The following is a 57,671-nucleotide window of genomic DNA, read 5'->3' as shown; positions in this document are numbered from 1 at the left end:
CATAAATCTCTTGATAGAGTAGATAGTTTTCTCAGGATTGGTGATTGCCTGACGTTTGGCAGGATCACCTACTTTACGTTCGCCACCTTCGATGAAAGCGACTACCGAAGGAGTTGTTCTTTTTCCTTCATTGTTGGCGATAACGATTGGCTCGTTACCTTCCATCACGGCAACACAAGAGTTTGTGGTACCTAAGTCAATTCCTATTATTTTTCCCATAAAAATTTAGATTATATTTATTTGTTATTTTTTATTGTCGATTGTTTAAAATTTATCGTTTCCACAGATAGTATCAAATGTTGTGCCAAAATCTGATTTTTTGTGCAGACTGACAAACTGACAGAAAAAACAAATAGTATCCTTTCAAACTTTTATGCTCATTATGATGTTATTAATTTAAATTAATAATAGAACTGAAAAATGGAATTTTTAGAAGTTTTTTTAGATCCTTCCGCATGGGTAGCGCTTGTCACCCTTATTTTTTTGGAAGTAGTTTTAGGTATAGATAATATTGTATTCCTGTCTATCGTTTCGTCTCGGTTGCCTCAGGAACAGCAACCTAAAGCTCGCTCTATCGGTCTGGCATTGGCCATGTTGTGCCGCATAGTATTGCTGTTTGGTATTTCGCTGTTGATGAAATTGTCAAAGCCTTTTTATACGTTCGATACCGAATGGATAGATGGCGGAATATCGGGGCGAAGTATAATTATTTTTGTAGGAGGTTTATTCTTATTGTATAAAAGTGTGTCGGAGATACATCATAAGCTGGAAGGAGAGGACGAAACCCATGAGGCGGGGAAGGCAAAAAACAAAATGATCTCCGTTGTTGCGCTGATTGTTGCTTTGGATATTGTTTTCTCTCTGGATAGTGTGCTGACCGCTGTGGGGCTTGTCAGCTTCAACGAATTTGGGTATGGCGGGGCAATGGCTATTATGGTGACAGCCGTTGTTGTAGCAGTGCTTGTCATGATGTTTTTTGCCACGCCTGTCAGCAATTTTGTCAATACGCACCCTACCATTCAAATGTTGGGGCTTTCGTTTCTTATACTGATAGGTATGATGTTGATTGTTGAGGCTGCTCATTTAGCTAATTTATCAATATTTGGCACTCAAGTAGGTGAAATTCCAAAAGGATATATTTACTTTGCCATTGCATTCTCATTGTCTGTCGAATTTCTCAATATGAAACTCAGAAAGAACTCTAAACCTGTGAAATTGAAAGACTCTAAGATTGTGAAAGTCACTAAACGAAAAAGCACAGAAAAATGAAATTTATTGGGATTATTCCGGCAAGATACGCCTCTTCCCGTTACCCGGGAAAACCTCTTGCCGACATGGTCGGAAAGCCGATGATTCAACGGGTTTATGAGCAAGTGAAGCTGGCCTTGGATGAAGTATGGGTAGCAACCGACGACGAAAGGATTGTGGATGCCGTGAAGGCTTTCGGAGGAAATGTAGTTATGACTTCAACCAATCACCGGAGCGGTACGGACAGATGTAACGAAGCCTTCGAAAAAATAGGCAAACCCTTTGATGTGGTGATAAATATTCAAGGCGACGAACCTTTTATCCAACCCAAACAGATCGAAACCTTAAAGGCATGCTTCGATAGCATGGATATTCAGCTTGCAACTCTGGTAAAGCCATTCAGAAAAGAAGATGGATTTGACGTCCTTTTCAATGCCAATTCTCCCAAAGTTGTACTAAACAAGAACAATGAAGCTATCTATTTCAGCCGCTCCATAGTGCCTTATATCAGGGATGCGCATCACTCCGAATGGTTGGATAAACACACCTTTTTCAAGCATATCGGGATGTATGCCTATCGGGTGGATGTGCTGAAAGAGATAACCCGGTTGCCACAATCATCTTTGGAGTTGGCCGAATCGTTGGAGCAATTGCGCTGGATAGAGAATGGCTATAAGATAAAAGTCGGGCATACCGAACTTGAAACCATAGGCATCGACACCCCCGAAGATATGGAAAAAGCCTTGAAAATGTTAGGGTTAAATTAGAACAGTGTTTTTTAAGATTGCAACTAAACAGACGGAATAAAAAAGGTCTGAACCTTAATATTGATGGTTAAAAATAACTATCTTTGCACTTTCAAGTTAAATCAAGCATTTTTAAGGAATACCTAATTACAATATGTTACTATCTCTATTAGAAAAAACGGGGCAATATACACTTCTGATGAAGAAAGTATTTACCAAGCCTCAGAAAATGAGTGTTTTTTTAAGACAATACATCAGCGAAATAAACAAACTGGGGGTCGATTCCATCTGGATCGTTATCATTATTTCGTTTTTTATCGGGGCAGTAATTGTGGTTCAGATAAAATTGAATATCGATTCGCCTATAATGCCCAGATTTACAGTTGGGTATACATCCCGTGAAATTATTATACTGGAGTTTTCGTCTACCATTATGTGTTTGATTCTGGCCGGAAAAGTCGGGTCTAATATTGCATCCGAAATAGGGACAATGAGGGTTACGGAACAGATAGACGCATTGGAAATAATGGGGGTAAACTCTGCAAATTATTTGATATTGCCAAAAATTGCGTCGCTGATGACTTTCATTCCGGTGTTGGTGACATTCAGTATGTTTTGCGGAATTATAGGGGGATATGCCGTTTGCTTGTTGGGTAATATAATGCCTGTTGCCGATTTTGAATACGGATTGCAATCATTTTTCAAGCAGTTTTACGTTTGGTATGCCATCTTGAAATCTGTGTTTTTCGCATATATAATATCAACAGTGGCTTCCTATTATGGCTATTTCGCACGAGGCGGGTCGTTGGATGTAGGAAAAGCGAGTACAAATTCGGTGGTGATGAGCAGTGTTTTAATTTTAGTGGCTGACTTGTTGCTAACTCAATTGATGATGGGATGATAGAAATAGTGAACCTGAAAAAATCCTTCGACGGACGAGAAGTCCTGAAAGGCATAGATATAGTTTTTGAAGAAGGAAAAACGAATTTGATTATCGGGCGAAGCGGTTCGGGTAAAACGGTGCTGCTGAAAAACCTGATAGGATTGATGCGCCCAACCGAAGGTCAGATTCTGTATGACGGGCGCGATCTGACCAAAATGTCGGGCAAGGATTTGAAAGAATTGAGAAAGGAAATGGGTATGCTTTTTCAGGGGTCTGCGTTGTTTGATGCCATGACCGTTTTCGAGAATGTCTATTTCCCCTTGGAAATGTTTTCGCCACTGTCGAAAAAAGAAAAAGTGAAGCGTGCTCAATTCTGTCTCGATCGTGTAAATCTTTCAGAATCGGGACATCTGTACCCATCCGAAATAAGTGGAGGGATGATGAAGCGAGCGGCCATTGCCCGTGCTATTTCATTGAATCCTAAGTATCTGTATTGCGATGAACCAAACTCAGGGCTTGACCCTCAAACCTCACTGGTGATTGACGACCTGATTCATGATATAACCAAGGAGTATAGCATGACAACCATCATTAACACTCACGATATGAACTCTGTAATGAATATCGGGGAGAGGATATTTTTTATAAAAGAAGGCAATCTGGAATGGTCGGGAACAAATAAAGAGATAATGAGTTCGACAAACGAGGCTCTGAACGATTTTGTTTTCGCATCCGATCTGTTCAAGAAAGTAAAAGAAGCCGAGATGGCAGAAGAATCAAGTAACACTAAATCTTAATTGTAATGAAAATCATATCATATAACGTAAACGGCATACGTTCGGCAATAAATAAAGGCCTGTTGTCGTGGATAGAGGAGGAATCGCCCGATATACTATGTTTTCAGGAACTAAAGGCACAGGAAGAACAAATAGATTTGATTTCTTTGCAAGCCTTGGGATATAACTATTGTTACTTCCATCATGCCGAAAAAAAAGGATATAGCGGGGTAGGGGTTATCAGTAAAACTAAACCCGATTATGTGAAAATAGGCATGGATATGCCCGTGTATGATCAGGAAGGAAGAGTGATACGCCTCGATTTTGGTGCTTTCACCCTGATTTGCGTATATATTCCTTCGGGAACCACAGGCGATGTTCGCCAAGAATTTAAAATGCAATTTCTGGAAGATTTTACAAACTTCATACTGGAACTGCGCAAAGAGCGTAAGGAAATTCTGATTTGCGGCGATTATAATATTTGCCACAAACCAATAGATATAAATCATCCGGAACGTCACCAAAAATCGTCCGGTTTTTTGCCTGAAGAGCGTGAGTGGTTCGACCGTTTCATTGCAATGGGTATGGTTGATACATTCAGGGAGTATGATCAAAGTCCGGAAAAATATAGCTGGTGGAGCTTCCGTGCCGGAGCAAGGCCTAAAAACCTTGGTTGGCGTATCGATTATCACCTCATATCGGAAGAGGCAAGGCACAGGCTTCGTCATGCGGCTATACTGTCGGAAGTTGTGCACTCCGACCATTGTCCGGTATTGGTTGAAATGGATATTTAGTGATTGGCGTTGCCATCTCAAATATATCCTTAATTGGCAAAAGATAAAAGGCATAGACTGAGGAAATAAGGGCATGTCATAAATTTTATAGATACTTGATAGTTTGCATCAGGCAAAACTTTTGAGTATTTTCGGCGTTTATAAAAAGATGTAATACTTATACACAATATTAAATAACCGTAATGGCAAATCTATTAAATATTAAAAATCTACATGCCACAGTTGATGGCAAAGAAATATTGAAAGGCTTAAATCTTGAAGTAAACAGGGGTGAGGTTCATGCGATAATGGGTCCTAATGGAGCCGGAAAAAGCACATTGGCATCGGTTCTTGTCGGTAATCCGAACTTCGAAGTAACGGAAGGTAGCGTTTCTTTCGATGGGCTCGATTTGCTGGAAATGGAACCGGAAGAAAGAGCCTGCGAAGGACTTTTCCTAAGTTTTCAGTATCCTGTTGAGATTCCCGGAGTGAGCATGACAAACTTTATGCGTACGGCTTTGAATGAAGTGCGGAAACATAAAGGTGAAGACCCTGTTTCGGCATCCGAATTTCTGAAATTGATGAAAGAAAAGCGCGAGTTGGTAGAATTGGATAGCTCTTTGGCAAGCCGCTCTGTGAACGAAGGTTTTTCGGGAGGAGAGAAGAAGCGTAACGAGATTTTCCAGATGGCGATGCTCGACCCCAAGTTGGCTATTCTTGACGAAACCGATTCGGGATTGGATATTGATGCTTTGCGTATCGTTGCCTCAGGTGTGAACAAATTGCATCGCCCTGATAATGCCACGCTTGTTATTACTCACTATCAACGCCTTCTCGATTACATTAAGCCTGACTTTGTGCATGTGCTTTATGACGGAAGGATTGTGAAAAGTGCAGGTGCAGAGCTGGCGTTGGAACTGGAAGAAAAAGGATACGATTGGATTATCAAGGAATTCAAATAAAAAAAAGAAGTAAATGATTGAAAATCAATATATAGATTTATTCACTACATACCGTGCAGATATTGATTCGAATTCGGCTGCGGGAATAAATTATCATAGGGAAAAGGCGTTTGAAGCATTTAAGGCATTAGGTTTTCCGACATCCAAACAGGAAGATTTTCTGCACTCTGATATTGCAACCGCTTTTGAACCCGACTATGGTATTAATATCAGGAGGATTCCTCTTAAAATAGATCCGTATACAGACTATAAATGCAATGTCCCCGATTTGTCTACAAATCTGTATTTCCTTATCAATGACATGTTTTTTGATCAAGGTGTTCCGGAAATCAATTATCCGGAAGGGGTTTATGCAGGGAGCCTGAAAACATTTGCGGAACAGCATCCCGATGTGTTTTCGAAATATTATAATCAGGCAGTTGATCTGGAAAAAAACGGAACAGTAGCTTTTAATACGATGTTTGTTCAGGATGGTTTTGTACTTTATGTTCCTGACAATACGGTTCTGGAACAGCCTATCCAATTGATTAATATTTTGCGTAGCAGGTTCGACTATCTTGTAAACAGGCGTATTCTTATCATTGTCGGGAAAAATTCACAGGCGAAAGTTCTGGTTTGCGATCATGCCGTGGATAGCGCCAAGTTTTTAGCGACACAAGTAGCGGAAATTTTTGCGGAAGAAAATGCGCATGTCGATTTTTATGAATTGGAAGAAAGTTCGGAGAAGACAACCCGCATAGCCTCAACCTTCGTTCATCAGGCAAAAAACTCGAATGTATTGGTCAATAACCTGACATTGAATTGTGGTTTTACCCGCAACAATTATCATGTCAAATTGGACGGTGAGTATGCCGAATCTACCGTTGCAGGAATGATAATCGCAGGAAAAAAACAACATGTGGATAATTTTGCATTTCTCGATCATGCCAAGCCTAACTGCCATAGCACGCAGTTGTTTAAATATGTATTGCAGGATGAGGCATTAGGTGCTTTTTGCGGGCGTATTCTGGTTGAGAAAGATGCTCAAAAAACGATGGCATATCAGACGAATAACAATCTTTGCGCCTCGCCGCATACACACATGTATTCTAAACCTCAGTTGGAAATTTATGCCGACGATGTGAAATGTTCGCATGGACTAACCACCGGACAGTTGGATGAAGATGCACTTTTCTATATGCGTGCCCGTGGAATAAAGAAAGACGATGCAAGGCTTCTGTTGATGCAGGCATTTACGGATGATGTGTTGAGGCTTGTTCGTTTGGATGTGCTGAGGGAGCGTCTTCATGATTTGGTAGAGAAACGTTTTAAAGGAGAACAGGTTAGGTGCGGAAATTGCCTGATTTGTAAATAAATAGCATAACGATGTCATTTGATGTAAACAAAATAAGAGCCGATTTTCCTATACTTTCCCGTACTGTTTACGGAAAACCGTTGGTTTATCTGGATAATGGAGCCACTACTCAAAAGCCTAAGTGTGTGATAGATAAACTGGACGAGGTTTATTTCAATATCAATGCAAATGTGCATCGGGGTGTGCACTATCTTAGTCAGGAGGCTACCGAACAGGCCGAACAGGCACGTACCACTATTCAAAAATTCATCAATGCCGAACATAGCCGTGAAGTTATAATCACAAGAGGTACTACCGAAGCTATCAACCTTGTGGCACATAGCTTTTGTCAGGCTTTTTGCAGCGAAGGAGACGAGATCATCATATCGGCAATGGAGCATCATGCCAACATTGTTTCGTGGCAACTGCAGGAAACGATAAGAGGCATCAAGCTGAAGGTGATTCCAATCAATGAAAAAGGAGAACTGAAACTGGACGAATTTGATAAACTGATTTCACCGAAAACGAAATTGGTTTCCATTATGCACATATCCAATGTGTTGGGTACGGTAAACCCTATCGAAAAGATTATAGAAAAAGCTCATGGTCATAATATTCCTGTGTTGATAGATGCCGCTCAGTCTGTTCAGCACATGGCTATTGACGTTCAAAAGCTGGATTGTGATTTCCTTGTTTTTTCGGCACATAAAATATATGCCCCGACAGGGGTGGGGGTTCTTTACGGAAAAGAAGAACTGCTGAATAAAATGCCTCCCTATCAGGGTGGAGGTGAGATGATTGCCCATGTATCGTTTAAAGGTACGACTTTCAACGAGCTTCCTTTCAAATTTGAGGCGGGAACACCTAATTATGCGGATGTGATAGCCACAGCCACGGCCATTGATTATGTTTCTTCTATCGGGCTGGATAAAATAAAAACTTACGAAGACGAGTTGTTAAAATATGCAATGCAAAGGTTGTCGGAAGTTGAGGGTATTCGTTTCTTCGGAACATCGGAGCATAAAACCAGCGTCATATCTTTTCTTGTCAAAGATATTCATCATTACGACATGGGAATGATGCTCGACAAAATGGGGATAGCCGTGCGTACAGGGCATCATTGCGCCCAACCTTTGATGGAAGAATTAGGTATTGAGGGAACGGTACGGGCAAGTTTTGCCTTTTACAACACCAAAGAGGAAATAGATATTCTGGTTGAGGGTGTTAAACGTGTGGCAGCAATGTTTGCATAGAGTAACAATGTTGTGAATCATATATATGAGGGTGTCCCAAAAGTAAGATTCAATGTCTTTTTGTCATCCTGAACAAAGTGAAGGATCTGTTTTTAGAAAGTACAGATTCTTCGTTGCACTCAGAAACAACGTTCGAGGAGCGAAAGCGACTCAATGACAAAAATCAGTAACACTTTGATAGTGCAATCTTACTTTTTGGACACCTTCATTTTTTTATCCTATTTGCTAGTTAGAAAAAATGCACCCATTGGATTTATTCCTCCTGTGTCGAAACGTTTTTTGAACTCTCCTTCAGAAGAATATATGTATACATCGCCGTTTGCAACATAGCTCGATTTGAATATATACATATCTCCATTAGCCGGATTTACCGACATACAGCTTATTTCATCTATATTTAAATCGCCATCCGAACCAATAAAGCTCTTGTCGTCTACTTTATTGTTTTTCATATTATAAGTGCGAAGTTTTGTTTTCTCTTGCTTTCCTAAATATTGAGAATCAATAACGTAGATAGTGCTGCCGTTAATAGCCATTTTGCTGGCAGTAGTAATAGAATCGACCTTGTTTGTTCCTACGTTTATTTTTTGAAGAACACTTGGTATGGTTTCGAAGTCTCCTGCAGAGATAACATATACATCTCCTTGAGAATTAGCTTTTATTCGCATAGGATTTGACCTTACTTCTATAGCCGTAGCTTCTTCTTCAAATTTATTCAGGTCTATAACAGATACCGTATTTCCGCTTCCATACCCACTGTTAGCAACAAAAAGCTTATTGTTAGACACTGCAATTTCTTCAGGAAAAGCACCTACCTTGGCCTTAGCCTCAATATTGCAAGATGTGGTGTCTATTCTGGCTACATGTCCGCTATACAACGTAACGTACACTTTGCCTCCCGCAGCAGCCAGATAACGAGGCAAATCGGGCTTGCTATCGGCATCAAGGGGAGCTATGGTATTTATTATTTTGCCGGACAAATCCGTAACAAATACAACATTCGATTCTGTAACGGTGATATACATTTTAGATCCATAGATAAGCATATCTTCTGCCGTATCTCCTAAATCTTTGCTGTTCACGTTTGCAAATACTCTCTCCGTCAGTTGATCTGTTTCAAAATCATAATAAGATAAACTTGCATTATTGCCATGCCACGAACCGTTATTCAAGATGTAAGCTCCTGTTGTAACAACGGGTTCAACCCAAGGTTTTTCATCGTCATCGCTTTCGCACGAAACAAATCCGGAAGCTAATAATGTGCACAGCATTCCTTTCAGAAAAAAGTTTTTAAGTTTCATAATTTCAATTTAAAAGTTAATCCCTGCCGTTACTCTGAATGAGCGTCCCGGCATAGGATAGGATTTAATTATCTGATAGTTTTTGTTTAAAATATTCAATAAAGAGAACTGAATGGAAACCTTGTTCGACCGTAGTTTCAACTCTTTAGCCAAACTGATACTATGGTCTGTGTAGCCATCCACTCTATTTTCTTTCAGGTTTTGATTCTTAGCATAGCATTTCCCGGATGCCAACAAACTATATGAAAAATTAACCCACGGATTATCGAAACTTAAAGAAGCCGAACCCGAATGTTTTGGAGTGTATGGAATCTGGTCTTTGTAACTTTTATTTGTACTTGCCGAACCTGTTATATCAATAGCTTCAAGGAAACTGTAACCGCCATTAATCAATATCCTCATGTCTTCCGACAGATTGATATTCAGATTGATATTTGTATCAAAACCCGACATACGCACCTTTCCTTTGTTCGAAGTGCTGGACAAGACTCCGTTAGGTATTATAATTATTTTATCCCTCACGTTGGCCCAATAGGCATCCACATTTACGCTTAAATAATCGAGAGTTTCGGATAATCTTGTAGAAAGCACAAGTCCGGTATTCAATTGCCTTGCTTTTTCGGGTTTCAACGGTTGCCCGGCTTGCTTGCAGTAAGCCTCCGTCATAGAGGGTATGCGGAATATATCTTTGTATGATATTCTGAATCTCAATTTGTTACCTTTTAGTATGGCATAAGACATTGCCAACGATGGCGTGATTCTTTTATAGGTACTTTTTTGAGATGCCACTACCTTGTCTTGCGAATATGTGGCAAAGAGGCTTCCTGTTACAGTCAATCTTTCGTTTTCGAATTTCGACGCAATTGATGTAAGGCTTGTTTTTCGTTTCGGGTTTTTCAGTATGTTGTTCTTTATAGAATCATTTTGCATTTCCGAATACGCCAAGTCTTCAGCCAGTGATATTGAAAAAGATTTGCTTAACTGATATAAGAAAGCATTGGATACATAAAGCTCGTTCTGTATAAATTCATCTTTGGTTTTACCATACGATTGGTCATCTGTATATTTCGCATAATCATAGTTATACTTTACGGATGGTTTATATGAGAATTTATCCGTAAAAGATTTGCAATACTGTATTTGCGTGAAAAAATTCCGATTGTTTAATCGTGAAGCCGAATACGGATTGCGAAGGATCACAGCTCCCGGCACTCCCATATCCGAGTTGTAGAAATATGTTTTCACCTGCAATTTTTCCGAGTCGGAGAGGTTGCCATACAGGTTAACTTCCGTTCTGAGTATATCAACGTCGCTATTTATACGTTTTCCCTCAACCACTTGAATAATATTTGACATTTCATACGGATATTTTCCGTCGGCACGTTGCCACCCGCCATTCACATCCAGTGCAAACTTATTGTTTAGCTTGTATGAGAAGTCTAGCGATGAAGTGAATAATCCGAAAGAACCCGTACCTAAACGCACTTTTCCCTCATATCGGCGATTCGAAAAAAGCGGTTTCCTTGTTTCTATATTCAATACTCCAATAGAAGAGAAGTTGCGAGCCGGTTGGAAAATGTTGTCAGATTGTCCGTGCGTGAGGGTCAACATAGACACATTGTCAAGCGAAAAGCGGCCTATATCTATCATCCCCGCCTGAGCATCGTTTAAGGTTATGCCATCATACGAAACGGCTGTATGTTGAGCGCCGAAACCTCGCAGCGATACAGTTTTCAGTCCTCCGATTCCGCCATAATCCCTAACCATTACTCCCGTAAAATGCCGCACGGCATCCGATACGGAAACAATCCCTATCTTTTCTATTGTCTCGATAGTCAATACTTGCAGAGGAGATACGGCTTTAATTGAATTTGGCTTGGCAGAAGTTACTATCTCTACATTATCAATATCCTGTTTTATAGAGATTGAGTCATTCTGTTGGGCAAAAACCGTTCCTGCCAACAATACTATTGATAATGAAATAATTCTGTAAAATAAACCCATCCTCGAAATTTGAAAGTCTCATTATATGTATCGAGGACAAAGAAATTTGGATGACCAAATTGATAGCCGTTTGAAGAGATAGTCTTTTCGGACCTGGTGTTCAAAACAGTTTTCAGCTTTATTCCTCGAAAGCGTTTAAAAACTAAAACTTTGCAGGTCTTCTGACTTACTCCATCTTCGAATATCCTTCCCAACATTCAGTTAAAAGTGAGCAGCTAACAGTCAACAAAAGAGTCGATTCTGATAACTGACGACTGTCCGTCAGTGGTTTTTAATTTTGTTCAAAGACTTTTTCACGTTATTGTTAACTGATAATTGTTAACTTCTAACCGAAAAGAGCTTACAGCAGCGGGTCTGTTCAGGATTTTCACCTGATTCCCTTTCAATCCTATAAATGTAGGAACAAAGCTGTCGCAAAGGTAAAATAATAATTCAAATCTTAATTAGGTAAAAGGTCAAATTTTCACAATAAAGTCATATGTGGTTGATTGTGAGTTGTTTGTTTCGAATGCTGTGCATCTAAGATTTTAATGCTAATCTTAATTTGATCATCATAAAATCCATACGGAAGGATAACAAAATGGTTATGCAAGCTATGTTACGCTATGTTTTTAATTTCTTCCAATATATAGCAGGCAGTTTCAACATTCGGAATATGCTTGATTCGTATAGAACGCTTTCCGTCTTTATCTTTCAATTCACAATTTCGGGGAAACCTCTGTATGTAAGTGAGCAGCTTGTCGAAAGAATTTGATTGATAATAAGGAGAATCCGGGTCGGGCACAAGAAACAGGTTCATTACTCCGTTTTTCAAGACAACTTTCTCCATACCAAGGGATTTTGCCAATCGGCGAAGTTTCACGATCCTTATCAACTCTTGCCCTTCTTTAGGTATTTTCCCGAATCGGTCTTCAAGCTGAATGACAAAAGTATGCAAATCGGATTCATCCTGAATGTTGTCCAATTCGCGGTAGATAGTAATTCTTTCCGAGTCGTTGGGAATGTAAGTTGCCGGAAACAACAGCTCCATATCGCTCTCCACTGTTACATCCTGCACAAAATCGTCACCTTCAAATTTATTGTTGTTCTGAGTATCCCTGTACAGGTCTGCAAATTCCTCATTTTTAAGCTCATTGACGGCCTCGTTCAGAATTTTTTGATAAGTTTCGTAGCCTAAATCAGCAATAAAGCCGCTTTGCTCTGCACCTAACATATTTCCTGCACCACGAATATCAAGGTCTTGCATGGCTATGTTTATACCGCTACCAAGTTCCGAAAAATTTTCGATGGCTTGCAGTTTACGCCTCGATTCGGGGTTTATAGAATGAAGCGGAGGCGACAACAAGTAGCAAAATGCCTTGCGGTTGCTCCGTCCTACACGCCCCCTGAGTTGATGTAGGTCGCTCAATCCGAAATGATGTGCATTATTTATAATTATCGTGTTTGCATTAGGAATATCGATCCCCGATTCGATAATGGATGTGGCAATTAATACATCGTACTCGTAATCAACAAAATCGGTTACAATTTCCTCCAATTTTTTAGGATCCATTTGTCCGTGGCCAACGGCTACTCTGGCGTCAGGAACTTCTTTTTCTATCATGCCTACCAGTTCCGGAAGGTTATTTATCCTGTTGTTAATGAAAAAGACCTGCCCGTTGCGGCTCATTTCGAAATTTATAGCTTCTTTTATGATTTCGCTGTCGAATGTATGTAGCTCTGTCTGAATCGGATAACGATTGGGGGGAGGAGTCGTTATAGACGACAAGTCGCGTGCTCCCATCAGCGAAAACTGCAATGTGCGGGGAATTGGCGTAGCTGTCATGGTCAGCGTATCTACGTTGACTCTCATTTGTTTCAATTTTTCCTTCACAGCAACCCCAAATTTCTGCTCTTCATCAATGATTAGCAAGCCCAAGTCTTTAAACTGTACATCCTTGCTCACAAGCCTGTGAGTTCCTATCAGAATATCTATCTTACCTTCTTTCAGGTCGTTTAATATTTGCTTAATCTGCCCTGTTGTTCTTGCCCTGCTGATATAATCGACACGGCAAGGAAAATCCTTAAGCCTGTCTTTGAACGTATGATAATGCTGCGAGGCCAAAACGGTTGTAGGAACAAGCACTGCCACCTGTTTATTATCAGCCACTGCTTTAAATGCAGCACGTATGGCAACTTCCGTTTTACCGAAACCAACGTCTCCGCAAACCAACCTATCCATAGGTTTTTCGTTTTCCATATCGGCTTTCACATCCTGTGTTGCCTTCAATTGGTCGGGGGTATCTTCGTATATGAAAGAAGCCTCCAGTTCGTTTTGCATAAAAGAATCGGGCGAAAAACTAAATCCTTTCTCCTGTTTCCTCTTCGAGTAGAGAAGAATCAAATCGCGGGCAATATCCTTTACTCTCGATTTTGTTTTTTCCTTCATTCTTTCCCAAGCTCCCGTTCCCAGCTTGTTCACACGAGGTGGCTCGCCATCCTTTCCCCTGTATTTCGAAATCTTATGCAACGAATGAATCGACACGAAAATAGTGTCATTGTTCAGGTATGTCAATTTGATCAGTTCCTGCATTTTTCCGTTAATGTCGGAACGAACCAATCCGCCGAATCTGCCAACCCCATGATCTATGTGGACAATGTAATCGCCTATCTGAAACTGCTTTATCTCTTTCAGCGAAAGAGCGATTTTACCCGAACGGGCTTTTTCCGATTTCAGGTTATACTTATGAAAACGGTCGAAAATCTGATGATCCGTAAAACAGCAAATTTTGAGAGTATCGTCCGAAAATCCTTCGTGCAACGTCCTGTTGACGGGTGTAAATTGAATATCATCGCCTTTGTCTTCAAATATTGCTTTCAGGCGGTTGTTCTGTTTTTCGCTGTCGCTGAGAATATATATCTGATAGCCATTGTCCAGAAAATTGTGGAAAGATTCGCTCACCAGATCAAAATTTTTATGAAATAGCGGCTGCAATCTGGTCTGAAAATCAATGCTTGCATCGGGCAGATTGACGCTATTACCCAGAACAATATGTTTAAAATCGTCTGCTTTTTGAGTAAATTCGGCTTCCGAAATAAGTTCACTTTTTATATCCGATACATATTCGGGGTTATCGAGCAAAGGATCGTCGTGATAAATAAAATTTAATCTGCCTTGTATCCATGAATAATCTTTGTATCCGATGATTGAGTTTTTGGGCAATAAGTTGAGAAACGATTCTTTTTGCAAGCCCGATTTTCTCATTTCGGGAACAATCTGAACGAAATTCAATTTTTCTTTCGACAATTGGCTTTCCACATCGAAAGTCCGGATAGTTTCCACTTCATCGCCAAAAAAGTCGATACGGTACGGAAATTCATTAGAGAACGAAAACACATCAATAATACTTCCCCGAATGGCATATTGCCCCGGTTCGTACACATAATCGGTGTATTCGAATCCGTAAGAATCCAAGACTTCCGATATGAACTGTGTATCAACCTGTTCACCTACGCTTATGCGTAAGGTATTGTCTTTCAGTGTTTCTTTCGATATAACCCTTTCTGCCAGAGCCTCCGGATATGAAACAATTATTCTGTGATGCTCTTCTGTTTGCAGTTCGCTCAAAACCTCAGTTCTGAGAATCTCGTTAGCCGCATCAATTTGCCCGTATTTTATCGCTCTCTTATATGCCGACGGGAAGAATAAAACCTTGTCGCCACCCAATATCTGAACCAGATCGTGATAAAAATACCCTGCGCTTTCGGCATCTTCCAAGACGTACAGAAAGCAACTGTCTATCCTGTCGAATACAGATGCCGCATACATGGCTTGTGAAGAGCCTAGCAGACCTTTTATCTGAGTATTTTTATGTTTTTTTATCGTTGATACACTTGCCGAGATATTGGGATGTGCATCGAATATTTTTTGTAATTTATTTATTTCCACCTTACGTAGTTGTTATTTTATTTGGAGCAATCTCCATTACTTTTTCAAATGTATGTTTATTGGTAATGTGTAGCGGACTTTCACTTTTTGTCCGTTCTGTTTTCCCTGAGTCCATTTTGGCATAGCCTTAATCAGCTCTGTGCAATTCTCCTTCAATTTTCTGTTTATAGGTTTGGTGACATCTATGTCACTTATGGTACCATCTTCATTCACAACGAAATTGACAATAAAGTGGCTTTCTATGCCATCTTCAATATCAATGGCGGGATATTTTAGATTTTGGGAGATATATTTCATCATCTCTACAAACCCTCCGGGATATTCGGGCATTTGTTCAACTGCAAGATAAACCTTGCTTGTGTCTGACAATACAGAATCGCTTGTTATTGACTCTTTTACAATATTCTGTCCATTAACCAATTGTATAGTCAATAACCCCATTACAAATAGTATGCCTAATATTTTCGACATATATTTGATCCGGATTTTCATATATTGGGTGAAAAATTGTTTTGGACTTCAAAATTAATAAAAATAGTGATGTCTTTCAATAGTTTCCTTTATTTTAATCCAAACGAAAAAGGTGCACTTTCTTACATCAACAAGAATAAAATTGATTCGATACAATTGAAAATAAACAAAATATCATAACTTTGTGTAGAACTTACAACTACACAAAAAAGGTGATGAAAAAATATTTATTTCTAATAGTGTCGCTACTGGCATGTATTGTGGCTTTATCGGGGTGTGAAGAAAAAGTGTTGCCGGAAGAAAAAGACGGTTTTGTTGAGATAACTTATACGGCAACAGATTGTTATTCGGATTTGAAGACAGAGCATATTTTTGTTGAAATGAACGGACGAATTGTAAAATCAAGATTCCTTTCAGACGATGTGTACTTGATTGAAACGAACTATCCGGATGAAAATACCAGAATAGAAATGTATCCTTGCCAATTGCCCGAAGAATGTAGAATAGACAATTTAGAGATTAAGTTTTCGGGTAAAATGAAATATCACAATCCTCTTTCAGAAATAGTTGCAACCCCGATTGATCTGTCGAAAATAAAAATAAAAGACTATCATTGATATAATATTCTTCTAATAAACCCGTAGTGCATTTAAGATTTTGATGTTAATTCATTTGTTATAAGATTTATATCCGTTTTGTCATTTTGAACGAAGTGAAAAATCTGTGTGTTTTCAATCCAGATCCTTCGTTTTACTCAGGATGACAATGCAAATATATATTATTTTCAGCTAGTTATCGTTTATTTTCTAAATGCACTACGGGTTTCTTCAAATAAGAAATAGTTTATCTTTTTCAGGAAAACATTTTTAGAGTCTACCTTTCGAACAATAAAATGAAAGGGTAGATTTATTTTGAATGTAATCTCACTTTTTTACATTTTTTCTATTATTTTTGCATAAAAGTATTTTTAACTTTTTGCTCAGACATACGAATACTAAAAAATCAAAAAGTAATAAATTTTAAACTAATGAAGAAATTATTGATCTTCCTAATCGGAATATTCTGTATCAATCTTACAAGTCATTCTCAAGAAAGAACTTTAAATAGTGTTAATGACGCATTGATAGAAAGGGCTTCTCTGGCATACAGTAAAGGCGACACCAAGGGCGCTATAAAAACGCTGAACGACTTAATAAAAAAAGATAAAACATGCACAGAGGCCTATATGAAAAGAGGCCTGATCTATACAAATATAAACCAATTGGGACAAGCAGCTGCCGATTTTACCAAAATCATTGAAATAGATTCAACCAATGCCGAAGCGTATAATAACCGAGGCAGAATTTATTTCGTTTCGTCCAACTTTCCCGGTGCCATCAGCGATTTTAATCAAGCTATCAAATATAATCCCGACATGGCAGAGCCATACTTTAACATCGGGTCTATATATCACAGGCAAAAAAGATATGAATCGGCGGCCAATTTTTTCAAAAAAGCTGTGGAAAGAGATCAGTCTCAGTCCTCTTATTTTGTTAGTTTAGGAGTTGCCTCTGCCGATAACAGAGACGACAAAGCGGCTATCGAAGCCTTCAATCAGGCGTTGAAACTCAATCCTGATCACTGGGAGTCGTACTACAACAGGGGAACAGCTTATTATCACGAAAAAAAATATAAGGAAGCAGTAGCGGATTTCGTAAAAGTAACAGAGCTCAACCCTGATTTCTATATGACATACAACAATTTGGGTAGTGCTTATGAAGAATTGGAAGACTATGACAATGCAATGAAGTCTTACAACAAACTTATAGAGATGAAGCCCGAAAATGCCACGGCATACTACAATAGAGGATCTTTATATTTCTTCCTTGCCAAAAAAGATGAAGCCATTGCAGACTTCACCAAATCGATAGAACTTGAAAAAGGAAACCCATCCGGCACATACTACTCCAGAGGCTTGACTTATGAAGTATACGGCGACAAAGCTGCTGCCCTCAAAGACTTTGAGAAAGTAGCCGAACTGGAACCCGGAGATCAGGAAGTAAGAGAAAAAATTGAAGAATTGAAAAAAGCGCAGTAAAATAGAAAGTATTTACCAAAAATTCTTCTTATTTTTGAGGTATATTTATCTTTGAATTAAAGTCAAATATGGAATATTCCCTAAAAAGAATTGAGGTAGATGATAAAGCGTTAGTTGATATAACTCGGTTCCTGAAAGAAACTTTTCCTAAAAATAAGAAATTCACTCTCGACTTTGTAAGGTGGCAATATACTCGGAACCCCTTGGGGGAAATGTTTGGTTTTAATGCATGGGATGGTGATAAGATTGTTTCCCATTTTGCCGGACTACCCATACAATTGAGCATATCGGGACGGGTTAGGAAAGGATTGTTGTGTATCAATGTTGGAACCAACAATCAGTACAGGGGAAAGAAACTTTTCACCCTGGTAGGAGAAAAAACGATTGAGAGCGCAACCCAAAACGGGTTCGAATTTATGATTGCAGTGCCCAATGCCAATAGCAGCCATGCGTTTCTCAAGTATTTCGGATTCTATCTTATATCCCAACTATCGGTTAAAGTAGGTTTTGGTAAAAACATTTATCCCGATAAAAGTTTTAATTGCTATAAGTGCTGGGATGAAGAGCAATATAAGTGGAGGTTAATGAATCCCACCAACAAGTATTGTTTCGATGGAAAGAGAACCATTTCCACGCCAATATCTTTTTTTGCAAAAACATTGTCGAAAGCACAGTTGTCCGGAAATCCGGCAAGTTTGGCTTCAAAAAGTTTAGGTTTTCGTCCTCTGAATCTTTATATCGGTTTAGGTGCCGATACGTCAAAAGGCTTCTACCTGAATATGCCTTCGTTCATTAAACGTCCTCCTTTCAATCTGGTATTCAAAGATTTGACAGGAGAGATTGCCACTTTGAAAAAAGACGATATTTTTCTTCAACTAATTGATCTGGATACGATATGAGAACAACTGAACAAATGAATATACTTACTTTTGATATAGAAGAATGGTATCATTTCGATATATTCTCTACGGAAGATAAATGGTTAGACTATCCTCCCCGAATAGATTTGTATCTGCCTCAGGTTCTTGACAAATTGGACGAAAACGAGACAAAAGCCACATTTTTTTGTCTTGGATGGATTGCCCGGACTTATCCTGAGATTATCAAAAAAATACAACAACGAGGACATGAAATTGCTTGCCATAGCGACAAGCATTTCTTTGTCAGGGAAATGACTCCCGAATCCTTTAACTTGGATTTAGCCATAGCATTGGATAGCATTGAAAATGTAATTGGTCAGAAAGTGGTTTCTTTCCGTGCCCCAGCATTTACTATTTCGGAAGATGCTACCTGGGCGTTTGAGGTCTTGGCTAAGAACGGAATAGAGAACGATTGCTCAATCTTTCCCACAACCCGCAGTTTTGGAGGATTCCCTTCCTTTGGAGAGGCAAAACCAACCCTGATAAAATACAAAGAATATCGGATAAAGGAGTTTCCTATCAACATGGGAAAAGTTATGGGAAAAGATTTCGTATTCGGAGGTGGTGGCTATTTCCGTTTATTCCCTTACTCACAGATAAAGAAACTAATGAACAAGTCCGACTATAATATGACGTACCTTCACATGCGTGATTTCGACTATAAGCAACCCCGCTTCAAATATCTGTCGAATATGAGGTACTTTAAATCGTATTATGGCATTAAAAATGCTTATCCTAAATTTGAGAAAATGCTCAAAGACTTCAAGTGGATAAATGTAGAGGAGGCTGTAAATCAGATTGATTTCAACTCTATCAGGCAATTGGATCTGAAATAGTCTTGTTGACTGTTGACTGAATTTAATTGTCTTTCGAAAAATTGTCGACCAATACTTTCCTGTAAGCGTTCAGAATACTGGATTTTGATACAAAACCCAAATATACACCCGATTCGTCCGTAACGGGAAGATTCCAAGCCTTGGTTCTGTCGAACAGATCCATAATTTCTTTCATACTCATTTTTATCCTGATCACAGCAGGAGGCGCAGTCATGAAACGATGAACCTTAAAACGATCATATAATTCGGGTCTGAACATTATGTTTCGGATATTATCAATCAACACCACTCCAAGCAATTTACCCTCGTCGTTCACTACGGGTAAAACGTTACGGCTCGAACATGAAATCACTTTCACCACATCGCCCAGAGTCATTTGAGGTTTAATAGTCTGAAATTCAGTTTCCACCAATGAACCTAATGACATGAGAGTCAATACCGCCCTGTCTTTATGATGAGTCATTAACTCTCCTTTTTTAGCCAGACGCATGGCATAAATGCTATGAGGTTCGAACAATTTTATTGTGGCATAAGAAATCATAGATACAATCATCAGAGGTAAGAAAAGCTCATACCCTCCGGTCAGTTCGGCAATCAGAAACGTGCCCGTAAGCGGAGCATGCATAACCCCGGCCATAACTCCGGCCATACCCATCAGGGCAAAATTATCGAGCGGAAGATAAATGCTTCCCGTCAAATTCATACCATTGGCCACATACGAGAATATGAATCCGGCAATAGCACCAAGAAACAAAGTGGGTGCAAAAATCCCCCCGGTTCCTCCTCCTCCGTTGGTAGAACTGGAAGCAAAAACCTTCAATAATAGAACGGATGCCAGAAAAACCACTATTCCCCATCGTGTGTCCTTAAACGGATAGAACAAACTACCATCCATAATGCTTTCGGTATTTATCATACCGCTAAGAAGAGAATTTATTGTATCATACCCTTCACCATAAAGAGGTGGTAGTAAGAATATGAGGATACTCAGAATGCTGGCTCCCAAGGCAAATTTTTGCCAGTAGTTCAATTTTCTGAAAATATTTTCTATCCAATTCATCGCCCGTGTAAAATAGAGCGAAACCAGACCGCAAAACAATCCGAGTATTATTACATAAGGAATCCTTTCCAGATCGAACGGTTGCGCATGAGCATACTTAAACATGGCTTGCGTACCTGTTGTCAGGTATGCAAAAGTGGCTGCCGTAACCGACGACACAAGCAAAGGAAGAATGGTACCCATTGTCAGGTCGAGCATAAGCACCTCTATCACAAACACCAATCCGGCTATGGGTGCTTTGAATATACCTGCGATGGCTCCCGCAGCACCACATCCGATAAGCAACATCAAGTGCCTCTGTTCTATCCTGAATGCCCTGCCCAGATTTGAACCGATGGCAGCTCCCGTCAGTACGATAGGAGCCTCAGCTCCAACCGATCCCCCAAAACCAATGGTTATGGAACTGGCAGCAATGGACGTATACATATTGTGAGGTTTTATATAACTTTTTCGTTGCGAAATAGCATACAATATTTTTGTAACCCCATGACTGATATCGTCTTTTACTATATATTTCACAAACAGTCCGGCTATCAGAATACCCAAAACAGGATATAAAAGATACAGGTAGTTTGCCTGTGTTTCTTCAAAATTGTGTGTCAGAAGATGTTGAATACCATGAATAAGTGCCTTCAGTATAAGTGCCGCAACAGCGGTAAGAATACCAACCAGAAAACTGAGGAACACCAAAAAGTGCTGTTCCTTGACATGCTTATTTCGCCATATAAAAAACTTCTGTATTTTTTCTCTATTAAACATTTCTAAAAATTACCCTAATATTTTGCTCATCTACCCATTCGATACTCTACAAACCTAATTCCCGTCCTTTATGATCGACTTTCATCAGGCGTCCGTTTTTCTCAACCATCGCTTTTCCGTCGGAAGCAAAACGGCTAAGGTTGTCGTAGATAGGAGGAACAATAACCCCCGATTTGGTTATGAAACCGCACTTGTTGTTTTGTTTCAGGGCTATTACTCCCAAATTGGGCTGATAAAACATCACTTTGTCGTAAACAGGAGGTATTACCTCGAAACTGTTGGTTATGAACCCTATTTTGTTCGCTTTTTCGATCTTGATCAATCCGTAATCGGATTCTTCGATAGAATCGTACAAGTAATCAACCAACAATTTTCCCGTATTGTCAATAATTCCCCATTTATTATTTTTTTCCACTTTATAATACGAACTTCTGAATGGAGTTATACGTCCAAAACCAATGTCCAGAGCCATTTCACCCGAATTGTCCATCAGTCCGTATTTTCCGTCCGAACTAACCATATACAGGTGGTCGCTAAATGGTTCTATACTGTCAAAGACAGGATATTGCTTCATCGAACCAAACTTGCTCATGATGCCTATCTTCGAGTTCTGGGTGATTGTATATAAAAAATCATCCAAAGGTTCAATTCTCTCAAAATTGACCGTCAATACAGTTGTGTTCAGGTTGTCTACAAGTCCCAATTTATTTCCTTTATTAACAAGAAACATATCGTCCCTGAACGAACTGATTTTATCGTATTCGAAAGGCACAATCTCACGTCCGTTGATGTCAATCACACCTTCTTTTCCTTGCTGGGTGGCACTGAAATATCTGGTGAAAATGTGATTTATATCTTCATATTTCGGCTTTACTGTTACTTTATTATTGTGCTTCAACCCAAAACGGTTTTTTTCTTCGAATATTTCTACATGGCCGCCTTGCGAAAAGACAGATACTACATAAACGAATAAAAACACGAATAAACTAAAAAAACATTTCATCTTCTTTTACTTTCTTATAATTTGCACTTCTCCCGATTTTCCGAGTTTTATTATGCTCGAAGATTTGTGAGAAGTAGAGTCATCTTGCCTGTAATTTACTATATAATCCACACCTTTTTTCACTTCGTCGCTTATTTCATCAAAATTGGAGGGCGAAGCCTCTCCGCTTATGTTGGCAGATGTAGATACAATTGCTTTTCGGAACCTTCGGCAAAGTTCCTGTGAAAATTTTTCCTGCGTAATGCGTATGCCTATGCTACCATCTTCGGCAATCAGGTTTGGAGCAAGGTTTCGCCCACCATCATATATAACAGTTAAAGGCTTATCCGAAACTTCTATCAGGTCCCACGCAATGGAGGGAACATCCGATATATAGTAATCCAATTTCACCGGATTATCGAGCAACACAATCAAAGCCTTACTGTCTGTCCGTCTTTTCAGTTCATAAACCTTTCTAACGGCAGACTCGTTTGTCGCATCACAGCCAATGCCCCATATAGTATCCGTCGGATACAGGATTATCCCGCCCGACATCATCACCTCACATGCTTTCTTTATATCTTCAATCATTGTATATCACTCACATGCAAACAATTGCATAACCAAAACATCTTCATATTCAGTTTTCTTATCAGTGCTCACCCAGTCTTTCAGCCTGCCGGCTTCTTTATAACCTGCCTTGCTGAAAAGATTGATGCTGATTTCATTGTTTGTGCCTATATGTGCATAAAGCTGGTGCAAATGTAAAAAATTGAATGCGTAATCTTGTATAATCTGCAAAATTTCTGACGCATATTTTTGCCCTCTATGGTTTTCGTCGACCAATATGCCGATACCTGCCCTCTCGTTGTGCGGGTCAAAATCGTAGAGGTCGACCGTGCCTATTGCGACTCCCGAATTTTTCAGGACAACCATCAGCCGCAACTGCCGACTCTGAAATATATCCATCGACAGCGAATCGTTTATATATTGCCGTAAACTCAGTTTAGAATAAGGCGCAAGAGTGTTGCCATGTTTCCATAGGCTGGAAATATTTTCCCAACTATACAAAACATCCAAATCCTCAGGTTCTACTGCCCTGAGTTTTAATATTGAATTTTCTAAATACATTTATAATATTACCCCGTTCAATAACGGTCTTTCTGGAACATTTCGCCCAAACGGATCAAGAAATTTTTCTTTCTTCTTCCTGTTTCGCTTTCGCCCGACATCATCATTATTTTTTCGAAGGATGTTTCTCCTTTTTCCATTGCTTTTATTGCATGGTATATTACACCCCAATCGGGTAAACCTCCCAAGTTTCTGTCATCAATGAAAAGGTCTGCATTCAGTTTTCGTGACGCTTTGGCAACATCTTCTTCCGGATAGTTTTTGTTGGCGGCATAAAATATCAGTCCTTTTTTTGCACAATAATCTACTGCTTCCTGCAACAGATCACCATCTCTTACCGACCACAGTATCAATTGGTGCCTATCTTTTTGCAATTGAAGCAAAGTTTCGATAGCAAACGGAATTGCTCTTCCTATTTTAGGATACTCATGTTCTACAATTGTTCCATCAAAATCAACAGCGATAATCATACTTTGGTGTTTTTTTATTAAATTATATCAATCTTCTAGTTCTTCACTTTCTGTTTCATCATCTTCCATCTCAGGCTCTCTGTACATCACCATTTCCAGCTGATCTTCGTTTGGCAAGCAGAAGAAAAGTGCAAATATAGTAATGATTGCCATATATGAAAAATTCATAATTCCCGTAATGTATAAACTTACCAAATTTACTACAAAAAGAAAATCTAAGATGGCAATCCGAATGCAATATATTGATTTATATCGGTTTATGTTGTCTGTATTTAATATTTTTTTCAATTGCCAATAAAATAATTTCAACGCCGACGGAATTCCCGCAATGGTTAGTATAATAAATAATTGCTGAACAGCTACATATTCGTTGTTTGAGGCAGGCTTGTTTAACACTACTAACGCAAATCCGGCAAGCAATATTGCCAGATTGACAAAATAAAAAATTCTTAACTGCTTATATGATTTATCCAATAGTTGGCTTTTTTCCATCGGTTTGTTATATTTTAAATGATTCGCTAAAAAGTGTGCGGTTCACGATGGAACGTCCCAGCGTGATTTCGTCGGCATATTCTATTTCGTCTCCGATAGAAATACCTCTGGCAATCACGGAAACTCGGATTCCTTCAAACTGCGACAGCTTCTTGTAGATATAAAAATTGGTGGTATCACCTTCCATTGTTGTGCTTAACGCCAATATTATCTCTTTTATTTTTCCTGCCGAGACTCGCTCTACCAGGCTGTCTATTTGCAGATCGGAAGGCCCGATCCCATCAATGGGCGAAATAATGCCCCCCAAAACGTGATACAATCCTCTGAATTGGGAAGTGTTTTCGATAGCCATCACATCTTTTACGTTTTCCACAACGCATACCGTAGAAGCATCCCGGTTTTTATCGGAACAGATGGGGCATATATCTTCATCCGAAATATTGAAACAAGACTGGCAATATTTCACGTTCTTTTTCAAGTTATAAATAGCCGAAGCGAAACTCTCTACAGAATCCATATCTTGCCTCAGAAGATTCAAGACGAGACGTAGCGCAGTTTTTCGACCAATTCCCGGAAGCTTGGAAAATTCATTTACAGCAGTTTCCAACAAACTTGACGGATATTTCTGATTCATTTATGTTTTTTCAGTTTTACAAGAAAGCAAAGTTAATCAAAATAAGGACTACTTTTTTAGCTTTTTTTGTTAATAATGCGAATCGGAGGTTGAAAACGTTCTATCATTTTTGTTGATTAAAAATTGGTAGGGCAAATTGTATTTGCCTGAGAAAACGTAATAATATCTATTCTATGAATCAGAAAAACTTGAGCATAATTAATAAAAATATCGAAAAAAATCGCATTTAGTATTGCAAAGTTCAAAATAATGCCATACTTTTGCACTCGCTAATAAGGCATGGCGGGATAGCTCAGATGGTTAGAGCGCATGATTCATAATCATGAGGTCCCGAGTTCAATTCTCGGTCCCGCTACTTGAAAATGAAAGGTTTACATGAAAATGTGAGCCTTTTTTTATTGTGTTTAGGTATGGTTTTAGTGGGTTTGATACAGGTTGTGTAAACCAGTGTGTAAACCATGAGTGCAACAATTGATGTTATCTGCTACAAGTCTAAAGTATTGAAAAACAACGAACATCCTCTGATGCTACGTGTTACGAAAGACCGAAAAAGACGTTATTTAAGTATTGGAATCTCTGTAAAAGCAGAGAATTGGGATTTTGAGAAGAACAAGCCAAAAACAAACTGCCCTAATAAAGATTTGATTCTAAATATTATAGAACAAAAATCTGTCGAATATCGAAAACAAGTATTAGAGTTTCAATCTATTGAAAAAGACTTTTCTGCAAGTAAACTAATTGAGTCGGTTCATAAGCCAATAAAAAAGATTACAGTTGAAAATTATTTCAATCAAATAATTGAATTGATGATAAAGGAGAAGCGAATTGGCAACGCTAATTCGTTCAAGTTTGCTCTTAATTCAATGAAAACTTTTGGCGGTAATTTGGATATTTTATTTTCAGAAATTGATGTTGCGTGGTTAAAGAAATATGAATCGTGGATGCGCAATAATGGCAATTCCGAAAATACAATGGGTGTTCGTTTCAGAGCATTGAGGGCAATATATAATAGAGCAATTGACGATAATATTGTCAAGAAAGATTACTATCCTTTTAATGACTTCAAGGTAAGTAAGCTAAAGTCTGTTACAAAGAAAAGAGCCATTACAAAGTCGGATATGAACGCAATAGTCAATTTAGACATTACAGCAATCAACAACTATCAGAGCAATCTTTTAGAGTTGAGTCGAGATCTTTTTGTTTTTAGTTATCTTGGTTGTGGAATCAATCTTATTGACATAGCATATTTAACTAAAGAGAACATAGAAAATAATCGAATTGTATATAATCGACATAAGACAGGCAAACCGATTTCTTTTTCTTTACAGCCAAAGGCTTTAGAGTTAATCGAAAAATATCAAACTTCTGACAATAAATATCTGTTTCCTATATATAACAATAGCATTCACAAAACAGAGTTACAACAACATTACCGTATTCGCAAGTTTGCCAAAAAAATGAATAAATGCTTACAAAAGATTGGAGAATATTTGGAGTTACCTATTAATTTAACAACCTATGTTGCAAGACATTCATTTGCGACCGTTTTAAAACGTTCTGGTGTCAATACTTCTATAATTAGTGAATCTTTAGGACATAGTTCTGAAAAAGTTACTCAAATCTATTTAGACAGCTTTGAAAACTCACAAATTGACGAAGCAATGAAGAATTTACTCTAGTAAAGAATATATCTGATTGTAAATACAAAGACCGTTTTCATTATTGGAGCGGTCTTTTTCGTATTTTTGAAGAAAATCCTATTACCATGTACATTCACATAAACTCTGAATATCTGCAACTAGCAGAGCCATTAATGGCAAAATACTATGATTTTCATTCTACTATGTTTATTGATGAAATAAAACATTGTGTTGAAAATAGCGGAATTGAATACAAGAAAATAAAAAACGGTATTCTGACAGTTGATTATGAACAATCATTCAGAGAAAATAAAAACTTGACTTTTATAACAACCACTCCAACTGACAAATCAATGTCCGAACAATTCGGTAATTATTTTATATTTCTAGATGATGATTCAGAGGAAGAAGAAGTTATTACCGATGATGATATTGTATATCTGTGCCTGACTTATATGTCTTATGCTTATCACAAAGAAAATACAGGATTATTTAAACAATCTTTTATCATTGATGCTTTAGACATTGAATATGAAAGTGTCTTACATAATCGTATTTATCCAGAAATATTATCCCTCTATAAAATCATTCTAGAATCAAAAACTAAGAAACACAGAGGTTCAAAAGTAACCCTAACTTACAAACAAGATAAAATAGATATTAATTCTTGTGCTTGGTTTCTAGATGATATGGAAAAGTTATTTAAAGAACGTTTCCCAGACTTGAATCTAGAAAAGATAAATCAACTATTACCAGATAATAAAGGTAAAGCAGGGCGAAAATTCAACAACCGAATAACTAATAATCTGATTTGGGGAACTTATCAATTACTCTATAACCATCATTCTAGATTTAAAAACTCCAAAACACGCATAAGCGAAGAAATTTGCCAATTCATTATTGATTATCTGGACTACCTAAATATTCCGCATGATTTGATTCTAGTCAATGTTAGGGATTGGTTAAAAGATATGCTAAAGCGAGGTTATACCCCTCAATGGGATTTACCTTGGCGCAACGCTTTTTCCAATATTCAAGAAAAACAGCCAGAAACCTTTGAGGAAAAATTAAATATGCCACTTCGCAGATACGACTTATCTAATTTATAAATAACAACTTACCCTTTCATTTCTTCCCACTTTGATATTTTGGGAGTAATTGAGCCTGTTTTTGGTTTTAATTACTCCCCAGACACGTTTTGCCTTTTCCTCACATTTGTAATGTCAAACGGTTGCGCAACTTACTTGACAAAGTAAAAATAAGTTCTCAAACAAATTAAATTTTAAAGTTATGTCAACAAAAGCAAACAAAAATCAAGTGAGTGAGAAAAACAGTATTAACGTATCAAACAATTCAAAAATGACAGAATCTATTTTAAAACTAAACATTGATTTTAACGAAGTAAAAGAAACGGTAAAAGTAGAAGAGATAAAGATAAGCAATCAACCTGCGTTAGAGAGATTTGCTAAACTTGCACAATCTGGATATTATTTCTTTTTACAACCTAGAACAAATAAGCAAGGTAAATCATATTTCTGGGTAAAAGCAACAAAACAAGGTACAGACAGAATCGAATTTTCTCTTCAAGTGAATGATGGAATTTTAAATGTGATCGTGGCTGTTTTAAGAGGAAAATCAGCTGACATTTCCGCAATCAATGCTAACGATTTGGAATCGTTTAATAAGCAAATGACAAACTTCGAGTATGTATTGTTTATAAATGAGAAGTCACAAGGCAAAACAATGAATATGACTTACACAACTAACGGTCAGATGTTCTCTAGCTACTACAAACGTGGTGTTATAATCTACAAACCATATTTGAATCCAGAACTTAAAGCGTATGTAAACGCTTAACAACTAACTCAAAGGGCAGGTAATTCTGCCTGCCCTTTCTCCCTTTCAATTTTCAATCTAGACAAGATACATTTTATGTATCTAGCCATTCTTACACCCAATTAAAAGATAAAATTATGAGCAAAAATAAATTACATTTCGATTTATCTACAGAACCCAAAACAATCAGCAAAGGACAATTTTTAGAAGATATAATGAAAGAAATTCCAACGAATACGATTCTAGCAAAGACAATACCCGGAGTGGGTGCAACTACTCTAGAAATCAAATCAAAGCGTCATTCTATCATTATTGAGCCGAATGTTCCTGTTATCAAAGGGAAAATGAAAAAACACAAGCAAGATAATCTATTCGGAGTATATGAAAGTATATCTACTAATAATATAATTGACTATCTGGATAGACCTCTGGAAAAAGGACAATACAAAAAGATTATGACAACTCCCGAAAGTTTTATTAAAGTCATGCGAGCAATGTTATTACTAGAGATTGATTGCTATAAAGATTATATGCTGCTTTTTGATGAGTGTGACAAAATTATTAAAGATATTGATTATCGTAATGGCATCGCATTACCGATTGAAGATTTTTTCCTCTTTGAAAACAAGGCTTTTGTTTCGGCAACTCCAATATTACCTAGCGATCCCCGATTTGAACAACAAGATTTTCAAGTTATCAAAATTGTACCCGATTATGATTATACCCAGAAGATGCAATTAGTAACCACTAATAATGTTGTGGCAATATTCAGAGAAATATTGACTAGATGTGAAAATAAAGACCATATTTGTATTTTCTTGAACTCAACAGATACAATTCTGGCAATTATAAAAAAATTCAATCTAGAAAGTTGTTCCAAAGTATTTTGTTCGCAAGACAGTGTTGATAAATTAGAAAAATTAGGCTATTCAGATGCTTATTCAAATTTACAGTTTGACAGTAACAATAATGTAAAACTAGAACAATACACCTTTTTTACTAGTAGATTCTTTTCAGCGGTGGATATTGATTTAAGCACAAAACCGACAGTTATAATTATTTCTGATTTATTCTATGCAAAACATTCCATGATTGACCCACACACAGAATCAGTGCAAATAATAGGACGTTTCAGAAATGGTACAGGTGGAATAATCCATGTTTCTAATACTAATTCATATTTATCTCATAAAACCCCAGAACAATTAGAAAATTATCTGGCTGGTTGCCACGAAATATATTTACAAATCAAACAGCTATTCAAAACGGCAACAAACGAGGGAGTAAGAGAAACATTAAGAGAAGCATTAGAGCGGATTACTTACGCTAAATATATTGATAGCGAGGGAAATAAAAATCATTTTGCCATTGATAACTACTTTGACGAAGAAAGAGTAAAAAGTTATTACATATATCCCTCTAGATTAAAACAAGCCTATGAGATTTCCGAACATTTCACTGTGAAATATCAATATTATCCGTTGCCTCTAGGCGATGAAGACCGTTTGAAAATAAGCAGAGCCGATAATAAAAAAGAAAGACGCTTAGCGATTATCGAACAACTTGATTTGCTTAACGGAGAAGAAGATGTTTATGACGAGCCATTATTTAAGGAATTTCGAGATTCATTACACAGAGAAGATAGCTTGATAGTTGAAGTTTACGAGGAATTAGGAGAAGATTACACAAAAGATAATCTAATGAAAGACAAGAAAATGAATCTAGACTTAATTATACATCGAAGCAAAAACGGGAAAGACCGATTTCCGATTATGACTTCTGTATATGCTGTTTTTCAAGAGGGTGGAAGATACCCAGTCAATTATATAAAGAAAGAACTAAGACAAATCTATGCTTCTTACGGTGACAATAGCCCATATACAGCAAGAAAAATAGAAGAGTTCTTTAGAATAACCAATTACGGTATTAAGGTAAGTGGGCAACGAGGATATTTGTTAGGAAAGAAACGTTTTTCATAATATTTTCTAGATAGGACATTTTTTAGAATTTATTGGTTATATACCCCCAAAACAGAAAATGTCCTACTTTATACAAAAATAGAGTTGATATACCTCTAATCTCAATTTTTTATACTTTGGGATTAGAGGTTAGTTGTGTTTTGGTTTTTATATGTATTTTTGCTTTAATATTTTCATTTTGATATAATTAAAAGCTATGAACTTCTATTGTATTGACCCAACTGTTATTAATATAAATTCTTGGGATGCTTTATTGACAGCACTAGATATTAAAGCAATCATTGATTTGAACATATATCAATCCGATACAATCAATCCATTTACTTGTTACAACAAGGTATTTAATAAAATAGAAACAAAATATTGCTTAGATGATTATCGTCCTGATAGTTTAGACACACTTACCCCAGAAGAAAGAGGAAAATGTTATAAAAAGGCTATAAGAACAATTTTTTCTCCTTTTGTTGATCTAGTTATTGAAAAATATCAAAATGTAAATTCTCCACAAACAAAAGAAAACTGGAATATATTAGTTCTTATCAAGAATACTAAAACTATTGAAAATACTATTAAATATACTGCCGAACATTTTTTCAACCGTTTAGGTAGAAAATGCGATTGGGGGAGAAAGTTTAACTATAAACAAATCAGAGAATATATCGACTTTTATATATTACATTTTAAGTACCGATCAAATTTCAGATATTCACATCAGCAGCAGTGTTTTTTCTACCAACGTAGATATATTAATGACAAGCATCCTAATACAGAGAAATTCAAAACAATAGATGATCTATTCAAATTCATACAAGATGAGTTTCAAATTTCAGAAATAAATTTTTATGCTAATCCGAAAATATGTGAATGGCTTACAAATGTAGATCATGATTATGGTTTTAATTTTGAAGATGAATTTGGATTTCCCGAAAGATATTATCCTAAATCAAAAGAAGATGATAAAATATTTGATTATTTCATTCTAGATGATTCAAAACCAGATTTAAAGAAATATACTGAGAAGGAAAGTTTTAATAAAAAACTTTTTGTTATAGATTCAAATGAAAAATATGGCTTTATTGACAAAACGGGTAAAGAAGTAATCCCTTGTATATATGATTTTGCTCAACCTTTTTCAGAAGGGATGGCTATTGTAAAAAGAGATGATAAATATGGTTTTATAAATACAAAGGGAAGAGGAGTTATTCCATGTAAATACGATTACGTTGAATCTTTCAAGAATGGATTAGCAATAGTTGGTAGAAAAGTCTATACTGGTACTATACGTACAGCATATTATTATTGGAATTATGGCTGTATTTCAAGAGAAGGAGAAGAAATCTGTGATGGTTTTGACAGTATTTATCCTTTTTCAGAAGGTTTAGCATTAGTGGGTAAAAATGGAAAATTGGGTTATATAGATGAAACAGGGAAAATCATTATTCCTTTACAATATGAATTTGCAGGAGCTTTTTCAGAAGGTTTAGCTTTAGTTGTGAAAGATTCTAAAATAGGCTATATTGATAAAACTGAAACTTTGATTATTCCCAATATTTACGACCCCATAAAAATCGGGGTATCTACTCATATCCCCATAATATATGATGCCCCTATAAGAACAGAGATTCCTCAAGGACGAGAGAAGATGAAGTTAAAATTTATTCTTAGAAGATCTTTTCAAGATGGAATAGCTATTGTTGTTTTAAATAAAAAAGTTGGATGTATTGATAAAAATGGACAGGAAGTTATCCCTATTGTTTATGATAGAATTTCTCGACAACTTGCAGATGGAATATTTATAGTTGGATTGAATGGTAAGTATGGGATTTTGAACTGCAAAAAGAAAAACATAGAGGTTTCATTTATCTATGAAAGTGTACAGCTTGGGGATGGGGTGTTTTTTGCAAAACAAAATGGGAAATATGGTCTAATAGATAAAGAAGGCAATAATTTAAGTCCTTTTATATATGCTGAAACTAGATTCTATACCAAAGACTTATTCATTGTTTCTGTCAACAATAAATGGGGGATTTTAAATATAAAAGGAGAAGAAATAACGTCTTGTATTTATGACTCAATAGAGTGTTTAAGCAAAGACGAAGATTCATCAATTGTTAGATTAAAATATAAATACGGTTTTATAGATGCTATGGGAAAAGAAATAATCCCTTGTGTATATGAATCGGTTAGAAACTTTTCCGAAGGAATAGCAGATGTAAAATTGAATGACAAATGGAGTTTTATTGACAAAAAAGGGAATAGTTATTCCTCAAAGAGAGAAGCTGTAATGGCAATTCACAGTAGAGTTAGCTAAAAAATATGAGGATTTTATAAGGCAAAAGTCCCGGACATTTATTTTTTCTTTTGTTTGCTAATTTTTTTAATGTTGTTGTTGTAATTAGTATATGGTTTCAAAAAATTATCTGGCAATTGTTTTTCTTCTTCAACTTTTTTAAGAATTTTCTCTGGAGCAGTTATTTTATTCAAAAGAGGAATTATTCCTGTAACTGTTTGTTTGCCTTCATAAATTGTTTTTCTCCAACTTATTTTTAATTTCGAGGCTTTTATAATATCAATAATATCTTTAATAGAATTTTGAAAATCAAAGGGGGCAGAAAAGGTTAAGTCATCGATATACCTTGTATATGTTATTTGGCGTTCATTACAAAGTTCTATTAGCTCTAAATCAGTTTTTAAGAAAATAATATTTGAAATATCTGTACTTGTTGGTGTTCCTTGTGGCAACTCTTTTTTCCATGTTGTAAATCTTGTCAGATAAAATGAACTTTGTTTATTAAAGCCCAAATCAATAAAAGTATTGTAAACTGTTTTATGGCTTACAGATGGATAAAAGTCCTTTAAATCAGTAGTAAGAATGTATTTTTTTCCTTGATGTGATTTAGCATTAGTTATGTTACTATGCTTTTTTCTCCCACCGTGAACATTTGTTGGTAACTCAATTTTTGACAAAATCAATTCTCTAGTTTTTCGTTGAACCAAATTTAATTTTGCTTTTGATGGTCTAATTGTTCTTTTCTTAATGGTGCCATCCTTGTATGTCTTTGGAAAATTTGTTTTTTTGTCAAATTTGATTTCATCCCATTCTCTATACTGATTGTCAATAAACTTGATTAATTCTTTTAATTCAACTTCCTCAAAGCCGATTACACTTGGAAAATGAATTTTGCTAAACATTGAAGAAGTCATTTATCAATGTTCTTACTGATGGATTTAATTCTTCAAATGCTTTTCTTTTTTCTGGCACAATATCTTCTTCTGTGAGGGAAAGAAAAAAAAGGATAGGCAATGGAAGGTCTAGTTTTTTACTTATTTCTTTTAAGGTTGACAAATTTGGTTCTTTGCTATTATTTTCTATTTGAGATAAATATGTTTGAGTAATACCACAACTAGAGGCAAACTCTTGTTGAGTTTGACTTCGTTGTTTTCTCATCTTTTTTATGATTGTTCCTAAATTCATATTAAAAAAATTAAAGGGTGTCAGAGAAATGTTTGGATGTAAATGTGTTTTCATAATTTGCAGCTATTTAGTTAAAAACTTAAAAATGAGTTCAACAATATTCACTATTTCTAGTTGATAATGTTTATTAGTCAAACCTTTTTTTATTTTCAATCTATTTAATTTAGCTATCGCCTCATTTAATAAATGAACATCCATCTCTGAAAGAGAACACTGGTTCTTTGCAATGGATTGCAATATTTCTATCAATCCATTGATGTTTTGAAGTCTTTGTAATCTAGACATAATAATTGAATTTAATTGTTTGTTAATAAAATCACTTGTTCCTGCTTCATTAATTACCAAGCAATTTATTCATTAAATTCTCTTAGAATAGGAAAATATCCTAAGTGCGTAGACAATGTTCTCTATACACCTCTTTAAAATTCCTGCTTCATTAATAATATTGAAGCATATCAAGTCAAAAGTCAATAATAATGTATTACTAATCAATACAATGATGCATATTTACGCATCACGACTTCATGCTTTTGACCCGAAACCCCTTTTAGGGTGTTTAATTTTAATTAAACAATAAGTGAAATTCTCCACCTAGTTATTTCCTTTCAAAACACATTTCAAAGAACTATGGTGCAAATATATAAAATATTACTGACAGTTAATAAAAATATCCATAAATTTTAAAAAAAATATTCAATTAGATTTTACATGAGACTTTAGAAACTTTCAATGCGGTCAAGAATAACTCAAAATATCAATCAAAAATTATCCTTTACTAGATAAAAATGATTCTTAAATCTCTTATTATTTTCTGCTATCCTCTTTCTAAGGAAAAGTCAAATAAGGAATAAAAATAGGAAAACATGAGATACATTCACAATTATAACCCTATCCTCAAAAAATACCCCCTTCCCATAAATTAAAAGTAAAGAATCATATATAAATGGCGGCTTAGATAGATAAATATCCCCTCCTACCTCTGACTAAGGAAAAATAAATCCTTCACGCAAAAAATATTTAAGAATCGGTTTAGAAAAAGACAGAGGGAAATTTAGGTATTTTTTGTTCTCTGAAAAAACTGTCTTAAAACCTTAATAATATCAACTCTTTTCTAGAATAAGAAGCAAGAAAAGTCAATTAAAAGAAAGAATTAATCAGAAATAAAACAAAATTATAAATACAAGCGAAAGCCATTCCACCAACGGAGTGGCTTTTGTCATTTAAAACATATCATAATGGAAAATCTATTTACCGTAAATGAAGTAAAATTGTCGTATAAGACAAAACAAAAGGCATCTGAACGCCCGAAAGTATTATCTAGCGAAAGTGTGTACAAATTACTATTGAATTGCTTTGATGCTGATACAATAGAGTTTAGAGAATATTTCAAAGTATTGTTACTAAACCGAGCAAATCAAGTTTTAGGCGTGTTCAATATTTCAGAGGGCGGAATATCTGAAACCGTTGTCGATATTCGTTTGATACTTCAAAGTGCGATATTAAGCAATGCGAGCGGAATTGTATTAAGCCACAACCACCCTAGCGGAAACCTCAACCCTAGTCAAAGCGATGATAATATGACTAGGAAAGTAATAGAAGCGTGTAAAATAATGGATATATCGTTACTAGACCATGTTATTATCACTTCCGAATCATATTACAGTTATGCGGATGAAGGTAAATTATAAATAAATCCCTGTCTTAGAAAATCGCCAAAATTCTATTGAGGGAATGACAAATGCCTATGCTTTATTAGTATGGGCTTTGTCATTTTTAGTCAATTAATCAATAGTGGCATTTTAATAACGTTCGTTATTGTTATGCTACTTTTTACTAGTAAAGAAAAAGTTATGAAATATGTTATTTATTACAGAGTTTCAACCAAGAAACAAGGTGCAAGCGGTCTAGGATTGGAAGCACAAAAGACCATTGTAGAAAACTACATTAAGAATAGTATTGTCATTGCGGAATTTACCGAAATAGAAACAGGGAAAAGCGCAAACAGACCACAATTAAACAAGGCTCTAGAATGTTGCAAAATCAATAATGCTACTTTACTAGTTGCAAAGTTAGATAGGCTTGCAAGGAACTTAAATTTTATTACTTCTTTACAAGCATCAAATATTGATTTTGTTTGCTGTGATATGCCGACTGCAAACCGTTTAACAATTCATATTATTAGTGCTATTGCTGAAAATGAAGCCTTACTAATCAGCCAACGAACAAAACAGGCTCTGGCAGAGAAAAAGAAACAAGGCGTAAAGTTAGGCAATCCAAAAAATAACGGTTTAACCCTAGAGAATATTTCAAAAGGTTGTGCAACGAGAAAAGAAAATGCTTTGTCGAATGAAGCCAATAAAAAAGCAAGTACGCTTATAACCATGATGCGAAAAGGTGGCTCTAAATGGAGCGAGATTGTAAAGCAATTGAATCAAAATGGATTCAGGACAAGGCGAGGTTGCAATTTCGATATAACAGCCGTTAAGAGGTTGTATAATAGATATGTTCTAGATTGAAAGTTTAAATTTTGAATTGCATTTATTAATTCAATGAATTTCGTACATTTGCAATAATTCCATTTGGCTAAAGAGTTAGTTAATGGAAGGACTTTTTATTTAAACGAAAGTGTTTAAGATATTATTCTTGTTTCAGAGAATCGCCAATTTTCCAATGTTACACGAGATTAATAGACAACTAACACTTGCGTTCTGTTTGTATATGATTGATTTATATATAAATAAGAGTGCAGGGCGTTGTTTATCCGTGTAACGAGTGTTTGGCGATACTCCTGAGACAGATTAGACTTAACGTTCCTGCACTTTCTTGTTTTATACAATTGTTTTTCAAGGGAACGGAAAGACAGAACTAATACAAACAGATATGAAGAAAAAAGTAATCATTCCTATTTTATTCTTATTTCTTTGCCTAGTAGTACAAGGGCAAAACGAAATTTTGTCAGAAGTAGTAACAGTCTCTGCAACTATGCAAACCGAATATCTTGGTCAAGTTTCAACACAGAAAGTTATGATTAAAATTGCAAAAGTGGGTAGTGCTCCAACAAGAAATGGTCTTTTATCATACCAAACACAAGCAAAAGATTGTGTAATAGCTTATCGAATAGTGCCAAAACAAACTTATTTTGGTCAATCTGCAACAAGATATACATATCTTTCTCCGTATGCTACTATTTATTATGATAGTAGAAATGATGTTTATTATGCACAAATAGGCGCATACAGTACAATCTATTTTAATCTGTGAAATCAATAGTAATAATCTGAGATTTATGAAAACAAAAATATATTTACTCGTCTTTATATCTTCCTTTTGTATTTCATGTAATAAGAATACTGAAATTCTCGAATCTTTGTCAAATTCTACTTTTATGAATGAAAACGGCAACACAATTTCATTTGGAATTTATAGTAAAGGAGATTCTGTTTACAAAGCGACATATTCCTATCCGCTTACTGTAAAAATATCTTATGATATAATTTATTCTACTTTCAGTAACCCTAAATTACAATTTAGAGAGAATGATTTTTTTAATTTGAATAGGACATCGAACTCGAATGAAATATATCCTGAGTTTGACATAGATAGTTTGGTTATAATTGACGAAAATACATTAAAAGCATTTGGTTTATTTGAGCAACTAGGAGAGCCCGTTATTTATAAAAGACAAACAAAAGAAGATATTGAAAGAGCCAAAGAACACGAAGCTATTGCAAAAAAAAGAGCAATTGAAGAACAAGAGTTGAAAATACAAAATATAAAAAATAATATAGCAAAGTATGTGTACATTAAAAAGGGCTCTTATCTGGGGACTGATACCCTCTTTAATGATACTGATTATACCATAGATGAAGTATCCTATAAGTATTTTTATGAAACGAAGACAGGATATATTAATGAAAATACTTATGGATCAATAGGAGTAACAAAAGAAACAAAGGAACATTATTTTCAAGCACACTCTAAAGTATCCGTTCCGCAAGGAAGTAAAATTATATCAATAAAAAGTCAAGCATTGGAAATCTATTAAAAAAGTAAAATGAAAAAATTAATCTTTATATTCATATTGTGTTCTATTTCAATAATGTCATATTCCCAAGATGCCTTAAGGCTTACAACAAAAAGTGTTTATGTTTATGATGACCAACGCTCTTATACATATAAAGTGTCTTTTTATCTTGATTCTGACGAAACGTTAGAAATTATAGCAGAGCGAAAAGATGATGATATAAATGGGGTATATAGTGTTGCTAGCAGTAAAAATACTTATGACAATGAACTAGGAAATATATTTCACTTTTTTGTTGAGAAAAAGCAAATAACAGGATTTGAACATATACCGCCAAAGCAGTATATTTTAACTATAACAAAAGAATATATAACTTTTACTCCTCGTAATAAAAACACTATCAATGAATTGTATTTATTTGAAAAATAGATTTATAAATAAAAAACCTACAAGAACAAATTAAATTTCAATAATAAAGAAAGATTTGATTTTGTCCTTTAATACGTAAATTATGAACATGGAAAACATAACGCAAAATATGAATAATAATGAATGGATAGACGAATACGGTGTAATATATAGTATTGATAAAAAAGTTCTGATAAAAGGAAATCCAGAATTGACAGAATATACCATAGCTAAAGAATGTGTATTCATTGAAAGTTATGCTTTTCTTAATTCAGAAAAATTATCATACATAACAATTCCAGAGGGTGTAACTTATATTGGAAAAGACGCATTTTGTCATTGTGTGGAATTAACAAATGTTGCAATTCCTAAAACAGTTACTTATATCGGTGTGTCTGCTTTTAGTAATTGCACTAGATTGAAAAAGTTCATAGTTTCAAATGAAAATTCGTATTATTCCACAATAGACGGAGTTCTTTTTAATAAAGAAAAAACCTTACTGATTGTGTACCCAAATGCGAAATCAAATAACTATGATATTCCAGATGGAGTAACAGATATTTGTGCAAGTGCTTTCTCTAATTGCTATAATCTAATAAATGTAACTCTTTCTGATACTGTTGTCTCAATTGGAGAAAGAGCCTTTTTTAGTTGTAAGAATTTAACAAATCTAGTTATTCCTAATAATGTTACAAGCATTGAAAACAACGCTTTTTTTTATTGTACAGGATTGACAAATATAGTTATTGGTAATGCTGTTAAATCAATTGGGACTAGTGCTTTTCAAAGTTGTATTGAGTTGATAAGTATTACAATCCCAAGCAATGTAATTTCGATTGGATGTAATGCCTTTGCCAATTGTACTGAATTGCTAAACGTTGATATTCAGACAGGAGTAATTGCTATTGGATGCTATGCTTTTGCTGATTGTGGCAAATTAGGGAATGTTACAATTCCCGAAAGTGTTCTTTCTATTGGATATGAAGCGTTTTCAAACTGTACGGAACTAACAGAACTAAAATTTTCAGATGAAGTTTTGATTGGTAATAGTCTTTGCGCCAACTGTATTAATGATTTACCTTTTTAATGAACAAAATAGAATGAAAATTCGAATCGGTATATTTATAATTATCCTTTGTTCTGCCTGTAATACTTCTAGCAAGAAAGAAAATAATAATTCTATGTTTGATTTATCCGATTGGAACAACGTAAAAGAAGTATTTAACCAATGGAGAAAACAGGAAATAAAGAAAGGTTATTTTGTTGAAAGTTGTTTAAGCAATGCAGAAGAATTTATAAATAAATATGGCGACAAATGGGAAACAGACAGTTTAAGATATGCTTTGCCTAATTTGTCAGAAAAGTTCAACTCTGATATTGATACCTGTATGGTGGATATAAATCTAGATGGAAAACAAGATGTTATTTTCAAAATAAATCCGATTGATTGTGTAAATGGAAATGGAGCATCTGCACACCCACCGTTATATATTTCGGTTATTTCTAGTAAAAATAGCTATATAATTGATAATACTTGTATTAGTAAAGTTGAAACGGCGATTAGAGATTATAGAAAGCAGTTATCTAATAGAGAATATCAATGGTTTCAGATTGATAGTATTAGAAATGACAAAGGAATTATTGTAATGTCTGGAAATTCAAGTATTTATCTGAATGATGATGCAAATTGCTGTCCTAGCATTGAACTTTCTTTTGTTGGCTATATTAATAAATCAATGAAAGGGCATATTAATATTGAAGCTATTAATACAAATCAATTTGATAATACAGAGAGTAAATTTAAAACGAAATTGGTAATTAAATAATTATGCAAGAAGAAAATAGGTCACTATATCAATATGTTATCCATTTGTTAATAGATGAAAGAGTACCATTCAATGATATTGTTAAGATATTAATTGATGAAAAATGTTTGAGCGAAAAGGAAGCCTTAAGTATTGTAAATGATGTTTTTAACCGAATAAAAGAGAGAGATAAAAAGAATGCGCAAAAGACAATGACAATAGGTGCTATAATTGGCTTGTTTGGAATACTTCTAGTACTTTTGGGAATTATATTCTCTCCTGAATTACTAAATAAGAAAAGAACCTTTTTTATATATGGTGGGGCTATTATTATAGGTGGGGTACAATTTTTCAGAGGATTGATTTTGTTTTCAGAAAACAAATCGCTTACAATAGAGAACTTTGTTATAAAGGGAACTAGTGAAACAGTTATTAATAGCCATACAGAAGAAAATAATATTGACGATTGCGAAATTGACGAACTAGATTCAGAACAAACATGGGAAGATATTGCAAAATGCAAAAATAATATTGTTCCACCACCGCACGGGAGTTTTGATTATTGTTGCCCTCAATGTGAAAATGAAGCAATATGGATTCATTACAAAAGTTCGGATTTGAAAAATGAGAATTATATGGCTATCTGTCCAAAGTGTGAAATACAACTTCATTCGCAGCCGATAAAATGAAAACAGCAAGTCTGAAATATGACTTATTGTTACTAGAATAAAGAGAATTAAAATAATTATTAACAAAACAATTTGTGTAAACCAACGTGTAAACCAAAGAAAAACACATTAGTAATAGGAGTGTAACTGTTTATTTGACAAATCATGTAACTACATGTGTAACAACACATTTTTGCACTCGCTAATAAGGCATGGCGGGATAGCTCAGATGGTTAGAGCGCATGATTCATAATCATGAGGTCCCGAGTTCAATTCTCGGTCCCGCTACTTGAAAAAAGCACTTGCAAATTTGATTTGTAGGTGCTTTTTTTATTGTTATATACCCCTTACATTTTATAAGTCATTCGTAATTTTGCGAATTGAAAATCTATTCGTATATTTACGAACTGAAAATAATAAAGCAATGCAAAAACAAGAACTTACAAAAGAACAGGAACAGATAGCGCGTTTTGCTAAAGCAATGGGGCATCCCATACGGGTTGCGATACTTCAGATGCTAGCCAATCAGACATGTTGTTTTCACGGGGATATGTCGGAGCTGCTACCTATTGCCAAAAGTACCTTATCTCAGCATTTAAACGAATTGAAAGATGCGGGATTAATACAGGGAGAGATTGTGCCTCCAACGGTTAAATACTGTATAAATAGAGAAAATTGGTCTTCGGTTGAAAAATTATTAGGTGGATTTATAGAAAGTGTCACCGCTTCAAAAACAGGCTGTTAATCGCTGTTTTTTTGCTTTATATATTCGTTGAATTACGAACTGCGAACAGGAAAATACAACTTTAAAACCCGTAGTGCATTTACGACTTTGATGTTAACTCATTTATTATAAGATTCATACCGGTTTTGTCATTTTGAACGAAGTGAAAAAACTGTGTGTTTTCAATTCAGATCCTTCGTTTTACTCAGAAACAACGTTCGAGGAGCGAAGGCGACTCAATGACAATGCAAATATGTATTATATTTCTGTTAGTTATCTTTTATTTTCTAAATGCACTACGGGTAAGTGTTTAGAAACAATTTTAATATATCAAGTGTATGGAAATTATCGTATTAGGTACAGGTTGTGCCAAATGTAAAACAACCTACGAAACAGTAAAGAAAGTGATTGAAGAAAACAATCTGGACATAAACCTCTCCAAACAGGAAGATATTATGGAAATCATGAAATATAATGTGATGACCTTGCCCGGAATTGTCGTAGATGGCGAAGTGAAGATCAAAGGCCATGTTCCTTCCGAAAGCGAAATCTGTAAGTTGTTAGGAATATAATAAAACCAAAAATGGAAACTAAAAAAGAGTTGAAAATACTGTTTTGGATGGTTGCTGTCTTTATGGCTGTATTTCTTTTGCCCTTAGGAAGTGAGCGGTTTATGACAGCGATTGATGCTACGCTCGATTTGTCGAAATGGTATGCACAAGAACACGTTGTTATGTGCCTTCTTCCAGCCTTTTTCATAGCCGGGGTGATAGCCGTCTTTATCAGTCAGGGTGCGGTATTGAAATACTTCGGAGCCAATGCAAAAAAATGGCTGTCCTATACGGTTGCAGCCGTTTCGGGTGCTATATTGGCAGTATGTTCTTGTACGATATTGCCCCTGTTTACAAGTATCTATAAGCGTGGGGCAGGGTTGGGGCCTGCTATTGCGTTCCTTTATTCCGGCCCTGCAATCAGCATACTTTCCATCATTCTTACGTGGCGTATTCTTGGAACAGAAATGGGCGTGGCGCGTATGATAGGTGCAGTTCTCTTTTCTGTTGTCATTGGTTTGATAATGGCATTTATCTACCGCAAAGAAGAAAAGGTGAAGAAAGGAAGAACAAATGAATATAGTAGTTCCTCCGGCTAAACGTCCGATGTCGCAAACAATGTTTCATTTCTTCACTTTAGTATTGATCCTTGTCTTTGCAAACTGGGGTGCTCCGGCTGCTAATGATACCTCAAGTATATGGTTCTATGTATTTACCTCTAAATGGTATATCACAGGAATGTTGGCTCTTATGCTAGCCTATTCGCTTATTGCCATTCTGAAAATTAAATGGCTGTGGGTTGTAGGGGGTGTTGTAGTTACAGCAAGTTCGGCAGTATTGGCCAATCTTTTTATCTTGAACCCGAAATTGGTTCCGCTCGTACCCATGGTAGTTGGCATCGCTTCACTGTCGATTATGACATTGTTGGATAAACGTGACCCCGAAAACAGAGAGTGGACACTGTCGGCATGGGGGTTTGCCAAACAGATTATGCCGCTTTTGGCTATCGGTGTGGTAACGGCAGGGTTTCTGCTTGGTTCTACCCACGACAATATTGCAATTGCGGGAGTGATACCTAATGAATGGATTGAGTGGGCGGTTGGCGGAAACACTCTTCTATCTAATTTTTTCGCCAGTTTTACGGGAGCTTTTATGTACTTTGCCACTCTCACTGAAGTACCTATCGTTCAAGGATTGCTTGCTTCGGGTATGGGAAAAGGCCCTGCATTGGCTCTGCTTCTTGCCGGTCCTTCGCTTTCACTGCCAAATATGCTCGTTATACGAGGTGTTATGGGTACACAAAAGACCATTGTCTATGTATCTTTGGTCATCATCATGGCAACAATATCCGGTCTCGTTTACGGAACATTTTTTTAAGGACACGCCCTCTTTGTCGTGATGGAAAAATGTTTATCTTTGTAGTCTATGACAAAAACAGTTAAGTCGGATTTGGTTTAGTAAACAATCTGTGTTTCTTATACAGATTGTCCTTTCTTTTGCTCTCGGATAAGCCTTTTCGAGAGTAATTTCCTATTTATAATAATTTTATTTTTTTTCTGCATGTGATGACGAAAGCATCGCAGTGTTTTCGCATGTATGTAAAATACATTTGAGGATGAGCCAAAAGTGACATCTTTGTATAATAAGCCATGCCTTTCAGGGCAGGGTAGGGATGAAAAGAACTTTTGACGCCTTCTCTTCTAAAATTTCAAAACAATGAATGACTTACAATCATATGGTTGGAATGAAAAATTATTCCAACAAAAACAAAACTCTAACTACAAAGACCTCATACACGGGCGGGTAACGGTTACTCATAAAACCTGTTACGAGGTAGTTGCCGAATCGGGGTTTTACACCTGCGAACTTGCCGGGAATATGCTCTACGGAAAAGAATCGTCTGAATATCCGTGTACGGGCGATTGGATTATTTTTCAACCCGTTGATACGGACAAAGGCATTATCCTAGACCTGCTACCTCGACAAAAGACACTTTACCGGCTGAAAAGCGGAACTGTATCGGAGAAGCAGGCAATCGCCTCTTTTGTCGATAAAGCCTTTATCGTACAAAGTTTGGATGAGAACTTTAATGTTCGCCGTATTGAGCGTTTTATGTTGCAAACCGCAGACGAAGGCATTAAACCCGTATTGATCTTAACAAAAACAGATTTAGGCTTCAACCGAGAGGCAATAGAAAAGGATTTGAAACATATTTCACGGCAAATGCCTGTTTTCTATACGAGTATGGAGTCGGTAGAAAGTATTGATAATCTTCGAATGTTTATTTCATCGGGCGAAACTATTGTGCTTACGGGTATGTCGGGTGTTGGCAAAAGCACATTGATCAATGCTCTTTGCAAGCAACAGGTTTTGCAGACTGGCTCAATCAGTGATTCGACAGGCAAAGGCAAACATACTTCAACCCGCAGAGAAATGGTACTGATACCAAACTCCGGCATATTGATTGATACTCCGGGAATAAAGCTGTTTGGTGTTACCAATGACAATGCCGACAATCTGTCTGAAATTTTAGACATATCAGACTATGAGGGTGAATGTCGATTTAGTGATTGTCAGCATGTCAACGAAAAGGGGTGTGCCGTAATCGAGGCTGTTGAGGCAGGCAAAATAGATCGTGGTGTATACGAGAACTACCTGAAACTTCGTCGGGAAGCATGGCATTATACGACTTCTGTGCATGAGAAACGGAAACAGGAGAAAATATTTTCTAAGATGGTAAAGAATTTTAAAGACAAGAGACAATGACAGAAAGTGTAATAATCAGGGGGATTCGTCCCTCTGGTTTTTCTTTAATGAAACCTGTAGTGCATTTAAGGCTTTGATGTTAACTCATTTATTATAAGACTTATATTGGTTTTGTCATTTTGAACGAAGTGAAAAATCTATGTATTTTCAATCCAGATCCTTCGTTTTACTCAGAAACAACGTTCGAGGAGCGAAGGCGACTCAATGACAATGTAAATATGTATTATGTTTCAGTTAATTATCTTTTATTTTCTAAATGCACTACGAGTTAATGAAATACTTTTACGTGTAAAGCTATCCGCTACACATCCTTCATAATGAGAGTCTTTTGCCTTATTTATGATTTCAATGTGTTTTGATAACAGGAAAGCAATAAATTGTTGTATTTTTGCACAAAAGTAAAACAAAAACTATGATACAATCGATGACAGGATTCGGCAAAGCAACTGCCGAACTGAAACAAAAAAAGATAACAGTTGAAATAAAATCGTTGAACAGCAAGCAGCTCGATTTGTCGGTGCGCATGCCCAATATTTATAAGGAGAAAGAAATGTCGATACGCAACCTTTTGTCGCAAAAAATGGAACGAGGAAAGGTCGATTTTCTGATATTTATAGAAAATATAGGAAAGGAAACATCGTCGCAAATCAATCAGAACATACTGGAAGGATATTATAACCAGATAAAAAGTTCGGCCGATAATCTGGGTATAGAAGTCCCTCAAGATTGGTTTCAGGTATTGCTTCGCTTGCCCGATGTTTTGAAGTATGAAGTTCAGGAGCTGGACGAAGAAGAATGGTCGGTTGTGGCAAATACCGTGAACAAGGCGTTGGAGCAGATAACTTCTTTCAGGATGCAGGAGGGCGATATGCTGACAAAATTGTTTTCAGAAAAAATAGCCAATATACGTGCCCTTCTTGTCGAAATAGAACAATATGAGTCTGAAAGAATTGAAAAAGTAAAAGAACGTATTGTTGAGGCTTTGCAAAAGATAGAAAACTTCGATTATGATAAAAACCGTTTCGAGCAAGAAATGATATATTATATCGAAAAATTAGATATAAACGAAGAAAAATCACGCCTGACAAATCACTTAAACTATTTTCTCGAAACCATAAACGAAGGAAAAGGGCAAGGAAAGAAGCTCGGTTTCATTGCTCAGGAAATGGGGCGGGAGATAAATACGATGGGATCTAAATCTAATCATGCCGAAATGCAGAAGGTTGTGGTTCGCATGAAAGACGAGTTGGAGCAGATAAAAGAGCAGGTTTTGAATGTGATGTGACAAAAGTTAAATTTATGCTCTTATTATTAAAAAATTAACTATATTTGCATCCGATTAAACATCGACTCTATAGATAATCTCCATTTTTTATAATATCGGTTTAATGCACAAACAAAAACTTTATTACTATATTATTAACATTAATTTTTAATTTATGAAACTTTACAGAGTTCTTACACTTGCTGTAGTGACAGCGCTTTGCGCATCATTTTTTTCTTGTAGTGACGACGATGACGATGATGACAGCAACAAATTCAACACTTCGTACCTTCCCAAAAGTATAACCTATATAGATGGTTATGACAATGATCCAATCATTCTCAGCTACGATGAAAACAGCCGCTTAACCGGATGGGATGATGGTGATGGTAAATATACTGTAGTGTATGGAAAGGATGGAAAAATTGAAAAATTAGTATATGAATATTCATACTCCGAAGGAGGTCAGACTTACACTGAAACTTACACTAATTATTATAAATACGAGGGGAATAAAGTAATTATAACTAGAGAGCATGATTCTGACTCTTATGGATTTACTATAAACGGAAAAGGTCAAATAACTGCGTGGGATGAAGATGAAGATGGAGATTATGCTAAATATTCTTACTCAGGAAAAAACTTATCCAAAATTGAAAGTAAAGAAAAAGAAGATTATGGTACAATTAAATACAATTCTACTCTAAAATATGATACAAAAGCAGGAATATTCAGAAATGTAAACACTCCACAATGGTTTATTTATCTTCAGTTTGACGAATTAGGATTATCTGTAGGAAATAACCCATTAACCAAGGAGGGCACAGGCTATTTTGAGGACGTGAAATACAGCACATCAAAATCAACCTATGAATATGTTTATAACAACGACAATTATCCTATATCTTTTGTTTTAACAGAAACGTATGAAACTCTGGGTGACAAAAAGATTGCAGCTTCTGCAAAAAGAAAAAACAGCAGAAAATCATTGAAAAGTACAGCGGATGATAGAGAAGTAAGATCTTATACTGTCTCTTACTACAAGAAATAATAAGATATATCAATAAACACAAGAGGCATCCGATTTCGGATGCCTCTTGTTGTTATCTCACAAAATGATAGATCTTTTTACTATTTCTATTTCTATAAAAATTAACTATATTTGCATCCGATTAAACATCGACTCTATAAATAATCTCCATTTTTTATAATATCGGTTTAATGCACAAACAAAAACTTTATTACGATATTATTAACATTAATTTTTAATTTATGAAACTTTACAGAGTTCTTACACTTGCTGTAGTGACAGCGCTTTGCGCATCATTTTTTTCTTGTAGTGACGACGATGACGATGATGACAGCAACAAATTCAACACTTCGTACCTTCCCAAAAGTATAACCTATATAGATGGTTATGACAATGATCCAATCATTCTCAGCTACGATGAAAACAGCCGCTTAACCGGATGGGATGATGGTGATGGTAAATATACTGTAGTGTATGGAAAGGATGGAAAAATTGAAAAATTAGTATATGAATATTCATACTCCGAAGGAGGTCAGACTTACACTGAAACTTACACTAATTATTATAAATACGAGGGGAATAAAGTAATTGTAACTAGAGAGCATGATTCTTATTCTTATGAATTTACTATAAACGGAAAAGGTCAAATAACAGCGTGGGGTGATGAAGGAGATGCAGATTATGCTAAATATTCTTACTCAGGAAAAAACTTATCCAAAATTGAAAGAAAAGAAAATTATGGTACAATTAAATACAATTCTACTCTAAAATATGATACAAATGCAGGTATCTTCAGAAATGTAAACACTCCACAATGGTTTATTTATCTTCTGTTTGACGAATTAGGATTATCTGTTGGCAATAACCCATTAACCGAAGAAACCATTGGCTATTTTGAGGGCGTGAAATATAGCACATCAAAATCGACCTATGAATATGTTTATAACAACGACAATTATCCTGTATCTTTTGTTTTAACAGAAACGTATGAAACTCTGGGTGACAAAAAGATTGCAGCTTCTGCAAAAAGAAAAAACAGCAGAAAATCATTGAAAAGTACAGCGGATGATAGAGAAGTAAGATCTTATACTGTCTCTTACTACAAGAAATAATAAGATATATCAATAAACACAAGAGGCATCCGATTTCGGATGCCTCTTGTTGTTATCTCACGGAATGATAGATTATTCTGTCTAATTGAACCTGTGCGTTTTTTAGGAACAGTCCCTCTTTACCTCACGATACCTCCACCCAAAACTTTATACAAATACACTATCGCAGTCTGCTCGTTGAGGATAGACGTATTCAGCGAAATTTCGGCATCAAACAACTGACGCTGAGCATCCAATACGTCAATGAAACTGACTATACCATTCATATATTGCAAACGGGTGAGACTATGATTATACTTGGCAGAATCGTAAAGAGTCATTGCTGTTTCTCTTTTCTTTTGCGTTCTGAAATACGATGTTATGGCATTATTCACCTCCCTGAAAACATTCAGTATTGTTTTCTGATAATTATACACTTCTTGCTCGTAAACAGCTTTTGCCGCATTATGGTTAGCTTTATTTTTCCCCCAATTGAATATCGGGCCAACCAGGCTTCCCCCAATATACCAATATGGATTTTTTAGAAAACCACTCAAATCAGAATTTTCAAACCCATATTCTCCGGTAATATTCAATTGGGGAAACATGCTTGTATATGCCACGCCAACGTCGGCATTTGCCTTTTTTAGTTGTTGCTCTGCAATCATAACATCAGGACGGCGTTTCAGCAATTCGGACGGCATATTCACAGGCAACATGGGCGGTATCTGGCGGCTGCTAACTTCCGTTGTCCGAGAAATGTATGTAGAAGGAAATTCTCCTGTGAGAACAGCCAATTCGTTCTGTTTCAGTGTAATCCTGTTGTTTAACTCGGGAACCAATGTCTCCGCCCTGCCCAATTCGACCAAACTTTGCCTGTATGGAGTTTCGGATGTCAATCCCGCATCAAACCTCAATTTAGTCAGGCGAACCGATTCTTTACGGGCGGTGATTGTTTGCTCTACAATGGTTAGTTCCCTGTCTAAAGTCTTCAGTTCGAAATATGTTTGTGCCACCTGTGCCACAACAGACAATTGCAGTGCTTTCCTGGCCTCTACACTTTGTATGAAGAGAGCAATATCCGCTTCGTTTTGCCAACGCAATTTTCCCCAGATATCAATTTCCCAAGCGGCGGTCAGCTTAACATCAATAGACGGATCGGTTCCGCTCGGATTCACTTTCTCATCCTTTGCCGTCAAATTTGCACCTACCTCAGGAAATATATCGGCATACGATATTCTTTTTCTAAACATCATTTCTTTCACCCGGGCAGTTGCTATGAGTATGTCTTTATTATTGTCAAGAGCCTTATCAATAAGTATAATAAGCAAAGAGTCATCATACAAGTTACTCCAGCCGATATCGGCAGCCGATCCATCCATAAGTTCCATCTTTTCGAAAGACTCGGGCATACCTTCCATTTCCGGCTTAACGTATTTTTGCCCCAACTTACAGGATGAAAGCAAGATTATCACACAAGCTACTATAAAAAAATATATATAGTTAAATATCTTCATTACATTTATATACAATTCATTTTTTCTTCCTCAGATGCGGTTTCACTCTTCCGCCCTCTCTTATATCCAGATTGTCAACACTGTGAATCACAACTTTCTGGTTATTGTTCAAACCACTTATTACCCGTACTTTATCGCCTCTCATTTTTCCGGTTTCTATTTTTCTTATTTCGATAATATCTTCATCGTTAACCACATATACAAATGATTCTCCGTCTTCGGTCATAACGGCGCCTGACGGGATCCAAACAATATCTTCCTGCATGTTCATCAACAACTTCACCTTAGTCTTTTGCCCCGGCAAAAGGTCTTGATTCGGGTTTGGCAAAGTAGCCCTCACCCTGAAAGTTCCGGTTTCAGGATCGATCTGCGGTGAAGCAAAATCAACAATACCTTTTTCTCCATACTCCGTATTGTCTGCCAGCGTAACCGTAACCATCGGCTGCCAGGAACGTGTTGTATCCTGCCTGCCTAAATGCACATTTCGCCGTTCACTATTCAAGTATTCCAACGACGTCATATTGAAATAAACCGTAACCGTGTCTCTGTTTATAACCGATGCCAGCAAAGTATTTGCACCACCTACAAGAGAGCCTATGTCGACATGCCGTTCGCCTATATAACCCGAAATAGGCGAATATATGACAGTATAACTGAGCTGCATTTCGGCTTGTTTCAGGTCGGCCTTGCTCATTGCCACATTCGCTCTAGCCACATTCAGCGCAGCCGTTGCGTTATCCACATCCAGTTCGCTTGCTGCATTTTGCTCATACAACGGACGAATTCTTTCCAAATCGCGTGCAGCTTTGTTTTGCTGGGCTTCGTCTTTTTGAAGTTGTGCCTTTGCCCTTTCAACCTTGGCTTTATACATCTCATTGTCTATATAAAACAAGGGTTCGCCTCTCTTCACTTTCTGACCTTCGGTGAATGTTATTCTTTGCAAAAAACCTTCAACACGAGCATGGATTTCCACATTGCTATAAGCATCAATTTGCCCGTCATATTCTCCGTATGTGGGAATATTTTCCATTTCAACATTCTCTACCTCCACCTCGGGCAAAAAACTATCATTGTTGCCACACGACAAGAAAGAAATAATAATAGCCGGAATAATAATATTGTATCTTATATTCATAATTTAGTTCTCTTTATGTTTATTAACAATAACAAAAAAGAGTTGTTCAAATAGAACAACTCTTTTTATTTACCATGCTATATCTTATCTGCTTACTCAACGTAAAATGGTATGGCATATAACTGTGTATAAGGCCCATATGATCCGCGAAGCTTATTTAGAGACTTAATTTGTTTAACAGATCCATCTACCCAGTTGCTAGAACTCATATAAATCCAAAGATAAATAGTTGTAGTTGTATTTACTTCTACTGGTATTGCTCCCGAACCATAATAATCTTTGTTAGTTGCTAGATTATATAATCCGGGAATAATAACTGATTTTATGGGTGATAAATAGGTTGGTGGCTTAATTTCTGTATCAGAAGTTGAAAAAAACACCGATGCAAAACCTTTTCCTACTACATTACTTCCATATGGCACAGCCCAAACTGTAAAATTTATTTGATATTCCCCGGGATCTAGTGTTATATTCATTCCTGAATAGGCTACATGCAAACTATCATGTGTTGTATCAAGAACAAGTTTTGTAACAGTAGTTGGAATATTACCTAATTTTGCATACGCCACACCCGGCACTTTCCATGTTCCATAACCGTTGCCATTGTCGGTTAACACTTTTCCTGTACCTTGCGAACCATCCACTAACCGAAATCCTCCGCCTTGCGTTGTTGTGTTGATATGCACTTTTGCCGTAGGGGAGGTGGTGCCAACCCCCACATTACCTGTTACATATTCATTACCTACAACCGTTGAGTTACCTCCCACACGAGCATTGCCCGTTACGTTAGAAGTACCTGTCACCTGCAATTTATAACCGCTCGATGTATTTGAACCGATAGCCACATTTCCACTCTGAAAGATATTCTGTGCGTTGCCTGTGGCTTGGGTTATCCCTCCTTGTACGTACCACGGCTCGGTAGTGGGCACATTGTTAACAAACTGTTGCCAGACAGAACCATCGAAATAATAGTAACCAACGCTGGTTACCTTTGCCGTTTTGGTGGTCGTTGTTCCCGACAGATCTGTGACATACACTATACTTCCTTTTTGCAATGCTGTATATCGGGCGTCTTTACTTATCAGTTGTGCCCTTGTCAGGTTGGGGGCAATGATACCTTCGGCTGTTGTGGCGTCTGTTTTGGTGGGGGTTACGTGCATCGTTGCACTCGGCGTCTCCGTATTGACTCCAACTTGCCCGTAAGCGATATTACAGGCGAAAAATAGGGGTAAAAATAATAAGATCTTTTTCATAATTTTTTAATGTTGTTTGTTGTGTTAAATGTCTGATTGTTTGATAAATACATCTCTGTCACTCGGTAAGTGACGGACAGTTCAATTTAACATTTCTACTTTGCTGATTATGAGCGCAGTATAAATTCAGGTATTTCCAAAAGTGAAACACTAGTTAAACAGGCAAAAATCCTGATGATTTATCCGACCGCATATATTGCTCTAAACATTTAAACAACAACAGCTTATAAATTCTTATTGAAAAATATTATAAAAAAATCCAGTTAAACATTAGTTAAACACGCTCAAAAACAAACACTTAAACATGCTAACGGAAATGAGGCATTATGATGAAAAAGAAAGTTCTTTGATACAATTCCTGACCTTTGAACAAGATTTTCAATGGCAAACGAGAGAGGATGAAAGCAGAATTGTTATGCTTACCCAAGGTAAATTGAATATCACTTTTTGCAGTATGCAAAACCCTTTGATAATATCCGAATCGAAGATGTTTTTCCTGCCTGCGGGAGATAGCTTGTCGGCAAAAGCTCTGGAAAAAAGTTCTGTTATTGTAATAAAAACAGGAAAAGATTATTGTTTAGATGAACTGAATATCAGTAGTATACACGGAGCAAAACCGAATACACATTACCTGCAGATGAACAGTACGCTGCATACCTATGTCCAATCGTTACGGATATATAAGGAAAGCAGGATAAACGACGATGATTTACATATACTGAAAATCAGAGAATTAGTATGTATTATGAAGATGTCATATTCTGATATAGAGTTGAGCGGTTTCTTCCGGTTACATCAGACAAATGATTTCTATTTTTCGGAACAGGTGCGTAAATTATCTCACAACAATCTAAATGTAAGACTATTAGCCGAACAGATGAATTTCAGTTATTCGGGATTCAACAAACGATTCCGTAAAGCCTTCGGTATGTCGGCTTACAACTGGCTCAGAAAGAGGCGGGCGGATATGGTATATTACGAATTATTCTATACCGACAAGAGCCTGAAACAAATCTCAACTGACAACAAGTTCGCCACGCTTTCTCATTTTAATGAGTTTTGCCACAAGATACTGGGTGATTCGCCCAGACAACTCCGAAAAAACAAACCTCTGTCACTTACCGAGTGACAGAGGCTATATCTCATTGCTAATTAGTATACAAAGATAGTGAAAATTCGTAATCGGACAAACCTTTCCAAAGCAAAAGTCTGAGTAGATAGAATAAAATAAATCAGATAAGTCCCTCGGGAAGTTCTACATACAATATTTTCTTCTTATCATCCACTCCTGCAACGAAGTCTTCAGTAGCAGGTATGATTATACTTTCGTCTTCACCTTCCGGTTCTATCATAAACAATGTATTGAGAGTGGAATCGTCAACAGCAACGATAGAGCCTAATTTTCCCAGCTTCTTATCTTCCACCGTGAACCCAATAAAGTAGTTCCACGAATAATCGACGTTTTCCTCTTCATTTTCATAGTATTTACGAGGAAAATATACTTCTTTCCCCGACAATCGCTTGGCTTTTTCCTCCGAATTTATATCCGACAGTAAAAAAAGTGCGGTTTCTGAACCTTTAAAACGATATTCGTCGATGAAAAACGGAACAAAGATTCCGTCGATCAGGCAAACGAGGTAAGGGCAATCGGTGCGATCGAAAATATCGTTGTCGAAATGCATTGCAATCTCCCCCTTAATACCGTGAGGCTTTACAAACTTTCCGATCTTGAAAACTTCCTCTGAATGAATCATCTACTAATTAAATAAAGGCCTTTGACCTTACTTTTTCTTCTGATTATTATTTTTCTTCTGATTATTCCTTATCAGGTCTTTGATATCGGTCAGCTTCATATCCGAATTGCGCTTATCTATTTTGCGATTCGACAATTCGTACAAATCTTGAAATATCTTGCCATCTTCAACTTCCTTATTCCACTGAACATAAGATTTCTTCATGTGGTTTGCAACCAGCCATACAAACTGCTCTTTTTCGTCTCCTTCGGGATAATCGGCGGCTAGTCGTATCATTTTTTCCAACACCTTGCCATAGTGCCGGTATTCCATATCGGGACGGCTATAATCTACTTTCCCGGGTTTTGAGAAAAGATCTTCTTTTTTGATAATTTCGTACGGATAATCTATGTCGAGTTTGAAATCGGCCATCACGGCCAGATGATCCCACAAGATGTGCTTAAAGTCGTTCACATCGCGCAAATGAGGAAACATATTCCCCATTATATTGATAATCGTGTTTGCACAACGTTTCCGCTCGTTTCTGTCTTCAATTGTCAGACAAAAATCCACCATATTTTGTATATTCCTCCCATATTCGGGAAGAGCCAGTTTTTTCAACTGCGTATTGTAATCCATCGATTTAATAAAAAATAATAGTTTTGAATAAGGGTCTATTCTAATTCTTTAGTTTTTTGGAGTAATTAGAGAACGCAAAGATATATAAAAATTCCCGAACTATTTATTCTCCTCTACGGGAAAATAAACGGTACGGGAATTAGCAGTTGAAAAAAGTTGTTATTTTGCCTGAGCCATTTTTGCGTTGTCGTTCAACAGTTTGATCAAATCGTCATCTTGAGGGGTATAGTCAACCACCGCATATTTGTTGATGCTGCATATACGAACTTCGTCCAACACATCTATCAGGTTCTTATACGCCGATTTATCGGATGGTTTTATGATAACGGTCTGGCTTTTGTCCGATTTGTTTATCTTTTCTTTTTCCGCCTGAAATTCTTCGTCCGAAATTTGCTTGTAATATTTTTTGGTACTCAGGTCTTTAACCATCTGCACCACTTCGGTATTCTTTTCAAGCAACATCGCCCTCAAACCTTCGGCAGAATAGTCGGTTACCATCACTTTGTTCAAGAAATCGGGATCGTTATAGTTTGCCTCGCCAAAGAAATAATAGACTTTGTCATTCTCTCCTAAAATCAAGGTTGTTGATCGGGATTGCGGTGCAACAGTTTTTCCCGGCAATTTTGTCGGCATCACTATATCCATCATCTGAGGTTTCGACAATGTGGTGCAAAACATAAAGAAAGTTATCAGCAACATGTTCATATCCACCATAGGAGTGAAGTCTACTCTCAGAGGCGATTTGTTGAATTTACCTTTCTTTCCTCTCTTGTTTCCGTTGTTTGTTGCTATTTGTGCCATGATTTTCCGATTTAGTAGATTAAACAATTTTATGTCTTTTTCCTTATAGAGTGAATATTGAATAAAATTCCATAACCGGACAGAAAAACATTTATAAAAATCTACTGAATATAGAATGGGACGGCAAACAGTTGAACATAGGGACCGTACGATCCAATTAATTGATTATAAGATGTTACCCTTTTATCAGGTCCGTCCCAGTTTCTTTCATCTACGTAATACCAAAGATAAAGGGTTGTCTCTGTGGTTATTCTTATAGGTATAGCTCCCGATCCGTAATAGTCAGGAACCAAAGTTCCGGCATTGTATAATCTTGGAATAAGAACCGATTTTATCGGAGTCAGATAAGCAGGGGGGATATTCTCTGTAGGAGAAGTAGAGAAAAAGACTGATGCAAAACGAGGGTTCATTGTTGATCCCATAACAGCATCTCCTGCTGGCGTTACCCAAACAGTGAAATTTAATTGATAATCGCCAGGTTCTAACGTGATATTCATTCCCGAATACGCTATGTGAGTATCAGAATTTGTTACATCAAGTACAGGATTTGTAGTGGGATTATTAGGTATATTCCCTAATCTTGCATATGCTACACCCGGCTCTCTCCATGTTCCGTTGCCGTTGCCATCTGTGGTTAGCACTTTTCCGTTTCCCTGCGAACCGTCCTGCAAGCGGAAACCTGCACCTTCACTTGCTGCCCTGATGTCAACTTTAGTCTGGGGACTGTTTGTGCCTACACCAACCCTGCCTTGCGTATCCACCACCACATCATCCGATATGTTCGTGTTTCCACTCGTGTCTCTTTGTCCGTCGATGTGGAAGATTCCCTGAGGGTTTTCTGTGTTTACTCCGACCTGTGCTTTTAGCGTCGTAACAGCTAAAAACATAAATAAAATCAAAATGTTCTTTTTCATAATTTTTTGTTGTTTGTTGAGTTCTGCTTTTCTATTAATGTGTTGAATTTTAAGATACTACATTACTACTGATGCGTTAATTTTTCAATTTCAACCGTAATAGGTTGATTATATATAAGATACAAGCGGTTTTTGATTTTTTGATTTGAATTGACCATAGCTTTGCATCCTTACAAATTGCAAGGTTATGAATTCAGGCAAGTATGTTTTCTCTCAGCTATTAGAGTTTGTTGACAGATATGAGTTTGCTAAATGCGTCAAACGCTATAATGGTGACTATCGTGTCCGAGACTTCAACTGTTGGAATCAGTTTGTACAGTTATTTTTCGGACAACTTACTTCTTTGAACTCCTTACGGGATATTTGTCTTTGTCTAAAAGCCCATAAACGCAAGCTTTACCATTTAGGAATAAAGCAACATGTAAATCAATCAACCATTTCACGAGCCAATGAGAGTCGAGACTGGCGAATTTTTGCCGACTTTGGAGATTTTCTTATAAAATTAGTTCGCCCGCTTTACATGGATTCACCTATTCCTAACATAGATATTGATAACGACATCTTTGCACTGGATTCAACAACGATTTCCTGTAGTATCAATCTTCTGACATGGGCTGAGGGGAAATACAGCAAAGGAGCTGTCAAAGTTCATACTTTGATTGATTTGCGAGGCAGTATTCCGACTTTTATCCTCATTACCGACGGGAAGTATCATGACAGTAATGCGCTTGATGAGATAGTCCCCATACCTGAGGCTATTTATCTTATGGATAAAGCGTACGTTGATTTTGAAGCGTTGTATCGTATGCACAAATGTGGATCCTTCTTTGTTACAAGAGCAAAATCAACATTAAAATATGATGTGATTGAGCAAAATTACAACATAGACGAAACCACAGGGCTAAGAGCCGATAAAACAATTATGCTTACTGTTGCAAAGTCCAAGAAGCTCTATCCTGAGAAATTGAGATTAGTCGAATTTTACGATCAAGAAAAAGAAAATGAACTTGTTTTTCTGACCAACGATTTCGACGTATCCGCAATGGAAGTCGCTTATTTGTATAAGAACAGATGGCAAGTGGAGACTTTTTACAAGTGGATAAAACAAAATCTGACCATCAAAAAGCTTTGGGGGCATTCGCCAAATGCTGTCAAAACCCATATTTGGATAGCTATCTGCACATACCTGATAGTCGCATATGTAAAGCATTCGCTCAAAAGCACGCTCTCTATTTATGAGATTATGCAAATCTTGGGAATATCAGCGTTTGACAAAACTCCGATAAGAGAACTGCTTACCGAATTTCAAGTCAATTCAAAACAAAATGTCAAAGAGCAATTGGATTTATTTAATTCAAATTTTTAACGCATCAGTACTA

At 36.5% G+C, this 57,671-nt stretch carries 56 protein-coding genes, 2 tRNA genes and 1 riboswitch (1 of these 59 only partly in view); of the genes, 37 read left to right on the top strand and 21 right to left on the bottom strand.

What is annotated here, in order from left to right:
* On the bottom strand, positions 1-219 hold the 5' end (the start) of the coding sequence (gene dnaK, locus D0T56_RS06725) for a molecular chaperone DnaK (protein WP_163319368.1). 1,674 nt of this gene lie to the left of the window's left edge; only the first 219 of its 1,893 coding nucleotides appear in the window; it begins with the start codon at positions 217-219; its stop codon lies beyond the left edge, outside the window.
* Positions 220-420: 201 nt separating this feature from the next.
* On the opposite strand from dnaK, the gene D0T56_RS06720 reads away from it, so the two are divergent.
* The 8 genes from D0T56_RS06720 (at position 421) to D0T56_RS06685 (ending at position 7,974) form a co-directional block, all read left to right on the top strand.
* Complete coding sequence (locus D0T56_RS06720; RefSeq protein WP_163319367.1) at positions 421-1,269, top strand: TerC family protein; 849 nt, start codon at positions 421-423, stop codon at positions 1,267-1,269.
* Complete coding sequence (gene kdsB, locus D0T56_RS06715; RefSeq protein WP_163319366.1) at positions 1,266-2,015, top strand: 3-deoxy-manno-octulosonate cytidylyltransferase; 750 nt, start codon at positions 1,266-1,268, stop codon at positions 2,013-2,015. The genes D0T56_RS06720 and kdsB overlap by 4 nt, the downstream gene beginning before the upstream one ends.
* A gap of 133 nt (positions 2,016-2,148) precedes the next feature.
* Positions 2,149-2,895 (top strand): ABC transporter permease, encoded by a 747-nt coding sequence (locus tag D0T56_RS06710; protein ID WP_163319365.1) that lies wholly within the window; start codon positions 2,149-2,151, stop codon positions 2,893-2,895.
* Entirely contained in the window at positions 2,892-3,674 is a 783-nt protein-coding gene (locus D0T56_RS06705; RefSeq protein ID WP_163319364.1) for an ABC transporter ATP-binding protein, read from the top strand. Before D0T56_RS06710 ends, D0T56_RS06705 begins: the two co-directional genes overlap by 4 nt.
* Positions 3,675-3,679: 5 nt before the next feature.
* Complete coding sequence (locus D0T56_RS06700; protein WP_163319363.1) at positions 3,680-4,447, top strand: exodeoxyribonuclease III; 768 nt, start codon at positions 3,680-3,682, stop codon at positions 4,445-4,447.
* Positions 4,448-4,629: 182 nt separating this feature from the next.
* On the top strand, positions 4,630-5,388 hold the full coding sequence (gene sufC / locus D0T56_RS06695) for a Fe-S cluster assembly ATPase SufC (protein WP_163319362.1): 759 nt from the start codon (positions 4,630-4,632) through the stop codon (positions 5,386-5,388).
* A gap of 13 nt (positions 5,389-5,401) precedes the next feature.
* The gene (gene sufD / locus D0T56_RS06690; protein WP_163319361.1) at positions 5,402-6,742 is read left to right on the top strand and encodes a Fe-S cluster assembly protein SufD; all 1,341 of its coding nucleotides are present in this window, start codon (positions 5,402-5,404) and stop codon (positions 6,740-6,742) included.
* A gap of 11 nt (positions 6,743-6,753) precedes the next feature.
* Complete coding sequence (locus D0T56_RS06685; RefSeq protein ID WP_163319360.1) at positions 6,754-7,974, top strand: aminotransferase class V-fold PLP-dependent enzyme; 1,221 nt, start codon at positions 6,754-6,756, stop codon at positions 7,972-7,974.
* Positions 7,975-8,192: 218 nt separating this feature from the next.
* Here the strand turns inward: D0T56_RS06685 and D0T56_RS06680 are convergent, their stop codons facing one another.
* The 4 genes from D0T56_RS06680 to D0T56_RS06665 all read right to left on the bottom strand — a co-directional run bounded on the left by D0T56_RS06680 (position 8,193) and on the right by D0T56_RS06665 (position 15,678).
* Entirely contained in the window at positions 8,193-9,275 is a 1,083-nt protein-coding gene (locus D0T56_RS06680) for a YncE family protein (protein ID WP_163319359.1), read from the bottom strand.
* 9 nt (positions 9,276-9,284) lie between these two features.
* Positions 9,285-11,279: a TonB-dependent siderophore receptor gene (locus D0T56_RS06675; RefSeq protein ID WP_163319358.1), complete on the bottom strand. Its 1,995-nt coding sequence runs from the start codon at positions 11,277-11,279 to the stop codon at positions 9,285-9,287.
* Between the two features lie 133 nt (positions 11,280-11,412).
* A riboswitch (cobalamin riboswitch) is annotated at positions 11,413-11,702 on the bottom strand.
* 175 nt (positions 11,703-11,877) lie between these two features.
* Positions 11,878-15,207, bottom strand: coding sequence for a transcription-repair coupling factor (gene mfd, locus D0T56_RS06670; RefSeq protein WP_163319357.1), 3,330 nt, complete (start codon positions 15,205-15,207; stop codon positions 11,878-11,880).
* Between the two features lie 36 nt (positions 15,208-15,243).
* Positions 15,244-15,678, bottom strand: coding sequence for an energy transducer TonB (locus D0T56_RS06665; protein WP_163319356.1), 435 nt, complete (start codon positions 15,676-15,678; stop codon positions 15,244-15,246).
* A 215-nt stretch (positions 15,679-15,893) separates the two neighbouring features.
* On the opposite strand from D0T56_RS06665, the gene D0T56_RS06660 reads away from it, so the two are divergent.
* From D0T56_RS06660 to D0T56_RS06645, 4 genes are all read left to right on the top strand, one after another.
* Positions 15,894-16,295: a hypothetical protein gene (locus D0T56_RS06660; protein WP_163319355.1), complete on the top strand. Its 402-nt coding sequence runs from the start codon at positions 15,894-15,896 to the stop codon at positions 16,293-16,295.
* Positions 16,296-16,705: 410 nt separating this feature from the next.
* The gene (locus D0T56_RS06655; protein ID WP_163319354.1) at positions 16,706-17,755 is read left to right on the top strand and encodes a tetratricopeptide repeat protein; all 1,050 of its coding nucleotides are present in this window, start codon (positions 16,706-16,708) and stop codon (positions 17,753-17,755) included.
* 68 nt (positions 17,756-17,823) lie between these two features.
* Complete coding sequence (locus D0T56_RS06650) at positions 17,824-18,654, top strand: GNAT family N-acetyltransferase (RefSeq protein WP_163319353.1); 831 nt, start codon at positions 17,824-17,826, stop codon at positions 18,652-18,654.
* Positions 18,651-19,511, top strand: a complete 861-nt coding sequence (locus D0T56_RS06645; protein WP_221412338.1) for a polysaccharide deacetylase family protein — start codon at positions 18,651-18,653, stop codon at positions 19,509-19,511. Before D0T56_RS06650 ends, D0T56_RS06645 begins: the two co-directional genes overlap by 4 nt.
* Positions 19,512-19,533: 22 nt before the next feature.
* Here the strand turns inward: D0T56_RS06645 and D0T56_RS06640 are convergent, their stop codons facing one another.
* Genes D0T56_RS06640 through recR form a run of 7 tightly spaced genes read right to left on the bottom strand, consistent with a single transcriptional unit; the run spans position 19,534 to position 25,039 of the window.
* Positions 19,534-21,330 carry a chloride channel protein gene (locus tag D0T56_RS06640; protein WP_163319352.1) on the bottom strand — a complete coding sequence of 599 codons (1,797 nt, stop codon included), beginning with the start codon at positions 21,328-21,330 and terminating at the stop codon, positions 19,534-19,536.
* Between the two features lie 46 nt (positions 21,331-21,376).
* A complete protein-coding gene (locus D0T56_RS06635; protein ID WP_163319351.1) occupies positions 21,377-22,333 on the bottom strand; it encodes a WG repeat-containing protein in 957 nt (318 codons plus the stop codon).
* Positions 22,334-22,339: 6 nt separating this feature from the next.
* A complete protein-coding gene (locus tag D0T56_RS06630; protein ID WP_163319350.1) occupies positions 22,340-22,903 on the bottom strand; it encodes an L-threonylcarbamoyladenylate synthase in 564 nt (187 codons plus the stop codon).
* A gap of 6 nt (positions 22,904-22,909) precedes the next feature.
* Positions 22,910-23,443 carry a GNAT family N-acetyltransferase gene (locus tag D0T56_RS06625; protein WP_163319349.1) on the bottom strand — a complete coding sequence of 178 codons (534 nt, stop codon included), beginning with the start codon at positions 23,441-23,443 and terminating at the stop codon, positions 22,910-22,912.
* Positions 23,444-23,460: 17 nt separating this feature from the next.
* On the bottom strand, positions 23,461-23,913 hold the full coding sequence (locus tag D0T56_RS06620) for a BT0820 family HAD-type phosphatase (RefSeq protein ID WP_163319348.1): 453 nt from the start codon (positions 23,911-23,913) through the stop codon (positions 23,461-23,463).
* 27 nt (positions 23,914-23,940) lie between these two features.
* Positions 23,941-24,405 (bottom strand): hypothetical protein, encoded by a 465-nt coding sequence (locus D0T56_RS06615; protein WP_163319347.1) that lies wholly within the window; start codon positions 24,403-24,405, stop codon positions 23,941-23,943.
* Between the two features lie 7 nt (positions 24,406-24,412).
* Positions 24,413-25,039, bottom strand: coding sequence for a recombination mediator RecR (recR, locus tag D0T56_RS06610; RefSeq protein ID WP_163319346.1), 627 nt, complete (start codon positions 25,037-25,039; stop codon positions 24,413-24,415).
* 281 nt (positions 25,040-25,320) lie between these two features.
* Between recR and D0T56_RS06605 the strand changes: the two genes are divergently transcribed.
* The 6 genes from D0T56_RS06605 (at position 25,321) to D0T56_RS06580 (ending at position 32,805) form a co-directional block, all read left to right on the top strand.
* A tRNA-Met gene (locus D0T56_RS06605) sits at positions 25,321-25,394 on the top strand.
* Positions 25,395-25,497: 103 nt separating this feature from the next.
* Positions 25,498-26,718, top strand: coding sequence for a site-specific integrase (locus D0T56_RS06600; RefSeq protein WP_163319345.1), 1,221 nt, complete (start codon positions 25,498-25,500; stop codon positions 26,716-26,718).
* A 134-nt stretch (positions 26,719-26,852) separates the two neighbouring features.
* Positions 26,853-27,788 carry a hypothetical protein gene (locus tag D0T56_RS06595; RefSeq protein ID WP_163319344.1) on the top strand — a complete coding sequence of 312 codons (936 nt, stop codon included), beginning with the start codon at positions 26,853-26,855 and terminating at the stop codon, positions 27,786-27,788.
* Between the two features lie 181 nt (positions 27,789-27,969).
* Positions 27,970-28,536, top strand: coding sequence for a hypothetical protein (locus D0T56_RS06590; RefSeq protein WP_163319343.1), 567 nt, complete (start codon positions 27,970-27,972; stop codon positions 28,534-28,536).
* A gap of 116 nt (positions 28,537-28,652) precedes the next feature.
* The gene (locus D0T56_RS06585) at positions 28,653-30,494 is read left to right on the top strand and encodes a hypothetical protein (RefSeq protein WP_163319342.1); all 1,842 of its coding nucleotides are present in this window, start codon (positions 28,653-28,655) and stop codon (positions 30,492-30,494) included.
* Between the two features lie 196 nt (positions 30,495-30,690).
* Positions 30,691-32,805, top strand: a complete 2,115-nt coding sequence (locus D0T56_RS06580) for a WG repeat-containing protein (RefSeq protein WP_163319341.1) — start codon at positions 30,691-30,693, stop codon at positions 32,803-32,805.
* Positions 32,806-32,843: 38 nt separating this feature from the next.
* On the opposite strand, the gene D0T56_RS06575 is transcribed toward D0T56_RS06580, so the two are convergent.
* Together D0T56_RS06575 and D0T56_RS06570 are read right to left on the bottom strand one after the other, a co-directional pair.
* Positions 32,844-33,698: a reverse transcriptase family protein gene (locus D0T56_RS06575; RefSeq protein ID WP_221412337.1), complete on the bottom strand. Its 855-nt coding sequence runs from the start codon at positions 33,696-33,698 to the stop codon at positions 32,844-32,846.
* Positions 33,679-34,023: a helix-turn-helix domain-containing protein gene (locus D0T56_RS06570; protein ID WP_163319339.1), complete on the bottom strand. Its 345-nt coding sequence runs from the start codon at positions 34,021-34,023 to the stop codon at positions 33,679-33,681. Before D0T56_RS06570 ends, D0T56_RS06575 begins: the two co-directional genes overlap by 20 nt.
* A 1,181-nt stretch (positions 34,024-35,204) precedes the next feature.
* On the opposite strand from D0T56_RS06570, the gene D0T56_RS06565 reads away from it, so the two are divergent.
* From D0T56_RS06565 to D0T56_RS06490, 17 genes are all read left to right on the top strand, one after another.
* Positions 35,205-35,657, top strand: coding sequence for a RadC family protein (locus tag D0T56_RS06565; protein ID WP_163319338.1), 453 nt, complete (start codon positions 35,205-35,207; stop codon positions 35,655-35,657).
* 162 nt (positions 35,658-35,819) lie between these two features.
* Complete coding sequence (locus D0T56_RS06560; RefSeq protein ID WP_163319337.1) at positions 35,820-36,485, top strand: recombinase family protein; 666 nt, start codon at positions 35,820-35,822, stop codon at positions 36,483-36,485.
* A 364-nt stretch (positions 36,486-36,849) separates the two neighbouring features.
* Complete coding sequence (locus D0T56_RS06555) at positions 36,850-37,230, top strand: hypothetical protein (RefSeq protein WP_163319336.1); 381 nt, start codon at positions 36,850-36,852, stop codon at positions 37,228-37,230.
* Positions 37,231-37,354: 124 nt separating this feature from the next.
* A complete protein-coding gene (locus tag D0T56_RS06550) occupies positions 37,355-38,014 on the top strand; it encodes a hypothetical protein (RefSeq protein WP_163319335.1) in 660 nt (219 codons plus the stop codon).
* Between the two features lie 9 nt (positions 38,015-38,023).
* Positions 38,024-38,422, top strand: a complete 399-nt coding sequence (locus D0T56_RS06545) for a hypothetical protein (RefSeq protein WP_163319334.1) — start codon at positions 38,024-38,026, stop codon at positions 38,420-38,422.
* Positions 38,423-38,531: 109 nt separating this feature from the next.
* A complete protein-coding gene (locus D0T56_RS06540) occupies positions 38,532-39,488 on the top strand; it encodes a leucine-rich repeat domain-containing protein (protein ID WP_163319333.1) in 957 nt (318 codons plus the stop codon).
* A 13-nt stretch (positions 39,489-39,501) separates the two neighbouring features.
* Positions 39,502-40,227, top strand: coding sequence for a hypothetical protein (locus D0T56_RS06535; RefSeq protein ID WP_163319332.1), 726 nt, complete (start codon positions 39,502-39,504; stop codon positions 40,225-40,227).
* A gap of 2 nt (positions 40,228-40,229) precedes the next feature.
* Positions 40,230-40,895 carry a hypothetical protein gene (locus tag D0T56_RS06530; RefSeq protein WP_163319331.1) on the top strand — a complete coding sequence of 222 codons (666 nt, stop codon included), beginning with the start codon at positions 40,230-40,232 and terminating at the stop codon, positions 40,893-40,895.
* Positions 40,896-41,088: 193 nt separating this feature from the next.
* Positions 41,089-41,162 (top strand) — tRNA-Met (locus D0T56_RS06525).
* A 136-nt stretch (positions 41,163-41,298) separates the two neighbouring features.
* Complete coding sequence (locus D0T56_RS06520) at positions 41,299-41,619, top strand: helix-turn-helix transcriptional regulator (RefSeq protein WP_163319330.1); 321 nt, start codon at positions 41,299-41,301, stop codon at positions 41,617-41,619.
* Between the two features lie 317 nt (positions 41,620-41,936).
* Positions 41,937-42,170 (top strand): thioredoxin family protein, encoded by a 234-nt coding sequence (locus D0T56_RS06515; RefSeq protein WP_163319329.1) that lies wholly within the window; start codon positions 41,937-41,939, stop codon positions 42,168-42,170.
* Between the two features lie 11 nt (positions 42,171-42,181).
* On the top strand, positions 42,182-42,748 hold the full coding sequence (locus D0T56_RS16725; protein WP_255491084.1) for a permease: 567 nt from the start codon (positions 42,182-42,184) through the stop codon (positions 42,746-42,748).
* Positions 42,723-43,526: a permease gene (locus D0T56_RS16720; RefSeq protein ID WP_255491083.1), complete on the top strand. Its 804-nt coding sequence runs from the start codon at positions 42,723-42,725 to the stop codon at positions 43,524-43,526. The genes D0T56_RS16725 and D0T56_RS16720 overlap by 26 nt, the downstream gene beginning before the upstream one ends.
* Positions 43,527-43,865: 339 nt before the next feature.
* The gene (gene rsgA, locus D0T56_RS06505; protein WP_163319328.1) at positions 43,866-44,915 is read left to right on the top strand and encodes a ribosome small subunit-dependent GTPase A; all 1,050 of its coding nucleotides are present in this window, start codon (positions 43,866-43,868) and stop codon (positions 44,913-44,915) included.
* A gap of 412 nt (positions 44,916-45,327) precedes the next feature.
* On the top strand, positions 45,328-46,200 hold the full coding sequence (locus tag D0T56_RS06500; RefSeq protein ID WP_163319327.1) for a YicC/YloC family endoribonuclease: 873 nt from the start codon (positions 45,328-45,330) through the stop codon (positions 46,198-46,200).
* 154 nt (positions 46,201-46,354) lie between these two features.
* On the top strand, positions 46,355-47,230 hold the full coding sequence (locus D0T56_RS06495; RefSeq protein ID WP_163319326.1) for a hypothetical protein: 876 nt from the start codon (positions 46,355-46,357) through the stop codon (positions 47,228-47,230).
* 221 nt (positions 47,231-47,451) lie between these two features.
* On the top strand, positions 47,452-48,321 hold the full coding sequence (locus D0T56_RS06490; RefSeq protein ID WP_163319325.1) for a hypothetical protein: 870 nt from the start codon (positions 47,452-47,454) through the stop codon (positions 48,319-48,321).
* A gap of 119 nt (positions 48,322-48,440) precedes the next feature.
* On the opposite strand, the gene D0T56_RS06485 is transcribed toward D0T56_RS06490, so the two are convergent.
* From D0T56_RS06485 to D0T56_RS06475, 3 genes are all read right to left on the bottom strand, one after another.
* Complete coding sequence (locus D0T56_RS06485; protein ID WP_163319324.1) at positions 48,441-49,817, bottom strand: TolC family protein; 1,377 nt, start codon at positions 49,815-49,817, stop codon at positions 48,441-48,443.
* A gap of 16 nt (positions 49,818-49,833) precedes the next feature.
* Entirely contained in the window at positions 49,834-50,952 is a 1,119-nt protein-coding gene (locus tag D0T56_RS06480; RefSeq protein WP_163319323.1) for an efflux RND transporter periplasmic adaptor subunit, read from the bottom strand.
* A gap of 92 nt (positions 50,953-51,044) precedes the next feature.
* Positions 51,045-52,205: a hypothetical protein gene (locus D0T56_RS06475; protein ID WP_163319322.1), complete on the bottom strand. Its 1,161-nt coding sequence runs from the start codon at positions 52,203-52,205 to the stop codon at positions 51,045-51,047.
* Positions 52,206-52,521: 316 nt separating this feature from the next.
* Between D0T56_RS06475 and D0T56_RS06470 the strand changes: the two genes are divergently transcribed.
* Positions 52,522-53,334: a helix-turn-helix domain-containing protein gene (locus D0T56_RS06470; RefSeq protein WP_163319321.1), complete on the top strand. Its 813-nt coding sequence runs from the start codon at positions 52,522-52,524 to the stop codon at positions 53,332-53,334.
* 103 nt (positions 53,335-53,437) lie between these two features.
* On the opposite strand, the gene rimM is transcribed toward D0T56_RS06470, so the two are convergent.
* From rimM to D0T56_RS06450, 4 genes are all read right to left on the bottom strand, one after another.
* On the bottom strand, positions 53,438-53,959 hold the full coding sequence (gene rimM / locus D0T56_RS06465; protein WP_163319320.1) for a ribosome maturation factor RimM: 522 nt from the start codon (positions 53,957-53,959) through the stop codon (positions 53,438-53,440).
* Between the two features lie 27 nt (positions 53,960-53,986).
* Positions 53,987-54,577, bottom strand: a complete 591-nt coding sequence (locus D0T56_RS06460) for a DUF4290 domain-containing protein (RefSeq protein WP_163319319.1) — start codon at positions 54,575-54,577, stop codon at positions 53,987-53,989.
* A gap of 159 nt (positions 54,578-54,736) precedes the next feature.
* A complete protein-coding gene (locus tag D0T56_RS06455) occupies positions 54,737-55,378 on the bottom strand; it encodes a biopolymer transporter ExbD (RefSeq protein WP_163319318.1) in 642 nt (213 codons plus the stop codon).
* Between the two features lie 101 nt (positions 55,379-55,479).
* A complete protein-coding gene (locus tag D0T56_RS06450) occupies positions 55,480-56,292 on the bottom strand; it encodes a hypothetical protein (RefSeq protein ID WP_163319317.1) in 813 nt (270 codons plus the stop codon).
* A gap of 187 nt (positions 56,293-56,479) precedes the next feature.
* Here D0T56_RS06450 and D0T56_RS06445 point away from each other — a divergent pair, with 187 nt between their 5' ends.
* Positions 56,480-57,658 carry an IS4 family transposase gene (locus D0T56_RS06445; protein WP_163319316.1) on the top strand — a complete coding sequence of 393 codons (1,179 nt, stop codon included), beginning with the start codon at positions 56,480-56,482 and terminating at the stop codon, positions 57,656-57,658.
* The last annotated feature ends 13 nt before the right edge of the window (positions 57,659-57,671 follow it).

This window comes from Dysgonomonas sp. 520 (genome assembly GCF_010501095.1).
Lineage (GTDB): Bacteria > Bacteroidota > Bacteroidia > Bacteroidales > Dysgonomonadaceae > QVMP01.
Note: the sequence above shows the minus strand (reverse complement) of the source record. Positions and strands in the feature narration are given on the sequence as shown.

Excerpts from the sequence above, each read along its gene's own strand:
- D0T56_RS06720 (WP_163319367.1), top strand. The coding sequence starts at position 421 with ATGGAATTTTTAGAAGTTTTTTTAGATCCTTCCGCATGGGTAGCGCTT.
- kdsB (WP_163319366.1), top strand. The coding sequence starts at position 1,266 with ATGAAATTTATTGGGATTATTCCGGCAAGATACGCCTCTTCCCGTTAC.
- D0T56_RS06710 (WP_163319365.1), top strand. The coding sequence starts at position 2,149 with ATGTTACTATCTCTATTAGAAAAAACGGGGCAATATACACTTCTGATG.
- D0T56_RS06705 (WP_163319364.1), top strand. The coding sequence starts at position 2,892 with ATGATAGAAATAGTGAACCTGAAAAAATCCTTCGACGGACGAGAAGTC.
- D0T56_RS06700 (WP_163319363.1), top strand. The coding sequence starts at position 3,680 with ATGAAAATCATATCATATAACGTAAACGGCATACGTTCGGCAATAAAT.
- sufC (WP_163319362.1), top strand. The coding sequence starts at position 4,630 with ATGGCAAATCTATTAAATATTAAAAATCTACATGCCACAGTTGATGGC.
- sufD (WP_163319361.1), top strand. The coding sequence starts at position 5,402 with ATGATTGAAAATCAATATATAGATTTATTCACTACATACCGTGCAGAT.
- D0T56_RS06685 (WP_163319360.1), top strand. The coding sequence starts at position 6,754 with ATGTCATTTGATGTAAACAAAATAAGAGCCGATTTTCCTATACTTTCC.
- D0T56_RS06680 (WP_163319359.1), bottom strand. The coding sequence starts at position 9,275 with ATGAAACTTAAAAACTTTTTTCTGAAAGGAATGCTGTGCACATTATTA.
- D0T56_RS06675 (WP_163319358.1), bottom strand. The coding sequence starts at position 11,279 with ATGGGTTTATTTTACAGAATTATTTCATTATCAATAGTATTGTTGGCA.
- D0T56_RS06665 (WP_163319356.1), bottom strand. The coding sequence starts at position 15,678 with ATGTCGAAAATATTAGGCATACTATTTGTAATGGGGTTATTGACTATA.
- D0T56_RS06660 (WP_163319355.1), top strand. The coding sequence starts at position 15,894 with ATGAAAAAATATTTATTTCTAATAGTGTCGCTACTGGCATGTATTGTG.
- D0T56_RS06655 (WP_163319354.1), top strand. The coding sequence starts at position 16,706 with ATGAAGAAATTATTGATCTTCCTAATCGGAATATTCTGTATCAATCTT.
- D0T56_RS06650 (WP_163319353.1), top strand. The coding sequence starts at position 17,824 with ATGGAATATTCCCTAAAAAGAATTGAGGTAGATGATAAAGCGTTAGTT.
- D0T56_RS06645 (WP_221412338.1), top strand. The coding sequence starts at position 18,651 with ATGAGAACAACTGAACAAATGAATATACTTACTTTTGATATAGAAGAA.
- D0T56_RS06640 (WP_163319352.1), bottom strand. The coding sequence starts at position 21,330 with ATGTTTAATAGAGAAAAAATACAGAAGTTTTTTATATGGCGAAATAAG.
- D0T56_RS06635 (WP_163319351.1), bottom strand. The coding sequence starts at position 22,333 with ATGAAATGTTTTTTTAGTTTATTCGTGTTTTTATTCGTTTATGTAGTA.
- D0T56_RS06630 (WP_163319350.1), bottom strand. The coding sequence starts at position 22,903 with ATGATTGAAGATATAAAGAAAGCATGTGAGGTGATGATGTCGGGCGGG.
- D0T56_RS06625 (WP_163319349.1), bottom strand. The coding sequence starts at position 23,443 with ATGTATTTAGAAAATTCAATATTAAAACTCAGGGCAGTAGAACCTGAG.
- D0T56_RS06620 (WP_163319348.1), bottom strand. The coding sequence starts at position 23,913 with ATGATTATCGCTGTTGATTTTGATGGAACAATTGTAGAACATGAGTAT.
- D0T56_RS06615 (WP_163319347.1), bottom strand. The coding sequence starts at position 24,405 with ATGGAAAAAAGCCAACTATTGGATAAATCATATAAGCAGTTAAGAATT.
- recR (WP_163319346.1), bottom strand. The coding sequence starts at position 25,039 with ATGAATCAGAAATATCCGTCAAGTTTGTTGGAAACTGCTGTAAATGAA.
- D0T56_RS06600 (WP_163319345.1), top strand. The coding sequence starts at position 25,498 with ATGAGTGCAACAATTGATGTTATCTGCTACAAGTCTAAAGTATTGAAA.
- D0T56_RS06595 (WP_163319344.1), top strand. The coding sequence starts at position 26,853 with ATGGCAAAATACTATGATTTTCATTCTACTATGTTTATTGATGAAATA.
- D0T56_RS06590 (WP_163319343.1), top strand. The coding sequence starts at position 27,970 with ATGTCAACAAAAGCAAACAAAAATCAAGTGAGTGAGAAAAACAGTATT.
- D0T56_RS06585 (WP_163319342.1), top strand. The coding sequence starts at position 28,653 with ATGAGCAAAAATAAATTACATTTCGATTTATCTACAGAACCCAAAACA.
- D0T56_RS06580 (WP_163319341.1), top strand. The coding sequence starts at position 30,691 with ATGAACTTCTATTGTATTGACCCAACTGTTATTAATATAAATTCTTGG.
- D0T56_RS06575 (WP_221412337.1), bottom strand. The coding sequence starts at position 33,698 with ATGACTTCTTCAATGTTTAGCAAAATTCATTTTCCAAGTGTAATCGGC.
- D0T56_RS06570 (WP_163319339.1), bottom strand. The coding sequence starts at position 34,023 with ATGAAAACACATTTACATCCAAACATTTCTCTGACACCCTTTAATTTT.
- D0T56_RS06565 (WP_163319338.1), top strand. The coding sequence starts at position 35,205 with ATGGAAAATCTATTTACCGTAAATGAAGTAAAATTGTCGTATAAGACA.
- D0T56_RS06560 (WP_163319337.1), top strand. The coding sequence starts at position 35,820 with ATGAAATATGTTATTTATTACAGAGTTTCAACCAAGAAACAAGGTGCA.
- D0T56_RS06555 (WP_163319336.1), top strand. The coding sequence starts at position 36,850 with ATGAAGAAAAAAGTAATCATTCCTATTTTATTCTTATTTCTTTGCCTA.
- D0T56_RS06550 (WP_163319335.1), top strand. The coding sequence starts at position 37,355 with ATGAATGAAAACGGCAACACAATTTCATTTGGAATTTATAGTAAAGGA.
- D0T56_RS06545 (WP_163319334.1), top strand. The coding sequence starts at position 38,024 with ATGAAAAAATTAATCTTTATATTCATATTGTGTTCTATTTCAATAATG.
- D0T56_RS06540 (WP_163319333.1), top strand. The coding sequence starts at position 38,532 with ATGAATAATAATGAATGGATAGACGAATACGGTGTAATATATAGTATT.
- D0T56_RS06535 (WP_163319332.1), top strand. The coding sequence starts at position 39,502 with ATGAAAATTCGAATCGGTATATTTATAATTATCCTTTGTTCTGCCTGT.
- D0T56_RS06530 (WP_163319331.1), top strand. The coding sequence starts at position 40,230 with ATGCAAGAAGAAAATAGGTCACTATATCAATATGTTATCCATTTGTTA.
- D0T56_RS06520 (WP_163319330.1), top strand. The coding sequence starts at position 41,299 with ATGCAAAAACAAGAACTTACAAAAGAACAGGAACAGATAGCGCGTTTT.
- D0T56_RS06515 (WP_163319329.1), top strand. The coding sequence starts at position 41,937 with ATGGAAATTATCGTATTAGGTACAGGTTGTGCCAAATGTAAAACAACC.
- D0T56_RS16725 (WP_255491084.1), top strand. The coding sequence starts at position 42,182 with ATGGAAACTAAAAAAGAGTTGAAAATACTGTTTTGGATGGTTGCTGTC.
- D0T56_RS16720 (WP_255491083.1), top strand. The coding sequence starts at position 42,723 with ATGAATATAGTAGTTCCTCCGGCTAAACGTCCGATGTCGCAAACAATG.
- rsgA (WP_163319328.1), top strand. The coding sequence starts at position 43,866 with ATGAATGACTTACAATCATATGGTTGGAATGAAAAATTATTCCAACAA.
- D0T56_RS06500 (WP_163319327.1), top strand. The coding sequence starts at position 45,328 with ATGATACAATCGATGACAGGATTCGGCAAAGCAACTGCCGAACTGAAA.
- D0T56_RS06495 (WP_163319326.1), top strand. The coding sequence starts at position 46,355 with ATGAAACTTTACAGAGTTCTTACACTTGCTGTAGTGACAGCGCTTTGC.
- D0T56_RS06490 (WP_163319325.1), top strand. The coding sequence starts at position 47,452 with ATGAAACTTTACAGAGTTCTTACACTTGCTGTAGTGACAGCGCTTTGC.
- D0T56_RS06485 (WP_163319324.1), bottom strand. The coding sequence starts at position 49,817 with ATGAAGATATTTAACTATATATATTTTTTTATAGTAGCTTGTGTGATA.
- D0T56_RS06480 (WP_163319323.1), bottom strand. The coding sequence starts at position 50,952 with ATGAATATAAGATACAATATTATTATTCCGGCTATTATTATTTCTTTC.
- D0T56_RS06475 (WP_163319322.1), bottom strand. The coding sequence starts at position 52,205 with ATGAAAAAGATCTTATTATTTTTACCCCTATTTTTCGCCTGTAATATC.
- D0T56_RS06470 (WP_163319321.1), top strand. The coding sequence starts at position 52,522 with ATGAGGCATTATGATGAAAAAGAAAGTTCTTTGATACAATTCCTGACC.
- rimM (WP_163319320.1), bottom strand. The coding sequence starts at position 53,959 with ATGATTCATTCAGAGGAAGTTTTCAAGATCGGAAAGTTTGTAAAGCCT.
- D0T56_RS06460 (WP_163319319.1), bottom strand. The coding sequence starts at position 54,577 with ATGGATTACAATACGCAGTTGAAAAAACTGGCTCTTCCCGAATATGGG.
- D0T56_RS06455 (WP_163319318.1), bottom strand. The coding sequence starts at position 55,378 with ATGGCACAAATAGCAACAAACAACGGAAACAAGAGAGGAAAGAAAGGT.
- D0T56_RS06450 (WP_163319317.1), bottom strand. The coding sequence starts at position 56,292 with ATGAAAAAGAACATTTTGATTTTATTTATGTTTTTAGCTGTTACGACG.
- D0T56_RS06445 (WP_163319316.1), top strand. The coding sequence starts at position 56,480 with ATGAATTCAGGCAAGTATGTTTTCTCTCAGCTATTAGAGTTTGTTGAC.